Here is a 57,671-nt window from a genome sequence, read left to right as displayed (position 1 = left end):
CATCAATGGTGGGGAGGGCTACTTACACCAAAGCGAATTGATGGATTTATGGTACTATCAGAATCTCTAGCTAAATATTCTGAAGCTGTGATTATGGAGAAATTATATGGTAAAGCTATGGTGAGGCAACTATCCGAACATAACGTAAAAAGATATTTTAGTGGTCGTTCTCATGCCACTGAAATAGAACCATCATTATACTTAAGTCAGTTACAACAATATTTGGGATATAGCAAAGGAGCTATTGTTATGTCTGCAATAAAAGATATTATAGGAGAATCTAATTTAAATACGGCGCTACAAAATATGATACATAAATACAGTGATAAACCGACTGCAACAACACTTGATTTTCTTGAAGAGCTGTATTTGGTTACTCCCATCAAGTATCATGATCTAATTGATGATTGGATGAAACGTGTAATCACTTATGATTTAGGAATTAAGAGTACTTCCTATAAAAAACTTAATAATGGTAGTTATGAAATTACAGTAGGTATAAAAGCCCAACGGTTTCAGACAAATACTTCTGGAAAAGAAATCATAACAACTATTAATGAACCTATTAAAATTGGAATATTTAATAGGCATCCAGAAACTATTGATAATGATAAGAATATTCTCTACTTAAAACCACACCAGATCAATAAAAAAGAAATGGTTTTTAAAATTATTACCAGGGAAATTCCAGCCTATATTGGTATAGATCCATATTACACCAGGTTAGATAGAAATATGGCCGATAACATAGTTTCTGTGAATCTTTAATATATTTGAATGATGACATTAAAAAAGAGATTTTATATCACAAGTATTCTTTCTGTAATCCTAGCCACATTAAGCTGGGGTTATAAAGACGCTAACAGTGAATTACCTACCTTTTTAAACATCCTTGTTGGTATAGTTATTTCTTATATGTTATTATTCTATCTATTTAAAACAGGCAAATTAAAAACAAATTGGACAAGCTCAATTATAAAAATCATTGTTTACATTTCTGGAATTAGCCTGTTGATTTTCGGAATAAATATGGCCAATAGAATTGATGACGATCAAGAGAGTTTTTGGGTAGTAAATCATAATATATGGCTTACAGATCTATTTGGGATATTATTAGCACTATTGATTTTTTATATCATTTTTTCATGGGCATTTGAGCAGTGGACAAAAATACAAACTCTTAAAAATGACAAAGCCAAAGCAGAGCTCGAACTTTTAAAAACCCAAATAAACCCTCATTTTTTCTTTAATACGCTTAATAATTTATACTCACTGATCAAAAAAGACCCCGATACAGCGCAAGAATATGTGCTTAAACTATCGGATATGATGCGATTTACCATTTATGATGGAAAAGAAGAAACTGTTCCCTTAGAAGAAGAAATTAAATATTTAACCAATTTTATTGAGTTACAAACAGCGAGGTATCATAAGGTAATTGATATTGATTTTAAACACCGTATTAGTAATAAGGATTACCCTATACCTCCATTATTATTTATTATTTTATTAGAGAATTCGTTTAAGCATGGAGTAGAAAAACTTATAAATCAATCTTTTATACATATTGAATTACAGGAAAATGATACCCAGATATTATTTACAATCAAAAACAATTATGATCCCGATACACATATAAAGTCAGAAGGTATTGGATTAGAAAATTTACAAGACCGCCTTAATTTACTTTACCCAAATGGTAGACACAAATTGACAATTAGCAACCAAAATCAAGTGTATTTTGTAACATTAGAATTATACAAATCATGATCACCTACATAATCATAGACGACGAGATTGCTTCACATGATATTATTGAAGATTACAGTAGTAACTTACCTTATTTATCACTTCAAAAACATTGTTATAATGCCTTTGAGGCTATGGAGTATCTAAATCATCATCAGGTAGATTTAGTATTTCTAGATATTAATATGCCTAAGCTCACAGGTTTTGATTTTTTAAAAACATTATCTAACCCTCCTAAGATCATCGTAACTACTGCATATAAAGAGTTTGCATTAGAAGGCTATGAACTTAATATTGATGATTATTTACTAAAACCGTTTAGTTTTCAACGTTTTGTTACAGCAATACAAAAAGTACAGGAAATATTGGCCTTACATTTGCAAACCATAAAAAACATAGATGATTCTAGTATCTTTCTGAAAGACAATAAAAAGCACTATCAGGTAAAACTAAAAGATCTATTGTTCTTAGAGGCTTACGGAAATTATGTAAAGGTGTATTTACAGAATCAAATGATTATTACTCATCAAACTTTATCTTCTTTTGAAGAAATGCTTTCTAAAAAAGATTTTATAAAGGTGCACAAGTCATTTATTATAGCAAAGACTAAAATAGAACTAATTGAAGGCAACCGAATAACAATTAAGGATCACAAAATTCCTGTGGGGAAAATGTATAGGCCAAATATTAATGACTTACTTAGTTAAATTTTAATTATTACCCGGTTACTTCATCTCTATCAAAGATCAACAATTATTATTTTTATTAATGGATTGCTTTATTCTATATCAATCCCTTTTTGATCAGGAAATTTCCCTGTTACCAACCAGCCTCCAAAATCTTCAGAAACAGCAAATAGAAGTGTGTTTTCTCCTTTTTTCAGATTTAGGTATATCGCATCAAACAACCCTATGGTACCCAAATATCGGTAATCCCTCGAGCGCCATCTATTCGTACCTTTATAAATAGGTTTACCATTTAAAATAGCGACTACTCTATCACTGTAACCGAATTCAAAAAGTTTTATTTGGTCTTTATTAGATGTAATTTTAATTTTTGCAAAAACAGTGTTTCCAGGAGTTCCATCAATCAAAACCACTTCTCTTGCAATGTTTGCCGCGGTACCTTCTTCTACTTTGATTTTTTTTCCCCATTTTCTGGATTCAATTATCTCTTTTAGTTTCATTGGGTCATGTACAGATTTTTCTTCAAATATATCAGACACTTCCCATTGAGAAATCAACCCATCGATAGGTTTCCTTTTTATAGGTTTAAAATCTACTATTTCATATTTACTATTATCAATTTTGAAATTAGCATAATGCATTGCAGCAGCTCCCCCTCCTCCTATTGCGATCTCACCCTCTCGAGGTTCATGAACCAGATCCCATGATAGGTTTGGAGTTTTAGAATAGTCCAGATATATCTGTGCTCTACGACCATTTACTACTATTTTCACATGAGTCCAATCATCATAATTATAATCATATGCAAAAGAATATCTAGGGCCAAAATAAAGTTGCCATGGTGTTATGCCATTAATAACAGGTGCAACTTGATTTGCATCGGGTTTACCAGAAAGATGTGCTCGCAGATAAAAGGATTCCATATTATTCCTATCAGAAGCTCTAAAACGAACACCAGGAAATCCCTGTTGATTGGTTAGATATACATCAAACTCAATAGTACCATTTAGAAATTTAGTATCTTTTAAATATGCTAAGCCACGCTGAATATAAATGGCATCTTTTCCTTTATAATTTTTTAAAACATATGATTGCGCATTTATTTCCCAGTTTATGGTATCTAAAGGAATTATATTTTGAGAATTCCCTGGCTGAATAAAAAAAATACTAAATAGAATATATATTGTAACCCTCATCATGAATTTTGTTTTTTGATTTTAATCAAAGTTCTAATGTATGATAGACAATGTGAAAACAAGTTGGTGCAAGTTGATTCAATGTTGTTCAAGTCGTAATTTTTGATGACTTTTGTTTAATATTATGAACACATATCCAGAACATAAATTAGTAAAAAAGTGTTTGCTTGAAATCGAAGAGAAACTTAAGTGGGGAAACTCTGATCAATGGCATAATGATGTATTCATTGAATTGAGCGAAAGTATTCAGCAAAATACCGGTATCCTTTTAAGTCCAACAACTTTAAAACGTGTTTGGGGTAAGGTAAATTATAAAAGTGCACCAAGCATTAGTACATTAAATACACTCTCACAATTTGCCGGATATGCAAATTGGAGAGATTTTAAGAATAAAAATGATGTCAAAAAACCTTCTTGGGTAGAAAAAAAAATAACTCATAATCTTGGTGTTATTATGGTCTCTGCCTCGATTATGACTGTTGTATTTATTTCATTTTATTCTATGATTGGAGCTAAAAACGATACTATAACCGATACCGATTTTTCAAAAATTACTTTTAGTAGTAGACCAATAACAGAAGGGTTACCAAATTCTGTAGTTTTTGATTTTGATTTAAATACTATTAAATCTGATAGTATTTACATTCAACAGTTTTGGGATGTTACAAAAACTATTAAAATAAGACCAGAACAAAAGAAAGCTACTGGTATTTATTATTTTCCTGGATATTTTGGTGCTAAACTTCTGGTTGATGGGAAAATTATAAAAGAGCATGATTTGTTTATTACATCAAATAGTTGGATGAGTACCATAGATTATAAACCTATTCCAAAATACGTCGCAAATACAGATTTACTTCGAGATAGGTTATCTTTTTCAAATATTATACTCAATGAAATTAAATCTACAATAGAGCCTGTGGTTTCTACTTTTCATTTGGTAAAAGATTTTGGAGATGTATCTGGAGATAATATCAGAATCAAAACCTCTGTTCGTAACCTGTATAGAGAAAAATGGGCGGTTTGTCAAAAACTCAGAATTGTTATATTAGGTACCAACGGAGCTTTAATAGTACCCTTCTCTATTCCGGGATGTGTTTCGGATATCAATGTAATGCTTAATGATGTGTACTTAAGAGGTAAAGAGCATGATCTTTCTGCTTTTGGGGTTGATTTTTCTGATTTCAGAGCTATCGATATCAATATCAAAGAAAAAAAAGTGGCTGTTTTTATTGATGATAAAGAAATTTACTCGAGACAATACAATAAATCTATAGGAAAATTTGTGGGTATTCGTTACCGGTTTTTGGGTGCAGGAGAAGTTAGTTATCTAAATATTACTGAAGACCCTGATGAAAAAACAATTATAAATCATGATTTCAATGTAAAAAATTAGGTATTGCATATCAATTTTTTAAAAAAAAACAGGGATTTAACTGTTACCAATCAGTCTTTTAACTCTTTTATCTCAAAACCTCCCATTGTATATTTGGTCATAATAAATTTATAAAGTTATGGCACAATCATCTTTTCAAGTAAAAACATATTCATATTACAATTGGTCATCCCGAAGCTTAGGAAAAACCAATTTAATTTTAAAGGGAGCTGGTGGAGAAACCTGTTCGGTTTGGTTTAGAGAAGACCCTAATGCTGTACTCCCCGTAGCAACAGTTTCTGGATCATATTATAGCTTTTATTATCATCATGATCAATTACAACATTTAATAGACATGCTAAGAAATGAAAGCCCAATCTATGTTTATTTCAATAATGATAATGACTTCAATAATTCTAGGATTTCTACTGCTAATGAACCTGTTGGTGAAGGTGAAATGAGTTAAATATCAGATAAAATTAAATACGTTGTAGGGTCACCATAGCGTAGTAGTTTATCAATAAACTGTTGTAAGTGTAATTGATCAACTAATTTCACTTTCATAGAAATATTGTGTGCCCCTGTAACACGGTGTGCTTCAACAATTTCCGGGAATTTATCTAATTCACTACAAAACACATTCAGGTTTCCGCTAAATAATTTAAGCATAATAAGAACTTCTATACCAAAACCTAGTTTTTTATTATCCAATTCAACCCTATACCCCTTTATAATTCCAAGGTCCTCTAATTTTTGGATACGTTCTCTAACCGAGGATGGAGAAAGTCCTATTTGTCGACCTATTTCAACATAAGACGCTCTTGAATTATCATTAAGTCTATTGATAATTTTATGATCTATATTATCCAACATAAATACAATACTATAATTGAGGATGTATTAATCCTTTACCCAACCCCAAGGAGCATCAGGGTTTTCTACCGGTTTTGTGATATCCATTACAACTTTAAAAACACGTGGAGTCCCTAAACGTCTTAAGTTATAGGTAAAAGTTGTATCATCAACTGTAATCCACCAAACATTAGTAGAGGCTGCGGGAATCATTTTTTTGGTTTCTTCATCTGCAGGAAATATTTGTATCCCTTTTTGCCCTAGATTTGTTGTACTACCACCATATTGAGTAATTTTATCCTCAGAGCCATCTTCATGCCTATGATCATGTTTTAACGTTATGCGATTATCTTTATACGTTAACACCCAGGTTCTGGATTTATCATCTCCAACAAAAAAAGGTATTTTTATAACGGTATCACTACAGTAACGTACATGCATGACTAATCGTTTGCCACCAAATTGCTCATCTTCTTTGGGTAACTCCAGGCTCCCTTCGAATGATTTTCCACATAAATTCTGTAATGAGCTCCAAAATTGCTGAACCTCATTTGTGTCCTGAGAGAAGGATGCTGTAAAACAACCTAGTAAAAAAATAAGGAAGTGTATTTTATTCATAGATTCAATATAATAGAATTTTGAAAGTTATGAATTCTTTTTTACACTCCCATTATTTTTTACCATATCATAAATTAATCATTTAGATACTGGTCTCTTGGTGTTATCAACATTATTTGCATCCAAGCGAGTACCAAAAGGATCAATCGAGATATATTGTGGAATCTCATCTACGAGAAGTTTAAACTGCATTTGATTTGCATTAATCTGATGCGGTTTTAAGTATACTATCGAGTCTTGATTATCAATTGTACTCGGGTCTTTTGAAAACATCCCAAGTTGAATAGGTTCATCTATCGAAATCGCTACTGCTTCTCCATTTTCTTTTGTTTCAAAACGTTTTGCAAAAATGTCTATAGTAACTTCATATTTGCCATTAGTAAGTGCTGTAACTTCAGCATTTTCAATTTTTAAATCATATGTGATAATACGCTTAAACCAATCATCAATCAAAATATGATACTCCTCGGGTGTAACCGCATAAAACTCGTTTAATAACTCTGTTGATGTAACTTTAGATTCTTTTTCGTCTTTGTACTTGATTGCCAGTCTTCTCATTGCTTCATTCATCTTATGCTCTCCGATCAAATCTTTTAGAGCAAGTAGAGATACATAACTTTTTCCGTACAATAAATAAGATTGGCCTTCTCCCAGGTATAAAGGAGGTTCTGGATCAGTAGCATAAGAGCGACCAGAAAAGTAACGTGTATTTGCTGATTTACTTAATTGCCAAATTGCCTTTTTACCATAGTATTTTTCCATAATAACTGCTTCGGTGTATTTGGTTAATCCTTCGGTAATTAATCCTCCACCATCTACATTTTTAGGAGTAAGCATATGCCCCCACCATTGGTGTGCGACTTCATGAATAGTTCGTTTGGCTACTAGATCAAAATTGTCTGTATTGCGATTATCAGTGAGATATAATCGATCTTCTACCATTGCAATGGTACCTGGTTGCGCTTGCCCTCCAAACCGCCAATGTCCTGGTATTTCTGCAATTCGTATATGATCAAACTTATAATCTATAAAGTGTTTTTGACAATAATCTAAAGTTTGTCTGGTACTCTTAGAAATAGTATTGATGTTATACTCATGTCCCGGGTGATAATATTGTTCGATTTCTACTCCTTTATAGTTTTCTTTCTCGATCTCATAAGCTCCCGAATAGTAAGCCAAAAAAGGAATAATGTCATGAGATGATTTATAATGATAAAAGTTTCTGTCGTTTTCATGCCAGCTTTTTATCAATTCTCCAGTTGCTATAGCAGTTTGATCTTTTTGTGTAGATACCACTGTTTCGTATGGTAATTTAACATATGATGCATCAACAGCACTAAAATGGCTAGCATTGTTTTCATCCTCTATTTGTTTTGGTAACCCACGCTTTTCTCTTTCAAACGAATCTGTGATTTCAAAACTCGTAGTGTATCCCAAAATTGGTTCAAAATTACTATGCTGTATAAATGACCCGTTATTAACCAAAATAGTACTGGTTTCAAACCCCTTTTTTTGATAGGTTAGTTCATAGGTATATTTTATCTGTTCTCCCGGAGCCAAAGGTTCTTCGAATCTAAAAATTCGAATATCGTAAACACTATCATGTTTTTGTAATATTGCATTTTCTATAGACATGTTGGTAACAGGAATTCTTTCATAAATAAAGAATTCTTGTAAAGCCTTTTCTCCTCTGTTTTCGAGTATATAATCAGCCTTAATAGTATAGAAATTCTCATCTGGATATATATCCACTTTGGTTTTTATTGCTACCGGAACGAGCTGTCTGGGGACATCATATTTCTTATATTTTTTTTCATATGTTTCACGGAAATCTAAATTATCGCTTACTGTAACATATTCGTTTATAATATTTCTATTGTAATATATAGTAGCTCCCGAAGTAATAAATACTATCCCAAAGAAAACAAGTGTTGTAAGTTGCCATTTTTTCCAATGATATCGAAGTTGTTTTAATCTGAAAGCAAACTTATGGGTGGTACCTCGTTGCCATAATTTAAAAGACAATAACATTAATATCAAACCTAGTGTAGTCCAATGCATAGCATAATAATGAAAAGGTTTTGTATAATCTCCATACCCTGTCATATTGGTATACTCTATAGCTGGGAAACTTCCTATCCGAAGTAATGGATGTTCAATTCCTATTAATGAAGCAAGAGAACTACCAAAAAAGATAATAATCAGCCCTGTAATTGCCATACCTGCATATTTATTAGGCGATAAACTTTGAATGAATAGTGCTAATAAAATATAAAAGAGAAAGGTCATTCCCGAATAATAAAACATAGAGAGGTACTGCCAAATTTCAAAAATATAATAGCCTTTTGTTATTTGAATACCAATAGCGATAAGAATACTTATTGCGATCAATATAACCGGTAGTAGAATAAGTGTAATGGCTTTTGATAAAAAGAATACCATATTCGAAGCTGGGGTAGCATCAATTATACCACTAAATTGCAAGCTACGTTCGCGCCAAACTAATTCACCACTATAAAATACAATTAGTAATAATCCTAAAAATGGTAACGGATCTTTAATCAACCAAATAAGCAAGTCTGTTGTTGGGTATAAACTATCATTATATGCTCCTCCTTGATTAACTCTTGAGTAAATTTCAGTAACAACAATAACTATCCAAATCAGTATAATAGCTATAAAAGGTAGGCTCTTAAACACATTGGTAAGTTCGATTCTCAATAAAGATTTAAAACTTGCTACATGTGCCTTTATAGTCGCTGTTATAGTATAAATGGGTTTGTATGCTTTCTTTACTATTTCTTTTTCTTCAATAAGTATGGCTCTTTTACTTTTTTGCTTTAATTTCTTAAAAGAAAAATAGGTGTACGTTATTTTTAATACCACTAATGATATTGAAACCCAGAAAATTCTGTTCCAAAGAAAATTACCAGAAAAAGAAAGTAATCGTGTGTTTTTTTCGAAAGGAGTCCAGTATTGAGTTTGTTCAAAAAAAGCTGAAATCCCAAACGGATCTGCCAACGCTGCTATAATCATATTTTCTGGTGATGCGGGTGTTGCGGCAGCTAACAAAGGGGAATTAAAAAAAATAGAGCAAATCCAGTATAGTGCATATATCGTAATTGCACTAATATATGTAGCGATATTATTCTTGCTAAACGCGCTAACCGAAAAAACAAATGCAGTACAAATAAAAACATTAGGCAAAACTATGAGTAGCCATGTCCACAGATAATAATCTAAATGAAAAGAAGTTAAACGTTCTGGATCCAAACCCGGCATATATGTCCCTAATGCAAAGCCAACCAGTGTCATGGTAAAAACCAGTAAACTGAATAATAATACTCCAAGAAACCTACTAATGAAAAAGTGGTTCTTTTTTATCGATGTACTGTACATTATGGCTTCCATCCGATATTGTTTATCTCGTAACACTCCGCTAATGACAAAAAACATAATAGCAAACTCACATCCTAATGATAATAAAGCAATATTATAACTAATCTGGTATGCAGAGTTAAGATTTACTTTAGCCAAACCATTACCCTGGCTTCCTAATATGAACCCAAAAGCAAGAAAAATAATAATAAAACCAATAAAAGCCTTTTGTTTAAGTTGATAACTGGCTTCAAAACGTAATAAGGAGATTAACATAACTTAGCTTTTTATAGGTTGATTATTAAATAATGTAGAGAAATACACACTTTCAAGATCAGGTTTCATAGTTTCAAATCCTTTTTCAGGAGTTGTTTCGGCAAAAACCTGAATCTGTGTTTTTCCAGAAACTAGTCGTGTAGAGATTACATTAAACTGCTCTTTATAAAACTGGAGATCTTCTTTTGTTATGGTTTTTGTCCAGACATTTCCGACTAATGTTTTTGTAAGCTCTATGGGGTTGCCTTGTTTTATAATTTTTCCTTCACCCATGATAGCCATATTTGCACATAAATCGCGAACATCTTCTACGATATGAGTTGATAGAATAACAATAACATTCTCCCCTATCTCACTTAATAAGTTCAAAAATCGATTACGTTCCTCGGGATCTAATCCTGCAGTAGGTTCATCTACAATAATGAGTTGCGGATTACCCAATAAAGCTTGGGCTACTCCAAAACGTTGACGCATACCTCCAGAAAACGTATGTACTGCTTTTTTGCGATGTTGATATAAGTTTGTTTGTTGTAACAGTGCTTCTACCTGATCCTTACGTTCACTTTTGCTGGATATTCCTTTTAGAACAGCAATATGATGAAGTAAATTTTGGGCACTGATCTTAGGATACACCCCAAATTCCTGCGGTAAATACCCTAAATGATTTCTAATTTCCTGGGGGTTGCTAACAATATTTTTATCATTAAAAATTATAGTACCCGATGTAGGTTCCTGCAAAGCGGCAATTGTCCTCATTAAAGATGACTTTCCTGCCCCGTTAGGACCTAATAATCCAAACATTCCGTTTGTAATAGTAAAAGAAACATTATCCAGAGCTTTTACTCCATTAGGATACGTCTTAGATAAATTTTGAATATGTAATCTGTTCATAGTTTGATTAATTAATGATTTCTGATACGAACCTATTCGGAAATGAGATCACTAACCAACTTTTATGACCACTACACTAAAAAAATCAATACAAACATGTATAATAGATACAAATAAGGTTGATTCAAAAAAAGAAAGTGTTTATGCAAAAAAAAGTATCGTTCATCAAATTTATTGTCAAGACACTATAACATCAGTATTTTTGTGGATATGATTACATTTTTGAAAAAATATAAAGCTTTTCTAATTGGTTTTTTTGTGGTCTTCTTTACAATACTATATTTAGAATATATAGGGTTCATTAAAATTCCGGAAGATGAGTATATAGAGGTTATTGTCATTTTTACATTTTGGTGGTTCGTTACCTCACTTCCTATTTATAAATTCAAATATTTTAAGAAAAATAAAATTGTAGTATACAAAATACTTGGACTAATACTTTTACTCATAGTAGCCATTACAGTAGATAGTTATTGGAAAATCCCAGATAACCCTATCGTTATATTTCTAATTACATTGTTCTGGCTAGGTGTTTTTTATGTGTTATTTTCTTCATTTTTTAAGAAATATAAGCTGTTCATTCTAGTAATCTATACAATTGCAATATCCTATTTCTTTTATGTTCGCTTGTTTTCTAAAAACTTAGACACTTATTTAAATGATGAAAAAGATATTGCATTCATTATTCTTACATTACCTATACCCATTCTAATTATGCTTTGGTTATTTGAGCAATGGAAATGGCTAAAGACATTGAAAGCAGAAAAAGGGAAAGCTGAGTTGGCTTTATTAAAAAGCCAGGTAAATCCACATTTCTTTTTTAATACATTAAATAATTTATATGGCTTAACAGTAGAAAAATCTGATAGTGCTCCAGAAGTAGTTCTAAAACTATCTGATATGATGCGATATACTATTTATGAAGGTAAGCAAGATGTTGTATCATTAAAAGATGAAATCAAATATTTAGAGAATTATATAGAATTACATAAAATACGGTATCAAAAAAAAGTGGTTATAACATTTGATTATACTTATGATGAAGATGATAAGATTGCACCTTTGTTGTTTATCATTTTGCTAGAAAATGCTTTTAAACATGGCGTAGAACGATTAACAAAAGATGCTTATATTCATATTAATTTAACAGCCAAAGACGATATTATTTCATTTTGTATTGAAAATAATTATGAAGAACCAAAAGAAACTAGTCAACATGGGATTGGATTGGATAATTTAAAAGACAGGTTAAAACTTATTTATCCAAAAAAACATAAACTACTTATCGAAAAAGACAAAACCGTTTACAAGACAACCTTAGAGATAGATATACAATGATACGATACATTATTATAGACGACGAACCTATTGCACATCGTATTATCGAAGGGTATTGCAATAATTTACCACATCTGGAAAAAGCTGGTAACTGTTATGATGCTTTCGAGGCAATGCAAATGCTTAATCAAGAACAGGTAGATCTTATATTTTTAGATATTAATATGCCAAAATTGTCAGGTTTTGAGTTCTTAAAAACACTATCTAACCCTCCTAAGGTTATTGTTACAACGGCGTATAAAGAGTTTGCTATCGAAGGTTATGAGCTAGAAATCACAGATTACTTATTAAAACCTTTTCCTTTTGAGCGATTTGTAAAAGCTATCAATAAGACTATTAATACGGTTGTAAAAAATAATACAACCACACCACAACCATCTCCTACTGTAAAACAAACTCGCTTCTTTATAAAAGGAGACAAAAAATATCATCAAATAGCTACAGAAACAATTTTGTTTATTGAAGCTTATGGAAATTACACAAAACTCTATCTTAATGAAGGTATGATCGTTAGTCATGAAAAAATATCATCTCTGGAAGAGGTTTTGTCAAAAGATAACTTTATACGAGTTCATAAATCTTTTATTGTTGCTATCGATAAAATAGAAACTATTGAGGGCAATAGAATCTTGATCGATACTCACAAAATCCCTATAGGCCAGACATATAAGAGTAGTATTTATAAGCTGTATAGTTCTAATGGATAGAAGTGTATTAATTTTAAGAGGAAAGAAAGAAAATATAATTTATCTTAGAAATTAAGTTAGGTTGTAATTGATATAGATCTGTACTACACTAAAAAATAATGGTATTTAGTTTTTGCAATTATAAATAAATGCTGGTGGAATATTTTTAATACAAAGCGTTGTGCTTGTATCTGCAAAGTTGTTTTTTAAAAACTCTAAATCTTTTTTAGAATATTGATACTGAATCAGGCTTCCGTTATCTTTGAGTATAAATTTCACATCTTCGATTAGTTGTTTTTTAAAAGTATGTTCAATATTCGCTAAAGGCAAACAAGACACTACAAAATCTACTTTATTTTCAGAAAAAATAGTAGCTAAATTAGATACACATGTATTATGTATCGTTAAACGTTCATCATTTATATTCTCTAATATAGGTACAAATGAAAGGTTTATTTCAAAGGAATGTAAATAAGAATTCCCTCCTATTTTGCTTAAAATTTGTTTCGTAATTATTCCATCACCAGCACCTAACTCAATTACTACCAAATCTTTATTATTACCCAAAGGTTCAACAAGTTTATTTGCTAATGTTTTAGAACTTCGAAATAAGCTTCCTGTTTGTTTTAGGTTTTTTAAAGCAGTAATTGTGAAAAAGTTTGACATGATTTTTTGATTATGATTGTTTTCTAATTGATGATGAATGCGCTACCAAAGATATAAATTGAACATAAAACCAACTCTCCTAATAAAATGGAGGTTATAAATACTGGAATTTTGATTTTAATAGCACCGGATAGGTAACAAATTAAATCCGTAGGTACTATCGGAATAAAAGACCAGAGGATAATATATAAATAACCATTTTTACCCAATAATCTATTTTCTATAAGATTAAATTTAGTATTATCTCTTTTAAATACATTAGAAAAACCCAGTCTATTCGAAAAAAAATAGATTAGTAATGATGATGCAAGAATCCCCGTTAAAGAGATAATGAGCACCCAAACTAAATTATTGGGAAACAATAATACGCCAGCAAAAATTAAAGGTGTACTGGGTAATAAGATAAAACCTCTTATAATATGTATTAAAAAATAAGCCATCCAAGCATATTTATGAAACTGCCCTACAAAAGAAGCGATTTTTTCTTTTGTAAACAGGTCTGGGTAAATAAAATATATCAACAAACATATAGCAACAAGACCTATCCAGGTGTACTTTATTATGTATTGAAGCTTTGATGACATCTTGGTCGTTTAAAATATGACGAATATGTTCAAAAATAGTTACACATTAAACCACTTCATTATAAAAAAATCCTTGTTTCGTACCAATTTATAAATATTCCGTTTGATTCATAAAAAAAAGAAGCCACACAATGTGGCTTCTTTTTTTATTAAAATAGGTAAGTTCAGGGGTTACTGATTAATTCTTAATCACCTGCTAATAGCACATAAGAACTGGTTACAGGAGATATATTGTATTCTTTTACGTTTTTTATATTTTTTAAGTGCTTCTCTGCTTCTTCAAAAGCAGTTTGTAATGCACTTAGACGTGAGTTTTTGCTTACAACAATCGTCTTCGATATCGTATTACCATTAACATATTCAATCGTCATTTTCCATTTTTTCAGAGAGTGAACATTTTTGTTCAATGATGTTTTCTTTTCAACTTCTTTTTTACGTTCTGTTTTCTCTTTTTTATCAGTACGAGGTTCTGTTTTAGAGGGAGTTGCATTTCCGATAGACACGCAAAATAGTACTGTTGCAAATAAAAGTTTCATAGTTTGATGATTTGAATTTGTATGCTACAAATATACAAACATTTTTTTAATATTCAAATATTTTTTTAATAAAAATTTATTTGATTAATCAAATGTTATATGTATATTTGTTTTTATGATTAATAAGAAATTAAAAAGGCTCCTTAGAAAAAGTAAAGGAGCTAAAACGGTATACGGCATATCAAAAGCTTTAGGAGTTAGTCCACAGGCAGGAGATTATGTGGTTAAGCGAAAAGATCTGGTAAAAGATTTTGAGCGGCTAAAGAAAATTGCCGATTATATGGGAGTAGAAATAAGAGATATTATTGACCATAAAGAGAAATAATTTTACTTCTTCTCTTCTATTTGGGCCAATCCATAGTTAGGTTTAAGTATTGGATACAAGGTTTGATATAGGTATAAAACAAAACGCCAGGTTAATTCTATAAAAATTAGAACTAACCTGACGTTTTGTTTTGTGATTTTAATAGTACACTTAATAATCACATATGTATTACTTTACATAACTATTGCGACTTAATCCTTTTTAGCATTCCTCTTGCATTTTCTCCTACTCCTCCCTTGGGATCCATTTTAATTGCTTTCTCATAATATTCAATTGCTTTTTCTTTATTTTCTAACCCCAAATGACTTTCAGCAAGACTATCCCAGGCGTTTGCAGAATCGGGAAATAACTGAGTATTAGATTCAAAAATTATTAAAGCTGTTTGTGGTTTATTATTTTGAAGATAATAATACCCCATTGCATTAATTTCACTTTCATTTATCATACCTGTTTTGGTCAATAAAATAAGTTGCTTGTGTATATCTGCTTTAGATTCTTGGTTCGTTGTTTTATTTTTTTCTATGGTTGCAAGAGTTTTTTCTAAAGGCTCAAAAAAAGAATCTTTATATGTCACAGCTTTTACTGATGCTAGTTCTTTTGCTTTTTCCAAAGCCTTATTTGCAGACATTTTTATATCTGGTTGTACTCCTACACCTTCCCAATTGGTTTTGGTAACCGGGTTTATAGTTCTTGCAAAAGGTATAGCAATCCTAAATCCATTTGGCAAAGAAAAACCTCTCGTTGGGTGTGCTCCTCCTCCTGTAATTTCCCCTATTATAGTAGCTCTACCTCTACTTTGCATAGTATATGAAAAATCTTCGGCACCAGAAAATGTATAATCGCTTGTTAGAATATAAACAGGCACTTTAGGTCTTTTAACACCTTTTACATCTGCAACCCATAATTCTTCGGTGTGATCAGTAGCACGCGAATAAATAGTGTTTAATAATAATTTCTCATTAAAGAAGTAACTCGATAAATAATTTACTGTTGTTGGACTTCCTCCTCCATTTCTTCTCATATCTATAATTATAGCATCTGCTATAAGCATATCATTCATAACCTGATCTATTTTTGCCAAATGTTCCTCAGAACCACCAAAATAAGCAAGGTCTATATAACCGATATTTGCTTTCATAAGTTTAAATCCCCTTAACATAGGAGGTCTATATCTAGATAAGTTTTGTACAAAAGAAGCTTTTGTATCTTCTTGAGATTGTTCTGGTGGTCTGGGAGATAAAAAGCGTAGATGCTTATCTTTTGTGATTTTTCGTAACTCCTTGGTGAATGCTTTAGCAAAATCTGATGGTGACTTATCATCAAAAAAACCTTTTTTCATCAATGCATCCAAATGAGCATTGGTTTCTTTTGCTTTATCTAAGAAGATATAATTATCTTCTAATAGCTTTTGCGCTTCTTTAATGATATCATTATTAGATTGAGCAAAAAGAAATGTTGTGATGAAAAGAAATGCGATTACCATTTTACTTTTCTGTAATACTGTTTGTTTCATGAAAGTTGAAATTATTAATTATCGACAAATGATCTTTTTGCCATATGTAAATTAACAAATAAAGAATCATGAAAAATAGGATGAAATTAACCTCGGGAGCACACTCCTCTATATTCTTCTAAATTCATTCGGTTTAAACCCGGTACAGAGTTTAAAAGTTTTAGAAAAATGACTTTGATCAAAAAAACCACACAGAAATGTAATTTCGGTAAGAGGCTTGTTAGTGTGTTTTAAGAACAAAATTGCTTTTTCAATTTTAATCCTGCGCATATACTCTCCAAGTGTACAATTAAAATATTTTGAAAAGTATCTGGAAATTGTAACTGGATGTATCTGTAGTTTTTGTGATAACTCTGTTAATGTAATAAATTCGTCCCATCGATCACATAATAGCTCTCGAATAGCATCAACCCAAAGAGGTTTATAATCAATGACCTTGGTATATCCCGAAAATAATGTTAGTAACGATGAGTGAATAGAATCTGAAGAAGATATATCATCTATCTTTAATTCCTTATATATTTTTAGTAATTGAAATTGAACAGCAGTATTTTTAAGAATAGAACTCCTAAAATCCGAGGTTGACAGTTCATTTTTCACAAAAAAAGAATCATCAATTTCTATATTTAAATTCTCAGACGGAAATGCGGTATGTCTATTTCTATGTACTTCTAACTTATCATACAGTATGATACTTCCTGGAAGGACTTGAATGTCTTTTCCTTTTCGTGATTCTAGATTACCTCCTTGCAAGACCAACGAAAGGTGATATTTTTCATGAGAATGCCAATCTTCTGAAACCGGTTTGTGATATTTTACCATAGAAATATCATAACTTTCAAAAGAAAACTGCTCTGTCGTTTTTCCTAAAAATTCTTTAGTTTTTAATGCAATCATAATGTATATCGCCAAAAAATGAATCTTTCTTTCTAAAATATCAAATTCATGAATTGTATAGAAACAAATATAATGCCATTAAAATAGTTTAAAAAATTAGAATTCATATTGGCATTTCTTTAACTGTGGACATAGCTCTTTTTTCCTACATTTAAGAACTTTGATCATTCTATAAATCAAACATTATGAAAACATTAATAACGTTCGTTCTTTTATTGATCCTTTCTTTTTTAGAAAACCCTATTCTGGCTAATTCTTCTTTAAAAGCAAATTTTAAAACCGGTGACCCTGGTATTACTTCTATCAATTCGATGACCTTTGGACCAGAAGGTATTTTGTTTATTGGTGATAGCAAATCTGCACAAATTGTTGCAATAGATCTAAGTACCCATCCAAAAGTTGATAATAGTACGGTGAAGATTGATTTTCTTGATAAATTAATTGCTGATATGTTGGGCACTGCCATCGATCAGATACAAATCACAGATATGGTAGTTAATCCAGAAAATAATAATATTTACCTCTCTGTTCATCATAGTTCGGGTAATGTACTATTGTTTCGCGTTGAGAATAATAAGCTAAAAAAAGTTTCCCTCGATAATATATCTCATAGCAAAACTTCATTAATAGATCCAGTTCATAAAGAAGCGAAAGATAAACGAGGTAGAAAACTTCGTAAATGGGCAGTTGCAGATATCAAATATACTTCTGGAAAAGTAATGCTTTCTGGCCTAAGTAATAAAGAATTTGCTTCTACTTTCAGATCGGTTGATTTTCCTTTCACTGATAAACAAGATTATGGTTCTTTAGAGATTTATCATGCTGCGCATGGTCAATATGAGACTCATGCTCCTATAAAAGCATTTATACCAACTACGATAAAAGGTAGTTCTCATATCATTGCTGGTTACACCTGTACTCCTCTTGTTATTTTCCCCATGGATAACATTAAACCCGGAAAACATAATAAAGGTAGAACTATTGCAGAATTAGGAAGTGGTAACAGCCCTGTAGATATGGTAGAAATCAAAAATGGTGGTCAACGATACTTACTTATTGCCAATAGCAACAGACCACTAATGAAAATGGAATTTACTGACCTGGAATCCTACAATGGCTCTCTTACTTCTCCGGTTATTAAAAAAGGTGCAGCTGAAGGAGTAAATTATGTAAACCTACCTTTTGTTAATGTACAGCAATTAGATAAATTTGGAGAGACTGGTTTTCTTATTGTTCAAAGAGAATCCAGTGGAAATCTTGCTCTAAAAAAAGGAAATAGCTGGTGGCTTGAGAAATAGCAACTTTGAATAAAAAAGTATTATTTATTAGTAATGTGAAAAACTTTATACTTTTCGTTATAATAGTATTCTTTTCTATTCTGGAGATGTATGCTCAAAAATCTCCGGAATTTACCTTTAACAAGGAGTTTATTACTATAAAAAAAGATGCGAAAACTTCGGGAAACCTCTATGTCTATAGAGGTGAGATTCCTAAAGAAGAACTTTCTAATGTAAATCCAATATTAGGTAAGTTGATTCAGGAAAAAACGGTACTACGTTTTATTCCGTTAATACCATTTGGATGGAATCAAAAATATACATTAGTATATCGTGATGCAATAGAATATTTCGAACTTGATACTCCAGAAGAATACAAACATCTTTCTGTAAAATCGATTTACCCTTCGGCAAAAATTCTTCCTTCTAATCTCTTAAAATGGTATATTCAATTCTCTCACCCAATCAGTGAAACTTATGTTTATGACCACATACGATTCATAAATGCTACAGGAGATACTATATCCAATGCTACTTTATCCTTAGAAAATGCTCTCATTAGTGATAATGGGAAGCTTTTAACCGTTTGGATAGAACCAGGACGCCAAAAACGTGATTTAATACCTAATACGTTATTAGGTCCGGTTTTTGAAAATGGAAAGACATATAAACTTGTTGTTTTAAAAAAATTGAAGGACGCAAATGGTATATCTATGCAGCAAGACTTTATACACTCATTTAGAGTCACTATTGCCGATCGTGTAAAACCCGATATAAAGTCATGGAAAATACAGTTCCCAAAAGTAAATTCTAAATCACGTTTATTGATTTCATGTTATGAGTCTCTAGATTATGGTAGTACACTAAATAGTGTAACTATTATAAATGCAAAAGAAGAAAAAATTGATGGAAATTGGCAATATACTGATCACGAATCAACTTTATCCTTTACACCATTACATCCCTGGAAAAAAGGGAATTACAAAATTTTGTTTGACACTCACATTGAAGATTTAGCAGGAAATAATTTAGATAGATTATTTGATAGTGAAATTGGCCTTTCAGATATGAAACAATTACCTATTGAATATAAGCTGGAGTTTAATGTTAAATAAAAGGTAGATTTTGATCTCGATTTAAAAGGAAATCTCGCACGATTCTGGCAATAATTCTTTTATTTTTTGTTTTTCTTCTTCTGTAAGTTTGTTATTAGTTATCTCTAGCCTTTTTAACTTAACTAAATGTTTAATAGTCTCAGGTAAGTTTCTCAACTTATTTTTGTTAAGGATTAATTCCTCCAGATTATTTAAATTACCAATGAAATCTGGAATGTTATTTAAATTGTTTTTGCTTAAATCCAGCTCTTCCAACATCTTCATATTTTTTATAACATCAGGAAAACTATCTAATTTTGTATCTGATAAATATATTTTCTTAAGCTTCGTTAATTTTGCTAAAGATTGTGGTAAGGTTTTTATTTTATTTTGATTGAGAACTAGAATTTCTAAATTTTCTAACGTACTTACCACTTCAGGAAACTCTTTTAATTTATTTCTTTGTAAGCTTATTGATCTCAACCCTGTTAATTTTTTTACGAATTCAGGAACAGTCTTAAGTCTTAATCCTCCAATACTAAGTGATTGCAACCCTTTTAACTCTCCTATTACGATAGGTAGAGAATCGAACTTATTATCACGTAAATAAAGTGTTTCGAGACTAGTCAGGTTTTTAAAAGAATCTGGTAAATCACGGAGCTTATTTTTATAAAGCTCAAGTTTTTCTAAATTTCTTAAATTACCTATAGACTCTGGTAATTTTCTTAGTTTGTTTTTATTTAATCGCAACATTTCTAACTCCACGAGCTCCCCAATAGATTCTGGAAGATACCTCAGCCTATTATTATGAAATTCTAGCCAATATAAATGACTCAATCTCCCAATCTCTTCTGGGACAAGGCTTATATTATTATTTGCTAAATCAAGCGTCCTTAATTCTTTTAATCTCATTAAATATGATATTTCCTTTAACTTGCTATACGTAATTCTTAAATCTCTTAATTTGATTAGTTTAGTAAATGAATCTGGTAGCTCTTTAAGGTTAGTTTCAAAAATGAAGAACACTTCTAGATTAGTTAATTCTCCTATTGACTCAGGCAATTCGCTCAGTTGGTTTCTAAATATTTTTAGATCTTTTAAATTGCTAAAAACTCCTATAGAGTCTGGTATTACGGGATCCCCTTTGTCAAAACCCAAAGATTCAATATTTTCTTTATTCTCAAAAGCTTTTATCATATAACTAGGGTAAACATCTTTCTGAGCACTACCACTAGAATACACTAATATTAGTATTAAAACAGAAATCAATGACCTTTTTGTCATATCAAAAATATCCAAGACTAATATCATATTCCATCTATTTTATCTAAAACCAGTTTTCGGTAGGATTTACCAATAGGTAAAGTAGTCGTATTATTAAGTATTAACTGGTTACCTTCTATTAGTTTTAGTTCGTTAAAATTAATGACAAATGATTTATGAATTCTTATAAAATCTTCTTTAGGAAGTTTATCAAAAAAATCTGATAACGTATTGGGAGTTAAAATCATAGTATCGGTAAAAATTTTAATATAATTACCATAAGCCTCTATGTATTGAATATCTTTAAAAGGTACTTTAATTAATTTTTTATCACTTTTCACAAAAACAGAAGTGGCTATTTCTTCCTTTTCTGAAAGGTCTACTACGGTAGTATCCGTTACATTTTTTTTCCGAATTTTTATAACTGCCTGGATAAAACGTTCTAACGAAAAAGGTTTTAATAAATAATCAGTTACCGACAATTCAAACCCTTCTATAGCATACTCTGGATATGCGGTTGTAATAATAACATCTGGTCGTTTCTGCATTGTTTTCAACAAACTTAATCCTGATAATTTTGGCATGTTTATATCCAAAAAAAGAACATCCGCAGATTGGTTTTGAAGAATTTTCATAACCTCAAAAGCATCTTTACAAGATGCTAATACTTCTAAATTGGGGACTTGCTCAATATAATTTTCTAATATCTGACGTGCAATGGGCTCATCATCTGCGATAATACATTTTAAAATCTCCATTTATAATTTTAAGGTTAATTGAACTTCAAACTCTTCTTCCTTTTTACTAATACTCAGGGTATGTCTGTCTGGATATATCAGAGTCAATCGTTTTTTTGCATTTTGTAAACCGATACCGCTTTTCCCCTTTTCCAGATCAGATTCATCACCTCCTCTATAATCAGCTGTATTTACACAAGTAAACAATAATTCACCTTCAACTATCTCAATAGTAATCGACACTCTACTCTCTCCTTTTTTAGATATGGCCAAATGCTTAAAAGCATTTTCTACAAACACAATCAAAAGCATTGGGGCTATATCTAAAGTAACCATTTCGCCATAAGTATTTAGCTCTATCTCTGTTTTATCTTCTAAGCGTATACGCTCTAAAGACACATAATTTTGTAAGTATTGAATTTCTTTTTGTAAAGGAACTAATTGTTCTTTGGTATCATATAAACTATATCGTAGTAAATCTGAAAGCTTTAACATTAAACCTGGTAGTTTATCAGAATTTACAACAGATAAGCCGTATAAATTATTTAGTGTATTAAACAGAAAATGTGGATTTAACTGTGCTTTCAAAAGTTTTAATTCGGCATCTTTTATTTCTTGTCTACGAGTAAAACTATCTTTTGCAATCTTTATCGCTGAACTAAACAATAAGGCCAAAACCATTACAGAAAAAAGATTGTATAGCATCGCCCATTCGAATTTTTGAAACTGTTTACTCATAAAAAAAACAGCAATACAACTAAACAAAAAAGCATTGAGACAGAAAAGTCCAATTCCTAAAAGCTTATTTTTCCTGTTAAATAGTGGTAGTATTTTTAGGTTGTTTATATACACAGGAACAATAAGGTATAACGTTACCCATACAGCAGTAAGAAGCCTGTTTTCTGACTGAATTGACATTGCTAGAATTAATGTGGTAAAAAGCCATACCGCAATATTCTGCACAAAACGATTATCTATCCATTGATCTAATTTGGGCATATTTTTTCTTTAAATATTCTCAAAAATACTAGAAAATGCATCTAAAACACAGATATTAATGATCAAAGGAGTTCTTTTGACTGTAAACGTCTTCAATATACTGATGTAGGGAACAAACTCAGCTTTAGTACTATTGATCACTAAATCTAGCACATTGATCATTCTTTCTTTTTAATGTATTGGTTTACCCTCACTTTTGAAGTGTTAATTCAAAAATCAATCATTATGAAATCAATTCAAAACTTATGCCTTCTTATTGTACTATTTATTATTAGCATGATAAAAACTTTCGTTGCAATCTAAAAAAGTGAATTGTAAAAATGTATCAAAAACCACTAAAACAGTAATCAAATGAAACTAGATATACAAAACGTATCCAAAAGATACAACAGCAATAAATATGGATTAAAAGAATACTCCCTAAATATAGAGAATGGTATTTTGGGATTACTTGGTCCTAATGGCGCAGGAAAATCCACATTATTAAAAATGATTGCTACTATTAGTAAACCATCAAATGGAAGTATTTTATTAAACAAAAACAACGTTGTAAAAGATCCTAACTATATGCGAAAACAACTAGGGTATCTACCACAAGATTTTGGAGTGTATCCTAACTTGAATGCTTACGAATTTTTAGAATACATGGCTGCACTAAAAGGTATCGGGGGAACACAATTAAAACAAAGAATTGCATTTCTCCTTGAAGGATTAAATCTAACCGAAGTAGCCAAAAAACCTATAGGTAATTATTCTGGAGGAATGAAACAACGTATTGGGATCGCTCAGGCACTACTTAATCATCCAAAAATATTATTATTTGATGAACCGACCGTTGGTTTGGATCCTGAAGAACGTGTACGTTTTAGAAATTTAATTTCAGAATTAGCCAATGATTGTATTGTTATTTTGTCCTCACATATTGTTTCTGATATTGATACTATAGCAGATCAGGTAGCTATAATGAAAGAAGGCCAACTATTATGTCAGGGAAATCAGAAAACTATTGTTGATACAGTAAAAAACAAAGTGTTTGAAATAACAATGAATAAAGAAGATGTGCCCAATTTTATAAACCATCATATTACCCTTAATACCATTCGAAAAAAAGAGGCTATTACCGTACGATATATATCTGAAACACATATAGAATCAGCAATACCATGTAAAGCAACTCTGGAAGATGCTTATCTATATACAACCAAAAAATAACATAATCAATTCATGAAACGAACATTAAAAAAACTTAAATACATTTTCATAAAAGGAAATGTTTAAAATTTAAACGTATGAAAAATTTTATAACTATAATAAAATCAGATTATTTACAACGTACTCGTAGCTATGCTTTTTTGATCACATTATGTATTAGTCTTGCTGTGGCATATTCATTTATTCCTGCCCCTGGCGCTAGTTATTCTACCATTCGGATCGGAGACTATCTAGGTTTTTATAACTCTTCGTGGATAGGTTACGTAACAGCACTTATGACTAGTGTTTTTCTTTCTTTAGTTGGTTTTTATCTAGTTAATGGTACGATCAAAAATGACATAAGCAGTAAAGTAGGTCAAATCATAGCCACTACAAGGGTTTCAAATTTTGGATATCTCCTATCAAAAACGATTAGTAACTTTTTGTTATTGTCTACTATAGCATTTATCGTATTTATAATGAGCATCATACTATTCTTCTTATATAATGATGGGTTTTCTTTTGAAATACTTCAATTTATTATTCCATACAGTGTTATTGCTATTCCTTCTTTGTTTTTTATTTCGGTACTAGCGGTATTGTTTGAAGTCTTTTTAGGTCAAAAATCTATCCTTCAAAATATTCTTTTTTTCTTTCTTTTTTCGATAATGGCTATTTATAAACCTAGTGATACATCAAAGAATTTTTATTTAGATGCATTTGGCACTAAGATAATCACATCTCAAATGGAAGAAACGGTAAGAAATATAGTGGGTCATAAAGATTTAGGTGGAATAAACATTGGGTTTGTATTAGGAAATGTATCTGATGCTAATTATTTTGTTTTTGAAGGAGTTGATTTTCCTATAGGGTATATTTTAAGTCGTTTGGGATGGATTATTTTTGGAATTCTTTTACTAGGTCTTGCTTCCCTGTTTTTTCATAGGTTTAGAGTTAAAGAACGTTTTCAATTAAAAAACAAGAAAACACTCTTAAAAACTAAAAATGATAATGATATCGATATTTCCAAACTTCCAAAAGTCTCTCTCTCATTCAAAATATTACCTCTTATAAAAACTGAATTTATATTACTCATACGAAGTGGGCATAAATGGTTATGGATACTAAATATTGCAGGTATGTTGGCGTTATGTTTTGCTCCTCTATCTATTGCTCATCAAATGATATTACCTATAGTCTGGTTCTTACAAGTAGGCAGATGGTCTTCATTGGTGACCAAAGAGAGAATATTTAGCACACATTTCTTTACTTTTGCTTCGTATCAACCACTCAAAAGACTCTTGTTATCTCAAGTACTATCTGGAATTCTATTGGCTCTTTTACTTGCTTTACCATTAGTATTAAGGTATATCATACAGCTTGATTTCATGCATGTTACTTCTATTATACTTGGTGGCTTTTTTATTGTTTCACTTGCTGTTCTAACTGGGATTTTGACTAAAGGAAAGAAGTTATTCGAAATCTTATTCTTCATGATCACCTATGCCAATATTAATGCAGTACCATTTACCGATTATTTTGGTGGATTACACCATCAATATAGCTACCTCATCAGTATTGCTATTCTGGCAATACTATCACTAACCATTAGCTATGGTCTTAGAAATATAGAATTGAAAAGAATATAAATACGATCAGTACTTCAATCCAAAAACCGAACAGGTTTAATCAAAAAAGCTTCCGGAAGATTTATCTTCCAGAAGCTTTTATTATATCTATCTAAATTACTTAGTTATAATAAACTTTTTGGTAATAGTTTTATTGCCAGTATTAACCTCTAAAAAATACATACCATTAGATAAACGTGCTACGTTGATTTTATCTCCCGATAATTGATTTTCCATTACCGTTTGCCCCATATAATTGATAATTCTATAGGATACATTTTTTTGATTCATATTTTTTATAAATAACATTCCCTCTTTTATTGGATTTGGATACAATATGAAATCATTTACCAAAGAAGAATCATTTCCTTTAGAAAGCAAAGCTGTGCTAATATTCACGGTATAATCCTCTACTTCTCCGTAAGTAAAGGTATCACATGGTCCAGATGCTGTGCTGTATTTCATAGACACACGCATTCTTGTATTACCTGCTACAGCTGTAGTAGGAACATCAAAATTAAATGACTGATTATCACTACTATTGGATAAGTTTGATACAATCTGCTCAGCACTATCAAAAGTACCATTCTGATTATAATCAATCCAAATACTCCAATATTCTCTGTATGCCGTATTTGCAAAACCGGCACTTACTACAATTGTATTTGTTCCTGTCCCAATATTAGCAATCAAATTGGTAAAATCTCCATACCCAGCATTTGCAGTTGTCGTATTTGCAATACCACCTAATCCCACATAATCGATATATTCATAATTTACATTACTTCCTTTAGAAGCACAATATGTAGTTGAAGTATTCGACGTTGTTCCACTAGCTGTATTACTTGATGAAGAAGTATTTCCTGCTGCATCTTTAGCTTTTACAGAAAATGTATACGTAGTATTAGGAGTCAACCCAATAACAGTATAACTAGTACTTGTTGCTGTAGTAACTAAAGTAGCTCCCTGATATATTTCATATCCCGACACTCCAATATTGTCTGTCGAGGCATTCCAGGATAACCCAATAGTGCTCGAAGTAACTGACGATGTTGTAAGCCCTGTTGGTATAGAAGGCGCTTCTGTATCAGGAGCAGAAGATTTTATGCTAATATTATCTATTGCCATATCACTTCTAAAACTTGTTCCTGTAGTGCCTTTAAATTGTAATTTTATTACAGATCCAGCATATGCAGTAAGATCAATTGCAGCTTGGTTCCAGCTATTTCCAAGATCTCCACTTTTTGTCCATAATGATGTATAATTAGCTCCATCATTTGTACTTACTAAGACTTCCATAGCTCCCATATTGGATCCATACATATGATATCCAAATTCTAAAGAAATACCAGAAAGAATTGCTAAATCAATACAAGGGCTATTAAGAAGTGCTGTTTTATTTGGACTTCCTGGCGGTGTAACATTTGTAGATGCCTCGGTATATAAGTAAAAAGTCCCATCTTGAGCCGACGAAGGTCCTGTTGAAGATGAAGAAGTTCCTCCAGAATCTCGTGTCCAATTAATATCATCTCCGGTAGCATTAGTCCAAAGCCCTAAACCAGTCTCAAAGCTTTCTGTATAAGGAAAACTATTTATCCCTGTACAAGCTTGAGTATCTGTGGTTGTAAAGTTTATTAAAGTACCGTAAGGAGAACTTGCTCCTCCTGCACAATTACTTCTTACCTGAGCTTCATATTGAGTTGTAGCGGTTAGCCCGGTTATGTTAATCGTATTTGTATTTGAAGATAAGGTTGTCCAATTCGAACTTCCTGTCACACGATATCTTACATCATATGTAGCTCCAGAATTAGCACTCCAGCTCAATGTTGCCGTCGTAGGCTGTATATTTGATGCTGCTAATCCTGTTGGTGCTACTCCGCCTATAGGAGTTAATTGAACATTTTTAGTCACTGCAGCATAATCTGCTACCGTTACTCCTGTTAAAGTAAGTGGTTCATAACATTCTGCTTCATACAAAATATTGTAAGTTCCTGCTTTAATAGGTCTGTAATAGTCTCCTTCTGGTAATTCTGTCGGTGTCCAGGAATCATAACTCTCACGACCTACAACTGTTACTTTAGCTTGTATCGGTTGGTTGGTTGCTGCATCAGTTACTACTCCACGGATACCATAATTTACTTGTTTCAAAAATGCGAGAAGAGCTTCTCTATTATAGTTCCAATAATTTACTAATTGATTAGCAGCAGGTGTTTTGTTATTAGAGAGTTCAACGGTTACTTCTCTTCCTTTTTGATTGTATATCTGGTAATCTTGTCTCCCTCCTTGTACCTCATACCAGGCATACCCATTTGTAATACCATTATTTAATGCAGTAAAATATCCAGAAGGACTATTGGCCTGACAGTGATCTCTATATTCTTTAGAAATATGTATAAAATAATCCTCATCAGGATGTGCTCCAGCATATGTATCCCAAGGATAATTAAATACTTCTATTCCTCCATGAAAATTAGCAGACAATACAAAATGTTTAGTATCTGCAAAATTCATAAAAGCGACTGTCTCTGTTTGATAACTGTTACCATCTGGATGTGCTCCGTCATCTGGATCAGGGTAATTTCTGTTTAAATCTACGTTATTAGCATTTCCCCGGGTAGCATTAGCAACAGATGTGTTATTAGCGCTATTGCGATACGTACCATCAGGATTTGCCAGTGGATTAATCCAAACCTCATTATTATCCAAAAGATTCTTAATCTCGGCATGTTTTGGATGACTTGTATTGTTATAAGCTCCAAGTAAATAATCAATAAGATTAAGCATCATAGGATAACCTGCTATTTCATCACCATGCATAGAAGAAGTATACATTACCCTGGGTTCTTGCTCATTTTGATTTACATTATCTGATAATTTTACAAACAGTAGCGATTTATCTCCTTCAACCGTAGCTCCGATATTTTCTACTTTACATAGGGACGGGTTACTAGTAGCAAAATCATTCATCATTGTTACATAATCACCATATGTTGGATATGCAGTAAGTGGAAACGTAGCAGCTTTTATAGCTAAATCAGAAGTCATAGTTCTATATCCTATGATGTTATCTTCTGAAATGACTGTAAAAGCAACTTTTTTTTGTAAAAAAGATGAAAACTGATTTTTATTAGCCATTACTTTAACACTATTTGTGTTTTCATCAAAATGAACAATAGCTAATTCTTTGGTAATAGTACTTAATTCTGATTTGTTGTTGATTGTGAAGCTGAAAATTACTTCTCCTTTTAGGTTCAGGTATTCATTAGCGAGCTCTTTATTACTTTTTTGCGCAAAAAGAGAAATGCTCATGGTGCAATACACCAACAGCATTAACATGATGTTGTTTTTCATTGGTTTTAAGAGTAATTTAAATTGAGTTAATATTTAGGTTTTAATGATATCGTGTAATAAATATCAAACCTAAAGGTACTAAATTCGTGAGAATTAATTAGAAACGTTTTTTCTTTGTTTTTAGGGAGAGTTCCTCCTAATCTTTTATTATAGAAAATGTTATGAAAAAACAACACAAAATAATTACTACAAAAGTACTATATAATCATCCAGTTTGTTGTAGAAGTCTCGGGAGTAATTTCGACTTCATAATCTCCCAAATCTCCTATTTTTTTTGGTAGCTTTCCTTGAGAAAGAGCATTAAACATTGGTGTAGGATCAGCATCAAAAGTAACTACTCTAAGAGTTTCATCCATTAGAGTATCGAGTACAGCAACTTCATAATTAAGTAATCTATCTAACCAAGGAAGTTTATAGTCCTTATGTATTAGATAAGCTGCAAAATTTTTAGCCTCTTTATAACTTAGTTGTTCTGGTGGATAATATTTCCAAAAATCATTAAGAATGGCGGCAAATACTTCCATCCCTAATACCAACATCATATATCGTGTTGTGAGTTTAAATATTCGAGCTACCATAGAAGCTCTAAATTCTTTTATTAGCTTTTGATATATTTTAATTCTTTCTTCATTCTTTAATACATCATGTTCGTCTACTCGGCCAATAACATGATTACCTAATATATTTTCCCATGCTATGGGATCAAACTCCTGGTTAAGTTTTTGAATATTGCATACTGTTTTTGGAAGTTTTTCTTCCTTAGGAATACGATATTGCTCTTTTCTATTTTCCCAAAGTCCTCTTACTTTTTCCATTTCAGAAATAATAAGAGCATCACCAACTACAGGAATATAAGAATCGAATATTTCATAAGTAACAGCTTTCAAATTAGTAAGATCTGGTAAAATTTCTTTTGTTATAGCAAGTAACCTTTTATCTATAGGTCCAGAATGAGAATCCATCCATAAATTATTCAATTCTGTTCCTCCTGCTATATGCATTTCTACCACATGTTCTAAAGGTATTTCTTTTAAGAAATCTGTAATACTTTGACGGCCATTTAATTGATTGGCAAAAATATTATGAATATCTAATAATATTCCACAGCCCGTTTCTTTACATAATTCTGCCACAAAACTTCCATCATTCATCTCATGACTATTGGGTTTTAGATAATTCACCCCTGTCTCAATAGCAATAGGTTTTCCTATTTTATCTTGAAGATACTTTATATTTCGTATTGCTAACTCCAATCCTTTTTTTGTCTGGCAAGGCGGAAGAAAAAAACCAGTATTAAATTCGGTAGTAGCATTAAAACTAAGGTGCTCTGTTACCCAGGGACTATCAAAAAGAGTTGTAGTATACTTAATTAATTCTAACTGATCCTTTTTTGGCAGTAAACTCCCTCCCACAGGTGCTCCTATACTGTGTACCAGCTTATGATATGGTAATTTATTTATTTCTTCAAAAACTTCTGTTGGCACCTTTAAATTATCATTTTCATCTCTGATGCATAATGTTTGAGGTTCTATTTCAAATGTATCAATTAACCCATTAGGAAAATTAATATTGGCCACTGTAGGTGAGTAAATAATGCCTACCCCTAATTGCGGTAGGCACTCTAACTCTAGCGTTTTTTCAATTACACCCATAATTTGTTTTAAAAATTAAAATCAAACTGGTTTTGGAAAAATATATCATTCCCCGAACAACATGCCAGGCATCCTATTTCTTCAAAAATGCTTTTTATAGCATTATCAATCTTACCAATATCATAAGATACAGCGGGAGATACACCAACACTTAGAGTCTTTGTTGCGATTAATTTACTAGGTTGTGGTGAAGGGTCTCTAAAAGCCAATGACCGTGAAACTACATTCTCTCTTGGGTCTAAAACATAATCTCTAATCGTTTGAAAATAGCAGTCTACGCCAGAGAAACATTTTGGACATCCTAATTCATCTAACAGCTCATGAATACTATTTTGAAAAGCTTTTGCATCATATGCTACTTTTGCAGGGATCGATAATCTTACTGCCCCTCTTCCCTTTTTTTGATCAATTTTCATCTTATTTTGTGTTTTAATTATTAATTACATAAAAATACTCACACAATCATTTGTAAAACAGAGTTTTACCACTATAAAGCACAAGGTAAACACCCCTTAAATATAAGGGTGTTATACTCCTCAAAAATCTAAGTAATAATTAACAATGTTCACTAAAAAAATATGGTCAAAATGCCGTATATTTAAGGATAGATCCCTTCTTGTCAATACATTACACATGTAGACAATAAAACACACATTTTATTACTTAAAAACCTTTAAATCTAAAATTATGAGTATCTCACAAGCATCCCCTAAAAGCAAAATGGAAAGACCAAGCTTTAAGAACCAATATGATAATTATATTGGAGGAAAATGGACCTCACCTGTAAAGGGTCTGTATTTTGAAAACATCTCTCCGGTTGATGGTGTTAGTTTTACCAAAGTAGCTCGTTCTACGAGTGAGGATATAGAACTTGCAATTAATGCTGCATGGGCAGCTGCACCAGAGTGGAACAATTCTTCTGCCACATATCGTAGTAACTGTTTATTGAAAATCGCAACGGTACTAGAAGAAAACCTCGAAGTATTAGCACGAGCAGAAACCTGGGATAATGGAAAAGCATTACGCGAAACTCTTGCTGCAGATCTCCCTCTGGCGATTGATCATTTTAGATACTTTGCTGGCGTAATTCGTGCAGAAGAAGGATCTGTTAGTGAACTCGACGCCAATACAGTATCTATAAATGTACCAGAACCTCTTGGGGTTGTTGGGCAAATTATCCCATGGAATTTTCCATTATTAATGGCTACCTGGAAAATTGCCCCGGCACTGGCAGCGGGAAACTGTGTTGTTTTAAAACCAGCAGAACAAACCCCTGTAGGAATTATGATCTTAATGGAACTCATCGAAGGTATACTTCCTGCTGGCGTTCTTAATGTAGTAAATGGTTTTGGAGTTGAAGCGGGTAAACCATTAGCATCAAGCCCACGTATTAATAAAGTAGCCTTTACCGGAGAAACTACTACAGGGCAACTCATCATGCAATACGCATCAAAAAACATAACTCCGGTAACCTTAGAACTTGGAGGAAAATCACCAAATATCTTTTTTGAAAGTATTATGGAAGCTGATGATGAGTTTTTTGATAAATCTTTAGAAGGAGCAGTAATGTTCGCACTCAATCAGGGAGAAGTATGTACTTGTCCATCTAGAATTCTGATTCAGGAAAGTATCTATGACCAATTTATAGAACGTGTTATCGAGCGTACAGAGGCTATTAAATTAGGACATCCATTAGATCCCGAAACTATGATGGGTGCTCAGGCTTCTAATGATCAGTATGAAAAAATACTAAACTACCTTTCTATTGGTAAAGAAGAAGGATGCGAAGTATTAACAGGAGGAGAATCCGCATATATCGAAGGTCTTGAGAATGGTTATTATATACAACCTACACTTCTAAAAGGAAATAACAAAATGCGTGTATTTCAGGAAGAAATCTTTGGTCCTGTAGCATGTGTTACTACTTTTAAAGACCAGGCAGAAGCCATTGAGATAGCAAACGATACCCTTTATGGATTAGGTGCCGGAGTATGGACTCGCGATACTCACCAGGCTTATCAGGTTTCTAGAGCAGTACAAGCAGGACGTGTTTGGGTAAATTGCTATCATACCTACCCGGCTCATGCTCCTTTTGGAGGGTATAAAAAATCTGGTATTGGTAGAGAAACACATAAAATGATGCTTAATCACTATCGCCAGACTAAAAATATGCTCATATCATATGATAAAAAAGCAATGGGTTTCTTCTAAAAAATGAATAAAATGATAGCACGTATTAAGATTACCGATGCAGCAAAAGCTGTAATCGATACCCTTACTGCAAAACACGGGGAGTTGATGTTTCATCAAAGCGGAGGATGCTGCGATGGCTCCTCCCCAATGTGTTTTCCGAAGGGAGAATTAATGATTAATGAAACAGACATCTGACTGGGCAATATCCATGGGTGTAACTTTTATATGTCTGGGGATCAATTTGAATATTGGAAACATACGCAATCAACCATAGATGTTGTACAAGGCAGAGGGTCTAGTTTTTCTCTTGAAATTCCTATGGGAATTCGTTTTGTAATCAAATCACGAATATACACCGAACAAGAAATGGGAGAATTAAGCTCTATTCATATTGGTGAAGTATGAATTTACAACTGATAGGAAGATTACAAGCGTTATAAAACCATAATGAATGTTTTAGATAAATATAAATGTCTCCTAGTGCAAGGATCAAAAACATAACTGATAAAATTAGTTATTTTTGGTTCCTACCAGAACCCAAATCGTTTTATCAGTTTCATTTTTCCATTTTCCAAAATCTTTAATTTCTTTAGAGATCGAAAATCCTGCTTTTTGTAATTCTTTCTTTACATATTTTAAAGACAATGTATGCGCTTCGGTTTGCTCTGCTCTTGATGTATTAAGCATATGTTTTTTTAATTTCTCTATGATAACAATCCTTCCTCCTGGTTTAAGAGCGTTTTTTATATGATCTAGAATTTTCATATAATCATTCATTTCATGATATGTATCCATTACTACAACTACATCTAGTGCTTTATTTGGTAATTTAGGATTATCGTAATCTCCAACTATAGTTTTTATATTTTGAAGCTTACGATCTTTAATATATTCATCTAATTTCTCAAGTCTATCTTCTCTTACATCTACAGCATATACTTTTCCTGATTCTCCAACTTTTTGAGCCAGATGCATGGTAAGATACCCCTCATGACAACCAACATCAGCAACCGCATTACCTTCCTCTATTTCTGCAAGTTTAAAGATTTTAGGTACATTCATCCACGTATCTCTTTCCTCCCAATCCGTTTTTTTATATTGGGCATAACCAATCTCTACAATCAAAACTAATAAAACCAAAAACTGACCTCGTTGTCGCATATCAAATATTTTTTACAACTGCTTTAGTTTTCAAAATACTTTTAAATTGAATACAGCAGGCTTATTTTATGAAAATTTTGTGCTTTAACCGCATTTAGCATTACTCTACAAACACTCGGTCTTCTCCTTTAAATTCGGGAGTTTGAACAGAAATTACTTTCAATGGTATTTTTGATAAGACTTTTACTGCATGTATAGTTTGTTCTGGTATAGTAACCCAGTCTCCTTTTTGTACTATAATTTCTTTATCATCAAACCGTACATTGGCTTTACCCTCCAACACTAATACCTGCTCGGTATGTTTTATGTGCTTATGCGGTTTTACATCTTTTTTAATCCATATTACAAAAGTTGAAGTATGTGTATCGCTATACACTTTCTTAACTAATATATTGTCATAGTCCTGATCAGGTTGAAAATCCGAAATAGCACTTTTAGTTTGTGCCCAAAGCCCTGTTGAAACGATAACACAACAAATAAAGGGTATAATTTTCATGAGTATATATTTTAGCAAATTAAACTAAGATTTTTCGGATTCAAACTTTGCACCTGTAGGTGTACGATATCCTGAAAAAGGAAGTTTTAATAATTTACTCACATTTGCATTTGAATCCACATCTGGATATGTATCTACTCCATATATCAAATCTTCATTTTTTATCTTGGAAAAAGTGCCAAAAATCCTATCCCAGATAGAAAAGATATTACCATAATTTGTATCTGTATATGGCAATACATAATGATGATGTACTTTATGCATATCTGGAGAAACTATAATCCAACTTATCATATCATCTATTCTTTTTGGTAAAGAGATGTTGGCATGATTAAATTGGGATAATATTACAGATAGAGATTGATACAACATGATGATACCTATAGGTGCTCCTACAATAAATACAGCAAGAGTCGTAAACAAAAATCGGATAATACTCTCACCAGGATGATGTCTATTGGCTGTTGTGGTATCTACATGATTATCGGTATGATGAATGAGATGAAACATCCATAATGGTTTTATGATATGTTGAACATAATGTGCCAACCACGCTCCTATAAGATCCAGTAATGCAATACCAAGTATTATTGTAGGCCATAGAGGTAATGCCAACCATTGCAATACACCAAATTGATTAACAACAGTCCAATCGCTAGTTTTTAGTAATATAAAAGCTAATACAAAATTAATAACTATCGTTGTTAGAGTAAAAAATATGTTGGGCCATGCATGCCTAAACTTTTTATAATCAAATTTAAACAAGGGCATCGCATATTCTATACCCCAGAAAAAAGTAATCCCTCCTACCAAAATTAAACTACGATGAGATGATGGTATAGTTTCAAAATAATTAATTATACTTTCCATACACACAAAATATTCCATTTTTAATAATTAGACAATTGTTTTTCTATAAATGTGAGTAATGTAACAGAGGTTTTTACTTTTAAGCAACTAAAAAGTTGCGTATTAAATATATATACTTATATTTGCAACCATATAGTTGTGTATTAACAATAAAAATATAATAAATATGAAAGATGTAATAATCAAAGAGAAGATACTTAATCACCCAATTGATAAAGTATGGAACGCGATAACTAATGCTAAGGAGATTTCAACCTGGTTTTTGGATGCTGATTTTAAAGCCGAAAAAGGGTATCAATACATATTTAACTCTTCTGGAGAAAACTGCTCTCCTATAAAAGGTGAAGTAAAACAAGCAAATCCCTATACTTTAGTATATTTGTGGATTGTAACAGAAGCTCCAATAGAAACAACTGTTAAATGGGTATTAGAAGAAACCGAAGAAGGAACTAAATTATATCTAGAACATTCTGGTATTTCTAGTTACAAAGGAGAAACTGCTGTTGAAATGTTTACTAGTTTTAATGGCGGATGGGATAATTGTATTTCGGGATTAACCGATTACCTTAAACAAATGGTTCATGCAGGATAGAATCACCACAATATTAAAAGCTGTTGCAGATCCTACAAGGCGTGAAATTTTTCACGCTTTGGTGGTAGCAACTACTGCCCTACCTATAACTCAGATATCAAATCAATTTGATATTAGTCGCCAGGGTATTACTAAACATCTAAAAACTCTAGAAGGAGCTGGTTTGATCCATATAGATACCAAAGGAAGGGAGCGTTTTTGTCATGCCAATGCTAACCCATTAAAAGAAGTAAATCAATGGTTAAAGTTTTACGAACAATTCTGGGATGGAGCTCTAGGTGATTTAAGTGATTATTTAGATAATATGTCTTAATATTTTACTGTAATTAAACACTTGAGTCATTTTTTATTTTTTCTCTCACCCATTTAATTGCTTCTTCAATATTTTCAAAAGATACTATACCTTCTTGGTAAAACATATTTTCTATCCTGATACTTGTCTTCTGAGATTCATTGTATGTAACTGCAGCAAAAGCCTTCATATTAGGAAATACATCTTTTATTTTCATATAATCTGTAGCTTCTAACGAATATGAATTTATTCTATGAGAGACATAACCAAAAGGTTGGTCACCAAAGTGTAAATTTGTTAATAGAGATAATGTCTTTGCTTTTTCGTAATCAAAACAAATACCTTCTGCTACCTCAATTACCAGATAATTTTCATAGAAAAAGATCTTGCCCATCTCAAGATCATATTGTTTAATAAGCTTGTCATTCTTTATAGGTCCTGACATATTTAATATTCAGATTTTAGAGTAAAAACCAGATTGTAAACGCTTCAACTTTTTTAACAAGCGTTAAAAATTACTTAGTTTTCCATTTTCCTCTCTAAAAACCTATCAATTCAATATACTTCAACCTACAAAACCAAGTAAATCTATACTAAAAGTACTAATTATTATCGGTATTTTAATGGTTACAAGAATTATATCATTTTATATTTCCTTAACAATTATGCAAGTATTTAATCCATATATAATATCAGAAAAATAGCGTTCGTAAAACTCCTAGATTTGTATTTTGTTGAGTTTCTAACTACATTGTTACAGCAAAACAACTTAATATCAATAGATTATGGAAACAACAACAAAAACACCCGTATGGTTTTGGATTATTAGCGCCTTAGCACTTTTATGGAATATCATGGGTGTAATGGCTTATATTGGTCAAGCTTTTATGACAGATGAAGTATTGGCAACTTTACCAGAAGGAGAACAAAACTTTTATAATAATACACCGGCTTGGGTGACTGCTGCTTTTGCTATAGCAGTATTTGCAGGAACTATAGGTTGCATAGCATTACTCCTTAGAAAAAAATGGGCTTCTCCTCTCCTGCTCCTTTCACTCATTGCTGTTCTTGCACAAGCTACATATAATTTCTTTTTACAGGACTTTGTAGAATTATCGGGTAACCGAGTTATAATGCCAATCATAGTTATAGTCGTCGCTATCTTTTTAGTTTGGTTTTCAAGAAATTCTAAGGCAAAAGGATTGATTTCATAATAAAAAACCTTCATTTTACGATACTATATTATAACCTGAATCAAGATTATTGATTCGGGTTTTTTTATGGATTTATTTTATATAAAAAGTAAAATCATATCATATCGATTTCACTAAACATTTGAGTGGTATCGCCAATTTTAAGAAAGTTTAACGGTTTTTTTAACTCGATCTTAAAGACTAATTCGATATGTCACCAGTTTAAACAATGTGCACAGATTAAACTAAAATCGTAAACTCAAAAATGAAACTTAATGAAAACGAAAACCGTATTAAACCGATTTAAAATTGGAGCCCTGGCAGTTGCATTATCTTTTGCTTCTTGTCAAAAAAATGAAGATTTTGATCAAAATCCAGATTCTATTGAGGGACAAGATCAATTCATCGAAAAGTATTTCTTAGGAGATCGTGTCCTTGTAAAAAAAGAAGATGATGGAACCTATAGTCTACAAGGAACTGATGCCAGATTATTTGAAGATCAGTTGACTGATACAAAAGTTGCTCTTTCTGATAAACTAGAGCCAGATGCTGGAATAAATGCAAAGTTAGGACTTGGTGGAGGTGTTCGTAAATGGACAAATAACACTATAGTTTATGTAATTAAAGGGCTGAGTCAATCTGTGAGAAGTGAACTTCAAAAATCGATGGATGAATGGACTAGCAAAACTAATGTTCGCTTTAAAGAACGTACCAATGAATCAAATTATGTTACCATTAGTAGTAATGGAGATAACTGTAATTGTGGCGTTGCAACTCTTGGAATGAATGGATCAAGAGGATTTATTCGTTTAGGTACCCGTACAACAGCTGTTGTGATTATTCATGAAATCGGACATACCTTAGGATATATTCATGAACAAAATCGTTCGGATAGAGATAATCATATTATCATCAATTTTGACAATATCCAAAATGGAGCTGCTGATCAGTTTTACAAAAGTAATTCTGCTACTTTGATAACCAGAGATTTTGATATTAAATCTACAATGATGTATGGTAGTTATACATTTAGTAAAAATGGAAAACCAACCATAACAGACCTTAACGGAAATGTTTTACCAAGAAGACAAGCTGCAATTTCTGCTCTTGATATTGAAGGGACTAATAAAGCATATCCAAAAGATGGTGATAATCCTCCAGTAGGAACAAACCCATGTGATGGTATTGCAGAATGGGTAAGTGGTCAAAGCTATTCTGTTGGAGATAAGGTAACATACCGTGGATTCTTATACGAAAGAGATTTTACAAGATGGAACCGAATCGCAGAATGTAAAGACTCAACTCCAAGTGCGGATATTTGCGAAGGAGTTAACGAATATAGTAGAAATAATAGCTATACAGCTGGAGATAAAGTAACCTATAACGGATTTTTATACACGTTAGGTACTAATGGAAGATGGAGTAATGACGGACGTTGTGGTTCGTAAACATTTTTTGCCTTAAATTAAAAGTGAAAAAGGGTTGTCGTTAGACAGCCCTTTTTATATTAATAACACATCTATACAAACTTCTTTATGATACATCAATATCTTCAAGCTCCTTAAATAATGCCTCTGCAGAATTTATGTTGTTATTATAACACCTCCCCACCCATCGTACAAAAACAATAAAAAATATGATTGCAACCGGTATAGCAATTGTAAATGGCCAAAGGGATTTGGTTTCAGAAAATAAATCTTTATTATTAAGGATTTTTGATGTAACAGGCATAATAACAAACATTAAAATAAATCCTAGATAAAATCCCATTTTGGTAACAGTTTGAAAGCGTTTCTTACCTTTACTATATTCAAGTAATGTTTCCTTATAATTATTTACTGCAATATTTACTTTTCTCATTTGATAAATCGATTTTAACGATAATACCGGTAAAACTGATAGTATAATTATTGATATTATTCCTGATAATAAGGTATACCAATTATCAAGTTTATTAAGATTGATTAATATCAATATCACTACACCATAGCATATGATAGCGCCTATCATCTCTGGATATGCTATTTTATTTATTTTTTTTCTATATTGTTCCTGCGTCATCATAATGATCATTTTATCCGTTAGCTTCTTTTGTTTCTCTATTTGGTCACTCATCTGAGACCAAACTGTTTGCATTTCCTCCAATTCCATCTTCTCTTATTTTTTTACAATTTGTGTTTTCAATTTTTGTTTAATTCTAGAAATTCTGGTTCCAACATTACTTGGAGACAGGCCGGTTATCACAGCTATTTCTTCATATTTCTTACCTTCCAAAAGCAGTAAAATCAATCCTTTATCTAATTCATTAAGATCATGTATATGTGCATATAATTTTTTCAATCGCTCTTCAAATTCTGTATCATGTTGTTCGGTTTGACGCATTATCACATCATACATTTCTATCTGATTTCCTCTTCGTTTTTCTTTTTTTAATCTTGTTATAGCAGTATTAAGACCTACACGATACATCCAGGTACTAATTTTAGAATCTCCTTTGAAACTATCATATGATTTCCATAACTGGTAAACAATTTCCTGATAGAGATCTTTTTGATCCTCGTAATTATTGGTATAAATGGTGGTTATTTTAAAAATAACTCCTTCATTCTCTTTAATAATTCGAGTAAACTCGTATTCTTTACTCATATATAGGCCTACTTTTCCTAATTAGTATAGGGTGCATTAAAAAAATCACAAAATATTCTATAAATATTTTATGAAATACTGATTATACTTTTAAAATTTACTAAAAACAAGCTATCATAAATACAATGAGTAGCTCTTAAAAAGGTAAGTACTTTAATCTTTTACTACAATCAATGTAGCTTTAACACCAGTGGTAAGATTCCATTCACTACTTGTAAGTAAGTTACCCTTATCATCATAAAGATGAAACTCTGCGGTATTAGGGCCTGATTCCCCTTGATTTAGGGCTTGTATATCTATTTTATTAAATCCCTTAGCAAGGTCAACCGAGATTCCTTTAAAATCTCCGGAAAGGAATATTTTTGAGACAATAACGGCATCATTAAGGTAAATTCTTACCACATCGCCATCTACAAACTGATGATCTCTATACATCAATCTTACAAATTCTCCATTACTCTTAAAATCACCTAGATACTGATCACTTTTATATTCTTCTTTGATTTCATTATCTTTTTTGAACCACTTTGGAATAGCATCTGTTTTGGGCTTAAAAAAACCATCATTACCAGTCATATCAAAAGTTGGCTTACTACGAGCATACTCAGTTAATGCATCCGGGGTTTTATATAAAGACGAATTACTATTAAAATTAGGATCTAAACCCTTAGACAGGCTATACTTATTTGTACTAAGATCACTTTTAGCATCAATTCGCAAAGAAGTAGAGTTTTCTATTTGAGCATGCATTACCATTCCCATACATAACAAAAAAACTATAAAAAATTTAGCTTTCATTTCTTTTATGCTGCTCATTAATTTTAAGTAAAGATAAATATTATAGCCCTTTAAGACTGTTAATTCATTATAAAATCTTACTTTTTATCAATCATTAACATTAATAAAGACGTTAAAAATCTGTAATAATTACAAGTGTTTGCTCTATTAGTTCTGTCTGTTAGCGATCAACTGATCTTATTTGAGATGTTTTTGTATCAATTTTGAAGAATAATACACTTTGAAATATTATATAATTTAACTAGTAAATAATTGATTTTAAGCTTATCCCCCCTAATAATTTTACGGTAAACCATAAATTATTGGAAATATGTAAAAAAATACCCCAACAAACTTGTAAGATAAACCTTATATTTATTATTTTGTTGTTAAAAATAGGTATGATCTATTATGTTATCGGAGGAGTGCTTCTGACTATGCTCCTTTTTTTGTATCTACAATACAGAAAAGTTTCTAAAAAACTTGATGAAAAGAATATAGAATTAAAGTCTTTAAACAAGGAAACAGTAAAACAGTTTCAATTGCAACAAAATCTTATTTCTATTCTTAGTCAGGAACTCAGAACACCCTTGTATGGAATAATGGGATTGACTAATCTCTTGGAAGAAGAGCATCCTGATCTTAAAAATGATAAAAACCTGAAATCATTAAAATTTTCTGGAGATTATCTTTTTACCCTTATTAATAATGTATTACATGTTAATTTTTTGGATTCTGAAGAGATAACTGTACAAAATATACTATTTGATATAAAAGAAGTTACTCAAAACCTTATACATTCATTTAGTTATGCTACAGAGAATAGTGATAACGTATTACACTTTGAGTTTGATTCTGAAATAGATCATATGATTTATGGAGATCCTGCCATTCTTTCTCAAATACTTATGAATCTGGTAAGTAATGCATTGCGTTTTACTAAAAACGGAAATGTATATTTCTCTGTAATTTTAATTAAGAAAAAAGAAAATATATCTACTATTTCTTTTAAAATTAATCATGATGGAGATGAGCTTTCAAAAGAAGACAAAAAATCTATCTACCAAGAGTTTATTAATGTAGGAAATGCGAAAAAAAAATACTTGGGAACAGGGATTAATTCAAAAATAATAAATAGACTTGCTCAGGCATTAAATGCCGAAATTATTATCCAAAATGATTCTCATCTGGGATCTGAGTACGCATTGGTTATTGACTTTAAATCACAAGTTAGTAAAGAGACCATAAATCATAATAGCACTTCTTTTAATAATTCCATAGCTTCAAAATTTAGAGTATTAATTGTGGATGATAATAAATTAAATCTTCTGGTTGCCGATAAAATATTATCAAAAGAAAACTTTGATTGTACCACTATAGATAATGGTTTTGATGCTATAGAATTGGTTAGAGAAAATGAATATGATGTAATTCTTATGGACATTAATATGCCTAAGTTAAATGGAATTGGCACAACAAAGAGAATACGCGAGTTTGATACAAAAACACCAATTATTGCCCTAACTGCAGTAGATGTTACCCAATTAAACAAACAGATTATACAAGCTGGACTAAACGATTATATATTAAAACCGTATAACAAAAATCATTTATTAGAAATGATTCACAGACATATAGACAACCCAATACATACTCACTAATTAGTTGATAATTATTTGCTGTCCAATTTTTAGCACCGAGTTATATTTTAGCGAATTGGTTTTACATATTTCAGAAACTGCCAATCCATGTTTATTGGCTATTCGATGAAGAGTATCTCCTTTACGTACCGTATAAATCTTTTTTTGCTCTTCTTTAATCCGTGCGATATCCTCCATAGTTTTATGAATAACTATTTTACTCATACGAGTAGATCTGTGATATCTGGGTGTCATCCATTTCTTAGTCACAAAAAGAGTATCTGATCGAATTTTCGTATCACTGGCAAATTCGAATAAATATTCTGGATTAATACTTTTACCGTGATATCGTACTTCTAAATGTAAATGACTACCTCTAGCATTTCCTGTTACACCACCTGTGCCAATTGTTTGCCCTTTTTTCACCTCTTCGTTCTCTTTGATCAGCGATTTTGAAAGATGAGCATACACTGTCTCTAATCCATTATGATGCCTAACCACTACAGTATTCCCGTGTCCACCGTGATATCCAACATATCTAATTTTACCGTCTAATATTGATTTTACACTATCTCCAACCTGAAGATCAATATCTATACCTTGATGTGGTCGCCCTCTTCTCCATCCATAACGAGAGGTAACTACCATTTTGCGGTCAACCGGAGGTGAAAAATCTTCATCCTGAAATGCTAACTGAAAAGGAAATGTAAGATCCTCATTCCAATATGGATTAAACTGTTGATTGTCCCATTTTGTAGTATATGCTTCCAGATTTTCTTGTAAAATATCTTCTTCGGGAAGATAGCTACTATTCTTTTTGGGATAAATTGGTAAGCAGATGATCTCACCTTCTACGACTAACTTTTTATGATCAACTGGAATATTTTCTATTTGCACAAAATTTTCCTGTGCAACTAACATTAGGAATGGCGAAAATATCAGGAAGTAAAATACAAGTCTCTTTTTAATTAAAAACATCAATTATCGTTATACTTTTTTAGTAATTAAAGTAGACCTGGGTGTTAGGGTTTATTTTCTACAATATAACTGTAAAAATAATACGTTATTACAATAAGTTAATAATTTATTTTTTAACAAATACTGTTTTTTTGTCGACAATCACCATAGAATTTTGATAATCAACATGTTATTAAATATAAGTTATACAGGGTTTCCGTACGTATTTTACGGGATACTATTTATTCTTAAAACCATTAACACTTTTTAAGAAATTGATATGAAAACATTAGTAATTATCAAAACAATAAATGGTCGTAGTCGTAGTTAGAATAACACTAATTATTAATTAAATAACCATGAAAAGATCATTCACATTTATTGCTTTGTCAGGGGCATTAATCATGACATCGTGTGTGTCAAAGAAGAAGTATGTTGCATTAGAACAAGAATTACAAGACACTCGTAGTACTTTACAAAAGACTGCAGTTGAAAAAGATGAATTGGAAGGCAAATTTGCTAAAATCGAATCCCGAGTAGCAGATTATAATGCTAAGATCAATTCTCTTAAAGACTCTAATGATGAAAAAATGGTAATGGTAGAAGATGTTGCAGCAATATCTAACAACACCAAAGAGAAGATGAAAGAAACATTAGCCAAAGTTGATCAACAAAAACTTCAGGGAGCTACATCTTTAAAAGATTCGATGAATTTGGCGGTATCACATAACTTAAAAAATTCTTTATCCGATGATTTAAAACAAGATGAAGATATCTCTATCGATATTGATAATACCGTAGTAATGATATCTATTTCTGATAAAATGTTATTCAATAGCGGTAGTTATAGAATAAGTAATAAAGCTGATAATATATTAAAAAAATTAGCCGATGTAATTAATTCTGAGCCAAGCATAGAAGTAATGGTAGAAGGTCATACTGATCCAAGAACTATTAGCAATGCAGTTGTTCAAGACAACTGGGACTTAAGTGTAAAAAGAGCAACATCTATTATTAGAAAACTACAATCTAGCTATAATGTTGATCCGGCAAAATTAATTGCCTCTGGAAGAAGTAGTTACAAGCCTCTTGTAGAGAATGATACCGAAGAAAATATGGCAATCAACAGACGTACAAGAATCGTATTACTACCAAATATGGATAAGTTTTTTGCGATGTTGTCTTCTAACTAATTATAATTTTTAAATAACAGCCATGTTATTTATTAAAAACGAGATGGATCAACGTATTCATCTCGTTTTTTATTTTTATCCTATTAAACCTTTTCATTGTTAGAATGTCTTAGTAACAAATCAAAACATTTTGAAACTATGAAAAATATAACACTACAAAAAATTCCTGTTTCTTTATTCTTACTAATAACTCTGCTAGGAACTAGTAGTTTCACCTCTAATATATATACTTGGGAACACCTTGGTTCCAGAACAGTAAATTACAGATTAGATAAAGATATTATTAAGGTAGCTGCAAGAGAAGGAGGATTTAAAAAGCTTAAAATCAAGGTTACAGGAGGCTCTTTAAACATGCACAAAATGGTTGTTCAATATGGTAATGGGAAAAAAGATGTAATCCAATTAAGGCATAATTTTTCTCGTAAAATCGAAACCAGAATAATAGATCTTAAAGGTGGAAAACGTATAATTAGAGATATCACCTTTTTTTATGATACTAAAAAATTATCTCGAAAAAAAGCAAAGGTTCACGTCTTTGGAAAGCATTAAAGAAAAATAGTATCAGATTTGTTTTATAAAACAAATCTGATACTATTTTAATCAAGTCTATAATATCCACATTTAAGATATGCTCCTTCAGGAAATGAAATGGGATGATCAATATCATGATCAGTCTTTTCTAATAAGCTAAAGCTTCTTCCTGATTTAAGGATATTCTCTTCAGAAATTTTAAAAAAGTCCTCGGCCAAAACTCTGGAAGAACAGGAAGCCAAAATCAAAATTCCATTAGAAGATACTAAATGTGATCCTAATTCTGCTAATCGAGCATAACTAATCATCGCTTTATGAATTTCACTTGCTCTTTTTGCAAATGATGGAGGATCTATAACTACAATATCAAATACAGTTTTATGATCTATTAATTTCTGTAATCCCTCAAACGCATCCGCTACTATAACACTATGTTTTCCCTGATGCACATTTAAAGCAACATTCTCTTTGGCCATACCTAAAGCTTGTTTACTAATATCTAAACTTATTACTTCCTTTGCGCCACCATTTAATGCATGAACCGAAAATCCACCAGCATAAGAAAACACATCCAAAACAGTTTTACCATAAGCAAGCTCCCCTACTCTTTTTCTATTATGACGGTGGTCAAGAAAATATCCAGTTTTATGACCTTTAATTACATTTGCAGAAAATAGGACTCCATGCTCTTTAAAAACCACAACTTCATTTTCTAGAGCTCCATAGATTATCTGACCATCCTTAAGATCATATACTTCCCCTTTGGACTGTAATAGTCTGCTTAACCTAAGTACAACACAGTTACATCCTGATATAGCAACCAGATGCTCTACTATCCAGTTTAAATAAGGAAACCAAATATGTGAATATAACTTAATAACCAGAACTTGATCATATACATCTGCAATACACCCAGGAAGATGATCATTCTCTCCAAATAGCAATCTATAACTATTTGTATCAGTTTCTAATAAAGGAGTTCGTTTTTTATAGGCCTCAGAAATTTTTTCGACAAACCACTCTTCATTAATCTGTGCTGTTTTCCTAAATTGAATTAATTTAATACGTATAGGAGAATATGGGTCATATAAACCACAAGCCAAAAAAACATTTTTTTTAGTATCATAAACGATCACCAGATCGCCTGCTTCTCCTTCTGTATTTTGCTTTATAATACTATCTTCAAAAACCCAGGGATGCCCTTGTTTTATTATCTTTTCTGCAGCAGGTCTTACCTTAACAGCAAGTCTTTTTGTTTTTATTTCAGGAACAATATTCATCGTATGCAAGGATAGTGATTATTTTGTTTTCCTAAAATGATTACATTAAATGAATTAAGGTTTTGTTAAATAAAAACCATGAAAATATTGATATGTTTAAATTGTGAGAATAAAAACCAATCAATATGAAACGCATACTCACACTTATCGCAATTACAATGTATCTTTCTTGTTTTGTCGCATCGGCTCAGGGTAAAGATCCATTAATCGAAAAAATTATTAAAGAAGCAACAGAAAGTTCTCAATTAAAAGAATTGGCACATGAGCTTATGGATGGTATTGGTCCTAGGTTAGTCGGCACTCCACAAATGCAACAAGCGCATAATTGGGCTGTTGCAAAATATAAAACCTGGGGAATTGATGCCAGAAATGAAAAATGGGGAGAATGGCGTGGATGGGAACGAGGAACCACCCACATTGATATGGTATCTCCTTGGGTAAAATCTCTTGAAGGTACACAATTAGCTTGGAGTCCTGGTACTGGTAGTAATGGTGTTGTTGCCGAGTTAATTGTTATTCCCGAAGTAAAAGATTCGATTACTTTTCAGAAATGGTTACCCAATGTAAAAGGTAAAATTGTAATGACATCTATGAATCAACCCACAGGGAGGCCTGACTATAATTGGGAAGAATTTGCTACAGAAGAGTCGTTCAAAAAAATGAAAGAACAAAGAAATCAGCAAACAAAAGCATGGAGAGAAAACATTAAAAAAACCGGATATAATCGTCGAACTCTCGCCCCTGCTTTAGAAAAAGCTGGTGCTGTAGGAATAGCACAAAGTAATTGGTCCAGAGGGTTTGGAGTTAACAAAATATTTAGTGCCCGAACAAAAAAAATACCCACAGTAGATTTGTCATTGGAAGATTACGGAATGTTATATCGCCTTGTAGAACATGGTTCTAAACCAAAAATAAAGATCACATCAGAATCCAAAGAACTAGGAATGATGCCTACATTCAATACGATTGCAGAAATAAAAGGAACCGAAAAACCTGACGAGTATATTATTCTTTCTGCACATTTCGATTCATGGGATGGAGGTACTGGAGCTACAGATAATGGAACAGGAACCATAACCATGATGGAAGCTGCACGTATCCTCAAAAAAATATATCCAAACCCTAAACGTACCATACTTATAGGACTTTGGGGAAGTGAAGAACAAGGTTTGAACGGGTCACGAGCTTTTGTTGAAGATCATCCAAAAATTGTTTCAGGTGTGCAAGCCTTATTTAATCAGGATAACGGTACAGGGCGTGTAGTTCGCTTATCAGGACAAGGATTCCTGCATTCTTATGATTATTTAGGAAAATGGCTAGAAGCAGTTCCCGAAAACATCACTAAGCATATAGAAACTACTTTCCCAGGAACTCCTGGCGGAGGTGGTTCTGATTATGCTTCTTTCGTATCAGCCGGAGCTCCTGCGTTTTCATTAAGTTCACTTAATTGGTCGTACTGGAATTATACTTGGCATACAAATCGTGATACATACGATAAAATTATATTTGATGATGTACTTAATAATGTAATTCTAACTGCAATTCTGGCATATAAAGCTAGTGAAGACCCTAAAAAAACTTCGAGAGAAAAAAGTATATTACCTATAAATAAACGTACCCAGAAACAACGTATCTGGCCAGAATTAAGAAGTCCAAACAGAAAAGGAGGACAAAACTAATTAGTATCAAATTAAGAATATTCAATTAGAATTGATACAAAAAAACGAGACTGTTTAATTACAGTCTCGTTTTTAAAATTGTTTCTTAAGTAATGATCAATACCAGAGGCAGCCTCCAGATCCGCCAATACCAATACAGATACCAGCTTCACAGAATGGACCCCCAGGAGCATTTTCGCAACACATTCTACCTCTTTGTGTACATGCGTAACGTCTTGCACCAGAGATTTTGCTTTGCTCCTCTTTACTCAGAGCTTTTACGCCATCCAGATTTAAGATAATTTTCATTTGTGTAAATATTTGTGGTTAATGAGTTTCAATATTAATTGATTAGTTTACAGAATATTAATCTTAGTAAAAGTAACACAATTACGCAATATCCGGATACAGAAAAAACTCAAAAAAAGTACTGTTTAATATCAGAATAGTCATAAAAAAAGCATCCATCCCAAGATGTATCAGGATAAACGCTCTTATTTATATTGTTTGAATCAAGAGTTCTTTTAAATATAAAAACTCAATTCTATGATTGGTTTAAAGCAAATAAAACCTTTTTTAAAAGCACCTATCTCAAGAAATATCAAGATACGCGCTCTATAGGTATCGTTAAAACTAATTTGCTTGTCTTCAAGAAACTATTCATTTCTTTACTGCCTACACTTACTAGACGAACATTGCTTTGTTTTGTTACACAACAAAATTGCATTATTTCACAAAACACTGATTATCAAATACATAAATAACAAAAAAGTAACTATTTATTATAAAACAGTCCATAAAAAATATTTGTAACATATTTATAAAATTAAATATGTATATTTGTTACATGAATAATGAAAGAATACTTCAAATAAATAAAGCCATATCTAATGCCACTCGTTTAGATATACTAAAATGGTTAAAAGACCCAGAAGCCAATTTCCCTCCTCATAAAGATCTTGGACATTTTAATGATGGTGTATGTGGTCAGCATATTAAAGATAAATCAGGTTTATCACAACCTACTATATCTCATTATTTAACCGGTATGTATAAAGCTGGTTTATTAATTACCACAAGACATGGAAAATGGACATATTTTAAAAGGAATGAACTTGTAATCAAAGAATTTTTAGAAGCCATAAATAAAGAGCTATAAAAAATTTAGGTAAACATATTTACAAAATTAAATATATAATAATATAAAAATGAAAATAGAAAAAGTAAACATCGACGACAAATTATCTCTCTTTTCTGATCATTGGAACCCTCGAATTGTTGGAGAACTTAATGGACAACATGTAAAATTAGTGAAGTTTAAAGGTGAGTTTGTATGGCATAAACATGATAACGAAGATGAAATGTTTTATGTTGTAAATGGTGAATTCAAAATGGAATTTCGTGATCGGACGGTACTTTTAAAACCTAATGAATTTTTGATCATCCCAAAAGGAACAGAACATAGACCTGTAGCAGATGAAGAAGTTTCTGTAATGCTCTTCGAACCCAATACTACAATCAATACAGGTAATACTCCTGGAAATTTGACACAAGATAAATTAGAAACTATCTAAAAGGAAAGCTTATGAAAATCTTAGTTATTGGTGCTACCGGAACAATAGGTAGTGCGATTTATAACACTCTCAAAAATGAGTATAGTGATGTATTTGGTGCTCATCGAAATAGCAAGTCCTACCCTATTGACATTACAGATAAAGCATCTATAAAAACGCTATTTGAAAAACTACCAAAAATAGATGCAGTAATTAATGCAGCAGGTACAGCTTCGTGGAAACCATTATCAGAATTAACAGAAGATGATTATTATATCGGGATACACAGTAAATTAATGGGACAAGTTAACCTTGTGCATATAGCAAAAGATTATGTAAATGACAATGCCTCAATAACTTTAACAACTGGTATTCTGGCAGAACATTATGAACCCAATGCCGTAGGATTATCACTAGTAAATGGTGCTTTGCATAGTTTTGTTAATGCCGCATCAAAAGAATTAGATCGTGGAATTAGGTTAAATGTTGTTGCTCCTGGTGCTATAGCAGGAGATTTTCCAGAGGATCAAAAATTTGCAGGATACTATCCGGTTCATATTAAAGATGTAGTGGATAGCTACAAACAAATATTTAATAACAATAACACAGGTACTATTTATAAAAAATATTAAAAATAAAACATTTAGGCTCATGAAAATTTCAATGTACCAAATCGATGCTTTTACCAAAACCTTATTTGGAGGTAATCCTGCTGCAATATGTCATTTACCACATTGGCTAGACGACAAAACTTTACAGAACATTGCAGTAGAAAACAATTTAGCAGAAACAGGATATTTTGTAAAAAAGGACGACATCTATGAAATAAGATGGTTTATGCCTCATGCCGAAATTGACTTGTGCGGTCATGCTACACTTGCATCGGCATATGTAATCTTTAACTATATTGATTCTTCTATCAACGAAATTACATTTTCTTCAAAAAGTGGGATTCTAAAAGCCAAAAAAGAAGACAATGGAGCAATTACACTAGATTTTCCTTCCAGACCACCAGAACCTATTGAAATTCCTTCTGAAATATACCAGGCTCTTAATGCAAAACCTATTGCTACTTTTGCTGCTCGTGATTTGGTAATCACGCTTTCATCTGAAGAAGAAATATTAAATGAGAACCCTAAACTCGATTTACTTAAGGATCTACCCTATTTATGTATCATTATCACTGCTGAAGGAAAACATGCTGATTTTGTTTCTCGTGTATTTGATGCAAATGGTATTATTCAGCCCGAAGATCCTGTTACAGGTTCTGCTCATACTTCTCTGGTACCGTTTTGGGCTAAAAAACTAGGAAAAAACAAACTTAAAGCTCAACAATTATCTGCTCGTAGAGGAGAATTAGATTGCAAACTAGATGGAAACCGTGTTTTCCTTAGCGGGCACTCGGTTCCATACTTGATCGGAGAAATTGAAATATAATCCCAGGAATTGTCATTGAAATAAAATCAGAATACTTAAAAAAATGAGTAGTACTCTTTGAAATTTATGCTTATGAAAACTATAGGATTGATTGGAGGAATGAGCTGGGAATCATCAGCTCTCTATTATGAATTGATTAATAAACGTGCAAAAAAACTTCTCGGAGGTTTTCATTCTGCCAAGTGTATTTTGGCTTCGGTTGATTTTTCCGAAATCGAAAACTTACAACGTAAAGATGATTGGGACGGATTAAACAAATTAATGATAAAATCCACAAAACAATTAGAAAACGCTGGAGCAGATTTGATAATTCTATGTACAAACACAATGCATTTATGTAGTGAAGAAATGATTAAAAATACTTCAGTCCCTTTTCTACATATTGCAAGTGCTACGGGTAAAAACATTAAATCTAAAGGATTAAAAAAGTTGGCTCTCCTAGGTACCAAATTTACGATGGAGAGAGATTTTTACAGAAACATCTTAAAAGAGTTTGATATTGAAATAATACTTCCAAATCAAAATGATCGGGAACTTATTCATGAGGTAATATATAAAGAACTGGTACTCGGAAACATTAAAGATAGTTCTAGAGAAGAATTCAAACGAATTATAAAAGCATTAGAGCATGAAGGTGCAGAAGGTGTAATTTTAGGATGTACAGAAATACCGTTATTGATCAAACAAGATGATGTTGATATTCCAGTATTTGATACCACAAAAATTCATGCAGAAAGTGCCGTTGAAATAGCCTTACAATATTAATATAACCTATTACATCTGATAATAATTATATGACAACATTAAGAAACCGGCAGTGTATCTATACAAAAAGACCAGAAGAGATAGTAGATAATAGTCATTATACCATGAAAGAGGGAACCATTTCTATGTCTTATCTTAAACCTGGTGAAGTACTAATTAAATCAGAATTTTTTAGTATTGATCCATATATGCGTATTCAACAATCCAATAAAAATACTTGGGAAAGCCCCCACCCTTTAAATATTGTTCAAGGCGGAGCGGTAGTTGGCCAAATAATAGCTATAAATGATTCTAATACCTCTCTTAAAATTGGTGATTGGGTATTATCATACACAGGTTGGCAAGAATATGCTATTGCAGAGGTTAATAGTCTTCGGAAATTAGACCCAAACCAAACCTCTGTAACCACTGCATTAGGAGTCTTAGGAATGCCTGCACGTATTGCATATTTTGGATTAATTGAAGCTGGAAAACCTAAAACAGGAGAAACCATTGTCGTGTCAGGTGCCTCTGGAGCAGTTGGACAAATTGTTGTACAGATAGCAAAATTAAAAGGATGTAAAGTGGTAGGTATAGCAGGATCAGATAAAAAAACCAAATATCTACAAGATGAATTGGGGGTAGATGCTATAATTAACTATAAAAAACACCCCTCGGCTATAGAAATGAAAAATGAACTTTCTAGAATATGCCCAGAAGGAATAGATATATATTATGATAATGTAGGAGGCTTTATCACCGATGCTATATTCGAACTAATAAATATTAATGCAAGGATCATAATTTGCGGTCAAATTTCACAATATTCAGGAGGGCTGGACAATCCAGAATTAGGGCCTCGGTTTTTACATAAACTACTATATAAGAGAGCCACAATACAGGGAGTATTAGCAAGAGATTACAACCATAAAATGGATCAAATGCTTAAAGAAATGACTCCATGGGTAATCAGTAAATCATTAAAATATAAAGAAACAATCATTGAAGGGTTTGAAAACCTGCCCAGTGCTCTTAATATGCTTTTCCATGGTAAAAATATGGGGAAATTAATTGTAAAAGTATAATTACCATTAATCATCCATAAATAGCTGATTAATTTTAGCTCTCAATTTTCGCTTATAGTCTTCCTCTAACCAATCTCTATAGTTTTTAGTACTTTTACTAATACAATAAGAATATCTACGTACACGAAATTCTATATCTTGATCTAAAAGTTTACTTAAAATTCGTGCATCAAAAACATCTTCGCTATTTTGTACACACATTATAGCATGTTGTTCTATAGATTTTTCGAGAACCGTTAAGCTTCTATGTCCGTGGCGTTTTGTTTTTGCATATTCTTCTTCGATATCAAACTCAACATTTTCAGATTTTAGAAATTCTTTTCTTAACTCCTCTGGCAATACATATTTAAAATTGCGTTCTATCTCCTCATCCCCAACCAGATTATCATAATAGAAATCTGGTGACCTAAAAATAGATTGCCAATCAATATCAGAATTCCATAACCCAAATCTTGCAGTATTATTTCCTAAATCGATTATTGAAAATTCTGGTTTAACAGGTAATATACGAGATCCCCTACCGATCATCTGAAAATATAAAGTAAGTGATTTTGTTGCCCTGTTAAGAATAATACTTTCTACTGTAGGTTCATCAAATCCAGTAGTAAGAATACTAACAGAAGTAAGAATAGCATCATTTGTTGTTTTAAACCATGCTAATATATCTTCTCTTTCTTGCTTACTATTTGTATTATCGAGGTGACGAATAGGATGTCCTGCCCTTTTAAAAGCCTCATATACATAAATAGAGGTATTAATCCCATTGTTAAAAATCAGTGTCTTTTTACCTTTTGATCTTTCTTCATAAGCATGTAATAACTTATCCTGCATTAACATATTGGTATACAGGTCTTCTGAAGATTTTACAGTATAGTCACCATTCATTCCTATTTTTAGAGATCCTAATCCAACATCATAGGTATAAATTACAGGCTTAGCCAGGAATCCACTATTAATTAATGAACTGATTGTATCCCCTACAATTAATTCATTATAATTATCCTTCATCGGGAGTTTCATATTTGAACTAAGCGGTGTAGCCGTTACTCCAAGGATAAAACAATTTTTAAAAAATCTAAAAAGCTTTCTAAATGAATTATAGTGAGCTTCATCAATAATCACCATTCCTATATTGTGCAGTTCTAAATGATCATCATTAAGCCTGTTGTTAAGAGTCTCCACCATCGCAACAAAACACATATATTCATTTTGGTCATCGAGCTCCTTAACAGAGCTGTTTATGATTTTATTCTTTACCCCAAACTCGGTTAACATTTTCGAGGTTTGGCCACAGAGTTCAATTCGATGAGTAAGGACAACCACTTTTTTTCTAGTGGACTTTATATACCGTCTTACAATTTCAGAAAAAATAACCGTCTTTCCTCCTCCGGTAGGAAGTTGATACAACAGATTATATTTTTGGGAAAACTCTTTTAGACGACTAAATATCTTATCTATATCCCGCTTCTGATAATCGTAAAGTACTTTTTGTTCTTTTTTATCTACCCCTTTGGGTTGTAATCCCATGTATCTCCTATTAAAAAAATAAACTACAAAATTAAACACTTTTAAAGGTTATATGAAAGAATTAAGGAGATATATTTAATCTATTTATATTTTATTCTTTACTATCTTATTAGAATTCACATAAGTTCTATACATATATAAAAAGTAAACATTTTTTGTTTCTTTACATTTTTCAAAAAATGTTAATTTATCATAATTATATATTTCAAGAACAGTTGTTATTTTAATTTTACCCTTTCAATTAAATATCTATTTAATGGCTAAAGCAGACAAAGACCTAATTCCTGTACAGGCACTTTTAATCCCTAAATCTATAGTATATACTGCAAAAATATTGAATTGGATATCTCCTTTTCTGGCATCTAGATTTGCAGCCAGAATATTTTTAACACCTTTCGGTTATAAAATGCCCGATAGAGAAAAGGTGATGTATGAGAAGAGTAAAAAAGAAAGAATTCTAATAAAAAAAATTAATAGAGAGGTCATCATTTATAATTATGGAAATTCTAATAAAAAAATTCTTCTGGCTCATGGTTGGTCTGGAAGCGGTACACAGCTTTCAAAAATTGCAGATCAATTATTAGAAAACGGATATAGTACTGTAAGCTTTGATGCTCCGGCACATGGCCATGCTCCTGGAAAAAGAAGTATGTTACCCTTTTTTATCGAAACAATAAACCAATTAGAAAAAACTCATGGTCCGTTTAAAGCTGCAATAGGACATTCATTAGGAGGAATGTCATTATTAAGAACTACCCGATTTGGATTACAAATCAAATCCTTGGTCATCATTGGTACCGCCAATAGCATCACTGCAATCACTAAAAATTTTGCAAAGAATCTACAATTAGATCAAAAGGTGGGGCGTTTATTAAAAACATACTTTGATAAAAAGTATGGAGAAGATCTTGATAATTACTCGGGAGCGACTTCTGCCGCAGGAGTAAAAATACCTACTCTTGTAATACATGATAAAAATGATGTTGATGTACATTACAGTGCAGCGCATGAAATCGTTAATAATTTAGAGAATGGACAACTGTTAATTACAGAACAACTAGGCCATCGAAAAATTTTAGGAGACCAAGAAGTAATATCCAAAATCATAGAATATATTTTGGAATAGTTATTGATCAGTTATTGTTAGCCAGTTTATACGACTACTTAGGTATAACTTTAATTAAAAATTAGAAAAAACTATGAAACGTTTTATTTTATTATGTATTAGTGTTCTGGCTATTAGTTGCACAGGTACGGCACAAAAAGAAGGTAAAAAGGATAGTAAAGTCTATGCAGTCTCTAAAACCAATGCAGAATGGAAAAAGGTTCTAACCTCAGAACAATACTATATTCTTAGACAAGCAGGAACAGAAAGACCATTCTCTAGCCCTCTAAACAAATTGTATACTCATGGCACATTTCATTGTGCTGCATGTAATACACCATTATACGAAAGTAAATACAAATTTGATAGCGGAACAGGTTGGCCAAGTTTTGATCGTGCAATAGAAGGAAGTATCGATAACGATATAGATCATAAATTAGGATATGCTAGATCCGAGCTACTATGTGGGACATGTGGAGGACATTTGGGCCATGTATTTAGTGACGGTCCCAGAGAAACAACAGGAATGAGACATTGCATTAATGGTGATGCTCTAGTGTTTAAATCTAATAAATCAAAAAATGAGTAAATATCCAATAGAAAAATCTGAAGCCGAATGGAAAGAGAAGCTTACAGAAGAGCAATATAAAATATTAAGACAAAAAGGAACCGAAAGGCCATTTACCGGGGAATACAACATGCATTTTGAAGATGGAGCATATACCTGTATGGCTTGTGATGTACCTCTATTCAAAAGTGTTTCTAAATTTGATTCGGGATGTGGCTGGCCAAGTTTTGATGAATCAATAGAAGGAAGTGTAGAATATATAAAAGATACATCCCACGGTATGATACGCACAGAAATATTATGTGCTAATTGTGGTAGTCATTTAGGCCATGTATTTAATGATGGTCCAACAACTACAGGTCAACGCTATTGTGTAAACTCTATTAGTATAGACTTTAATAAAAAATAAATCGATAATAAATAAAATTTAGAATTCATGAGAAAAATTTTCGCACTACTATGTCTAGCCACATTTATATTTACATCTTGTTCTAGCGATGATGATACAGATTTTGATACTATTGCAAACACCTTTGAAGTAACAGGAACGTTTAATACTGCTAATAATTTTCGGATTGAAGCTGTGGTACCTGATAATGTTAATGTATTAGACTCAGATGTTGCGTTAGTTTATATATTAGATCCTGAAAAATCTACAGCTCAAGTTGATGTATGGGAACCACTACCAAGGACTTTTTTCTTTGCTCCTGGAGAATTTGCTCAATTTCAATTCAATTTTATTTTTAACGAAGCACAAAATATTGCGAGTATTGATATATTTATAGAGAGTGATGATCTAAATGCATTGGCCGCTGATATTACAGATAATCAATCTTTCAGGATTGTAGTTATACCTTCAACTTTTGCAAAAAATTCAAAAATAGATTTTTCTGATTTTAATACTGTAAAAAAAGCACTTAAACTGAAATTTTAAAGAAGTACATAATTCAATTATATTTCATATTAAGTACTGATTATAATAAAAAACATTAAAAATTAACACCACGGTTATATAACGTGGTGTTTTTTTGTCCTTTTTAATGAAAATCTTATTCTTAGGGAATACTTAAATCCTTTTTTGGTTAGCCGAATTATCCTTAAATTCGTGACTTCAAAAAATCGACATTTATGAACACATATGATATCATCGTTTTAGGAAGTGGTCCTGGGGGTTATGTAACTGCAATTAGAGCCTCGCAATTAGGGTTTAAAACCGCAGTAATTGAAAAAGAAAGTTTAGGCGGAGTATGCTTAAACTGGGGGTGTATTCCTACAAAAGCACTATTAAAAAGTGCTCAGGTATTCGAATACTTAAAACATGCTTCTGATTATGGACTTACTGTAGATAAATTTGACAAAGATTTTGATGCAGTTGTAAAACGTAGTCGTGGTGTAGCAGAAGGAATGAGCAAAGG

The 57,671-nt window shown here is 31.8% G+C and carries 59 protein-coding genes and 1 pseudogene (2 of these 60 cut by a window edge); 33 read left to right on the top strand and 27 right to left on the bottom strand.

Going from position 1 to position 57,671, the window contains the following annotated elements; translation table 11 throughout:
• The 3 genes in view from Z054_RS0111070 to Z054_RS0111060 are tightly spaced (at most 9 nt apart) and all read left to right on the top strand, a layout consistent with a single transcriptional unit that may run on beyond the window.
• Nucleotides 1–768 carry the 3' end of an ABC transporter permease/M1 family aminopeptidase gene (locus Z054_RS0111070; protein WP_161635280.1) on the top strand. Its footprint begins 2,796 nt before the window's first position, so the window shows 768 of its 3,564 coding nt (coding positions 2,797–3,564); its start codon lies off the left edge, out of view; it ends in the stop codon at nt 766–768.
• 9 nt (nt 769–777) lie between these two features.
• Entirely contained in the window at nt 778–1,770 is a 993-nt protein-coding gene (locus Z054_RS0111065; protein WP_084050262.1) for a sensor histidine kinase, read from the top strand.
• A complete protein-coding gene (locus tag Z054_RS0111060; RefSeq protein ID WP_024770130.1) occupies nt 1,767–2,456 on the top strand; it encodes a LytR/AlgR family response regulator transcription factor in 690 nt (229 codons plus the stop codon). Before Z054_RS0111065 ends, Z054_RS0111060 begins: the two co-directional genes overlap by 4 nt.
• A 71-nt stretch (nt 2,457–2,527) precedes the next feature.
• Here the strand turns inward: Z054_RS0111060 and Z054_RS0111055 are convergent, their stop codons facing one another.
• The gene (locus Z054_RS0111055; protein WP_152538527.1) at nt 2,528–3,634 is read right to left on the bottom strand and encodes a hypothetical protein; all 1,107 of its coding nucleotides are present in this window, start codon (nt 3,632–3,634) and stop codon (nt 2,528–2,530) included.
• A gap of 121 nt (nt 3,635–3,755) precedes the next feature.
• Between Z054_RS0111055 and Z054_RS0111050 the strand changes: the two genes are divergently transcribed.
• Nucleotides 3,756–5,027 (top strand): hypothetical protein, encoded by a 1,272-nt coding sequence (locus Z054_RS0111050; RefSeq protein ID WP_024770128.1) that lies wholly within the window; start codon nt 3,756–3,758, stop codon nt 5,025–5,027.
• A 118-nt stretch (nt 5,028–5,145) separates the two neighbouring features.
• Nucleotides 5,146–5,472 (top strand): hypothetical protein, encoded by a 327-nt coding sequence (locus Z054_RS28290; RefSeq protein ID WP_035091464.1) that lies wholly within the window; start codon nt 5,146–5,148, stop codon nt 5,470–5,472.
• Here the strand turns inward: Z054_RS28290 and Z054_RS28285 are convergent.
• From Z054_RS28285 to Z054_RS0111030, 4 genes are all read right to left on the bottom strand, one after another.
• A complete protein-coding gene (locus tag Z054_RS28285; RefSeq protein WP_035091461.1) occupies nt 5,469–5,879 on the bottom strand; it encodes an Lrp/AsnC family transcriptional regulator in 411 nt (136 codons plus the stop codon). The two genes, Z054_RS28290 and Z054_RS28285, sit on opposite strands and share 4 nt — an antisense overlap.
• 27 nt (nt 5,880–5,906) lie before the next feature.
• Nucleotides 5,907–6,476, bottom strand: a complete 570-nt coding sequence (locus Z054_RS0111040) for a hypothetical protein (protein WP_024770127.1) — start codon at nt 6,474–6,476, stop codon at nt 5,907–5,909.
• A gap of 78 nt (nt 6,477–6,554) precedes the next feature.
• Nucleotides 6,555–10,130, bottom strand: coding sequence for an ABC transporter permease/M1 family aminopeptidase (locus Z054_RS0111035; protein WP_024770126.1), 3,576 nt, complete (start codon nt 10,128–10,130; stop codon nt 6,555–6,557).
• Between the two features lie 3 nt (nt 10,131–10,133).
• Nucleotides 10,134–11,021 carry an ABC transporter ATP-binding protein gene (locus Z054_RS0111030; RefSeq protein WP_024770125.1) on the bottom strand — a complete coding sequence of 296 codons (888 nt, stop codon included), beginning with the start codon at nt 11,019–11,021 and terminating at the stop codon, nt 10,134–10,136.
• 222 nt (nt 11,022–11,243) lie between these two features.
• On the opposite strand from Z054_RS0111030, the gene Z054_RS0111025 reads away from it, so the two are divergent.
• Both Z054_RS0111025 and Z054_RS0111020 read left to right on the top strand, forming a co-directional pair.
• Nucleotides 11,244–12,359: a sensor histidine kinase gene (locus Z054_RS0111025; protein WP_241461407.1), complete on the top strand. Its 1,116-nt coding sequence runs from the start codon at nt 11,244–11,246 to the stop codon at nt 12,357–12,359.
• Nucleotides 12,356–13,066, top strand: a complete 711-nt coding sequence (locus Z054_RS0111020) for a LytR/AlgR family response regulator transcription factor (RefSeq protein ID WP_024770123.1) — start codon at nt 12,356–12,358, stop codon at nt 13,064–13,066. The genes Z054_RS0111025 and Z054_RS0111020 overlap by 4 nt, the downstream gene beginning before the upstream one ends.
• 105 nt (nt 13,067–13,171) lie before the next feature.
• On the opposite strand, the gene Z054_RS0111015 is transcribed toward Z054_RS0111020, so the two are convergent.
• The 3 genes from Z054_RS0111015 to Z054_RS0111005 form a co-directional block, all read right to left on the bottom strand.
• On the bottom strand, nt 13,172–13,711 hold the full coding sequence (locus Z054_RS0111015; protein ID WP_024770122.1) for a class I SAM-dependent methyltransferase: 540 nt from the start codon (nt 13,709–13,711) through the stop codon (nt 13,172–13,174).
• 23 nt (nt 13,712–13,734) lie between these two features.
• A complete protein-coding gene (locus Z054_RS0111010) occupies nt 13,735–14,295 on the bottom strand; it encodes a TVP38/TMEM64 family protein (protein WP_024770121.1) in 561 nt (186 codons plus the stop codon).
• Between the two features lie 185 nt (nt 14,296–14,480).
• The gene (locus Z054_RS0111005; protein WP_024770120.1) at nt 14,481–14,831 is read right to left on the bottom strand and encodes a hypothetical protein; all 351 of its coding nucleotides are present in this window, start codon (nt 14,829–14,831) and stop codon (nt 14,481–14,483) included.
• A 115-nt stretch (nt 14,832–14,946) separates the two neighbouring features.
• Between Z054_RS0111005 and Z054_RS0111000 the strand changes: the two genes are divergently transcribed.
• Complete coding sequence (locus Z054_RS0111000) at nt 14,947–15,156, top strand: hypothetical protein (protein ID WP_024770119.1); 210 nt, start codon at nt 14,947–14,949, stop codon at nt 15,154–15,156.
• 181 nt (nt 15,157–15,337) lie between these two features.
• Here the strand turns inward: Z054_RS0111000 and Z054_RS30125 are convergent, their stop codons facing one another.
• Nucleotides 15,338–16,669, bottom strand: coding sequence for a S41 family peptidase (locus tag Z054_RS30125; RefSeq protein WP_024770118.1), 1,332 nt, complete (start codon nt 16,667–16,669; stop codon nt 15,338–15,340).
• A gap of 108 nt (nt 16,670–16,777) precedes the next feature.
• A complete protein-coding gene (locus tag Z054_RS0110990) occupies nt 16,778–17,566 on the bottom strand; it encodes a helix-turn-helix transcriptional regulator (RefSeq protein ID WP_024770117.1) in 789 nt (262 codons plus the stop codon).
• 185 nt (nt 17,567–17,751) lie between these two features.
• Here Z054_RS0110990 and Z054_RS0110985 point away from each other — a divergent pair, with 185 nt between their 5' ends.
• Both Z054_RS0110985 and Z054_RS0110980 read left to right on the top strand, forming a co-directional pair.
• A complete protein-coding gene (locus Z054_RS0110985) occupies nt 17,752–18,864 on the top strand; it encodes a hypothetical protein (protein WP_024770116.1) in 1,113 nt (370 codons plus the stop codon).
• A 5-nt stretch (nt 18,865–18,869) separates the two neighbouring features.
• Entirely contained in the window at nt 18,870–19,958 is a 1,089-nt protein-coding gene (locus Z054_RS0110980) for an Ig-like domain-containing protein (protein WP_152538526.1), read from the top strand.
• A gap of 21 nt (nt 19,959–19,979) precedes the next feature.
• Here the strand turns inward: Z054_RS0110980 and Z054_RS0110975 are convergent, their stop codons facing one another.
• Genes Z054_RS0110975 through Z054_RS0110965 form a run of 3 tightly spaced genes read right to left on the bottom strand, consistent with a single transcriptional unit; the run spans nt 19,980 to nt 22,936 of the window.
• On the bottom strand, nt 19,980–21,248 hold the full coding sequence (locus Z054_RS0110975; RefSeq protein ID WP_024770114.1) for a leucine-rich repeat domain-containing protein: 1,269 nt from the start codon (nt 21,246–21,248) through the stop codon (nt 19,980–19,982).
• The gene (locus tag Z054_RS0110970; protein WP_024770113.1) at nt 21,245–21,958 is read right to left on the bottom strand and encodes a LytR/AlgR family response regulator transcription factor; all 714 of its coding nucleotides are present in this window, start codon (nt 21,956–21,958) and stop codon (nt 21,245–21,247) included. Before Z054_RS0110970 ends, Z054_RS0110975 begins: the two co-directional genes overlap by 4 nt.
• Nucleotides 21,959–22,936, bottom strand: a complete 978-nt coding sequence (locus tag Z054_RS0110965; RefSeq protein WP_024770112.1) for a sensor histidine kinase — start codon at nt 22,934–22,936, stop codon at nt 21,959–21,961.
• A 351-nt stretch (nt 22,937–23,287) separates the two neighbouring features.
• Between Z054_RS0110965 and Z054_RS0110960 the strand changes: the two genes are divergently transcribed.
• Both Z054_RS0110960 and Z054_RS0110955 read left to right on the top strand, forming a co-directional pair.
• Nucleotides 23,288–24,148 (top strand): ABC transporter ATP-binding protein, encoded by an 861-nt coding sequence (locus Z054_RS0110960; protein WP_024770111.1) that lies wholly within the window; start codon nt 23,288–23,290, stop codon nt 24,146–24,148.
• Nucleotides 24,149–24,225: 77 nt separating this feature from the next.
• On the top strand, nt 24,226–25,776 hold the full coding sequence (locus Z054_RS0110955) for a hypothetical protein (RefSeq protein ID WP_024770110.1): 1,551 nt from the start codon (nt 24,226–24,228) through the stop codon (nt 25,774–25,776).
• 96 nt (nt 25,777–25,872) lie between these two features.
• Here Z054_RS0110955 and Z054_RS30120 read toward each other — a convergent pair whose 3' ends face one another.
• The 3 genes from Z054_RS30120 to Z054_RS0110940 all read right to left on the bottom strand — a co-directional run bounded on the left by Z054_RS30120 (nt 25,873) and on the right by Z054_RS0110940 (nt 31,174).
• Nucleotides 25,873–29,106, bottom strand: coding sequence for a M14 family zinc carboxypeptidase (locus Z054_RS30120; RefSeq protein WP_024770109.1), 3,234 nt, complete (start codon nt 29,104–29,106; stop codon nt 25,873–25,875).
• Between the two features lie 197 nt (nt 29,107–29,303).
• Entirely contained in the window at nt 29,304–30,758 is a 1,455-nt protein-coding gene (locus tag Z054_RS0110945) for a DUF692 domain-containing protein (RefSeq protein ID WP_024770108.1), read from the bottom strand.
• Nucleotides 30,759–30,766: 8 nt separating this feature from the next.
• A complete protein-coding gene (locus Z054_RS0110940; RefSeq protein ID WP_024770107.1) occupies nt 30,767–31,174 on the bottom strand; it encodes a hypothetical protein in 408 nt (135 codons plus the stop codon).
• Between the two features lie 271 nt (nt 31,175–31,445).
• Between Z054_RS0110940 and Z054_RS0110935 the strand changes: the two genes are divergently transcribed.
• Complete coding sequence (locus tag Z054_RS0110935) at nt 31,446–32,969, top strand: aldehyde dehydrogenase family protein (RefSeq protein ID WP_024770106.1); 1,524 nt, start codon at nt 31,446–31,448, stop codon at nt 32,967–32,969.
• Nucleotides 32,970–32,972: 3 nt separating this feature from the next.
• Nucleotides 32,973–33,356: pseudogene (locus tag Z054_RS28265) on the top strand (DUF779 domain-containing protein).
• A 105-nt stretch (nt 33,357–33,461) separates the two neighbouring features.
• Here the strand turns inward: Z054_RS28265 and Z054_RS0110925 are convergent.
• From Z054_RS0110925 to Z054_RS0110915, 3 genes are all read right to left on the bottom strand, one after another.
• On the bottom strand, nt 33,462–34,112 hold the full coding sequence (locus Z054_RS0110925) for a class I SAM-dependent methyltransferase (protein WP_024770105.1): 651 nt from the start codon (nt 34,110–34,112) through the stop codon (nt 33,462–33,464).
• A 100-nt stretch (nt 34,113–34,212) separates the two neighbouring features.
• Nucleotides 34,213–34,608 carry a cupin domain-containing protein gene (locus Z054_RS0110920; protein WP_024770104.1) on the bottom strand — a complete coding sequence of 132 codons (396 nt, stop codon included), beginning with the start codon at nt 34,606–34,608 and terminating at the stop codon, nt 34,213–34,215.
• A 24-nt stretch (nt 34,609–34,632) separates the two neighbouring features.
• Nucleotides 34,633–35,478, bottom strand: a complete 846-nt coding sequence (locus Z054_RS0110915) for a sterol desaturase family protein (RefSeq protein WP_024770103.1) — start codon at nt 35,476–35,478, stop codon at nt 34,633–34,635.
• A 166-nt stretch (nt 35,479–35,644) separates the two neighbouring features.
• Between Z054_RS0110915 and Z054_RS0110910 the strand changes: the two genes are divergently transcribed.
• Nucleotides 35,645–36,070, top strand: a complete 426-nt coding sequence (locus Z054_RS0110910; RefSeq protein WP_024770102.1) for an SRPBCC family protein — start codon at nt 35,645–35,647, stop codon at nt 36,068–36,070.
• On the top strand, nt 36,060–36,383 hold the full coding sequence (locus Z054_RS0110905; RefSeq protein ID WP_024770101.1) for an ArsR/SmtB family transcription factor: 324 nt from the start codon (nt 36,060–36,062) through the stop codon (nt 36,381–36,383). The genes Z054_RS0110910 and Z054_RS0110905 overlap by 11 nt, the downstream gene beginning before the upstream one ends.
• A gap of 13 nt (nt 36,384–36,396) precedes the next feature.
• On the opposite strand, the gene Z054_RS0110900 is transcribed toward Z054_RS0110905, so the two are convergent.
• Nucleotides 36,397–36,807, bottom strand: coding sequence for a hypothetical protein (locus tag Z054_RS0110900; RefSeq protein ID WP_024770100.1), 411 nt, complete (start codon nt 36,805–36,807; stop codon nt 36,397–36,399).
• Between the two features lie 340 nt (nt 36,808–37,147).
• Here Z054_RS0110900 and Z054_RS0110895 point away from each other — a divergent pair, with 340 nt between their 5' ends.
• Nucleotides 37,148–37,576 (top strand): hypothetical protein, encoded by a 429-nt coding sequence (locus Z054_RS0110895; RefSeq protein ID WP_024770099.1) that lies wholly within the window; start codon nt 37,148–37,150, stop codon nt 37,574–37,576.
• A gap of 254 nt (nt 37,577–37,830) precedes the next feature.
• The gene (locus Z054_RS0110890) at nt 37,831–39,003 is read left to right on the top strand and encodes a M12 family metallopeptidase (RefSeq protein WP_024770098.1); all 1,173 of its coding nucleotides are present in this window, start codon (nt 37,831–37,833) and stop codon (nt 39,001–39,003) included.
• Nucleotides 39,004–39,088: 85 nt separating this feature from the next.
• On the opposite strand, the gene Z054_RS0110885 is transcribed toward Z054_RS0110890, so the two are convergent.
• The 3 genes from Z054_RS0110885 to Z054_RS30115 all read right to left on the bottom strand — a co-directional run bounded on the left by Z054_RS0110885 (nt 39,089) and on the right by Z054_RS30115 (nt 41,017).
• A complete protein-coding gene (locus Z054_RS0110885) occupies nt 39,089–39,706 on the bottom strand; it encodes a hypothetical protein (protein ID WP_024770097.1) in 618 nt (205 codons plus the stop codon).
• A 6-nt stretch (nt 39,707–39,712) separates the two neighbouring features.
• On the bottom strand, nt 39,713–40,201 hold the full coding sequence (locus tag Z054_RS0110880) for an RNA polymerase sigma factor (RefSeq protein ID WP_024770096.1): 489 nt from the start codon (nt 40,199–40,201) through the stop codon (nt 39,713–39,715).
• A 153-nt stretch (nt 40,202–40,354) separates the two neighbouring features.
• Nucleotides 40,355–41,017 (bottom strand): hypothetical protein, encoded by a 663-nt coding sequence (locus Z054_RS30115; protein WP_152538525.1) that lies wholly within the window; start codon nt 41,015–41,017, stop codon nt 40,355–40,357.
• Between the two features lie 362 nt (nt 41,018–41,379).
• Between Z054_RS30115 and Z054_RS0110870 the strand changes: the two genes are divergently transcribed.
• The gene (locus tag Z054_RS0110870) at nt 41,380–42,639 is read left to right on the top strand and encodes a response regulator (protein ID WP_024770094.1); all 1,260 of its coding nucleotides are present in this window, start codon (nt 41,380–41,382) and stop codon (nt 42,637–42,639) included.
• Here Z054_RS0110870 and Z054_RS0110865 read toward each other — a convergent pair whose 3' ends face one another.
• Nucleotides 42,640–43,596: a M23 family metallopeptidase gene (locus Z054_RS0110865; RefSeq protein WP_084050259.1), complete on the bottom strand. Its 957-nt coding sequence runs from the start codon at nt 43,594–43,596 to the stop codon at nt 42,640–42,642. It abuts the gene before it with no gap.
• 338 nt (nt 43,597–43,934) lie between these two features.
• Between Z054_RS0110865 and Z054_RS0110860 the strand changes: the two genes are divergently transcribed.
• Both Z054_RS0110860 and Z054_RS0110855 read left to right on the top strand, forming a co-directional pair.
• Complete coding sequence (locus Z054_RS0110860) at nt 43,935–44,768, top strand: OmpA/MotB family protein (RefSeq protein ID WP_024770092.1); 834 nt, start codon at nt 43,935–43,937, stop codon at nt 44,766–44,768.
• Nucleotides 44,769–44,906: 138 nt separating this feature from the next.
• Nucleotides 44,907–45,317, top strand: coding sequence for a DUF2541 family protein (locus Z054_RS0110855; protein WP_024770091.1), 411 nt, complete (start codon nt 44,907–44,909; stop codon nt 45,315–45,317).
• A gap of 47 nt (nt 45,318–45,364) precedes the next feature.
• Here the strand turns inward: Z054_RS0110855 and Z054_RS0110850 are convergent, their stop codons facing one another.
• The gene (locus Z054_RS0110850) at nt 45,365–46,579 is read right to left on the bottom strand and encodes a class I SAM-dependent rRNA methyltransferase (protein WP_035091454.1); all 1,215 of its coding nucleotides are present in this window, start codon (nt 46,577–46,579) and stop codon (nt 45,365–45,367) included.
• A 158-nt stretch (nt 46,580–46,737) separates the two neighbouring features.
• On the opposite strand from Z054_RS0110850, the gene Z054_RS0110845 reads away from it, so the two are divergent.
• On the top strand, nt 46,738–48,258 hold the full coding sequence (locus Z054_RS0110845) for a M20/M25/M40 family metallo-hydrolase (RefSeq protein WP_394331060.1): 1,521 nt from the start codon (nt 46,738–46,740) through the stop codon (nt 48,256–48,258).
• Nucleotides 48,259–48,354: 96 nt separating this feature from the next.
• On the opposite strand, the gene Z054_RS0110840 is transcribed toward Z054_RS0110845, so the two are convergent.
• Nucleotides 48,355–48,546: a hypothetical protein gene (locus Z054_RS0110840; RefSeq protein ID WP_024770088.1), complete on the bottom strand. Its 192-nt coding sequence runs from the start codon at nt 48,544–48,546 to the stop codon at nt 48,355–48,357.
• 523 nt (nt 48,547–49,069) lie between these two features.
• On the opposite strand from Z054_RS0110840, the gene Z054_RS0110835 reads away from it, so the two are divergent.
• The 6 genes from Z054_RS0110835 to Z054_RS0110810 all read left to right on the top strand — a co-directional run bounded on the left by Z054_RS0110835 (nt 49,070) and on the right by Z054_RS0110810 (nt 53,056).
• The gene (locus Z054_RS0110835) at nt 49,070–49,396 is read left to right on the top strand and encodes an ArsR/SmtB family transcription factor (RefSeq protein WP_241461406.1); all 327 of its coding nucleotides are present in this window, start codon (nt 49,070–49,072) and stop codon (nt 49,394–49,396) included.
• A 49-nt stretch (nt 49,397–49,445) separates the two neighbouring features.
• Nucleotides 49,446–49,811 carry a cupin domain-containing protein gene (locus tag Z054_RS0110830; protein ID WP_035091451.1) on the top strand — a complete coding sequence of 122 codons (366 nt, stop codon included), beginning with the start codon at nt 49,446–49,448 and terminating at the stop codon, nt 49,809–49,811.
• 11 nt (nt 49,812–49,822) lie between these two features.
• Complete coding sequence (locus tag Z054_RS0110825) at nt 49,823–50,422, top strand: short chain dehydrogenase (RefSeq protein WP_024770085.1); 600 nt, start codon at nt 49,823–49,825, stop codon at nt 50,420–50,422.
• 19 nt (nt 50,423–50,441) lie between these two features.
• On the top strand, nt 50,442–51,227 hold the full coding sequence (locus Z054_RS0110820; protein ID WP_024770084.1) for a PhzF family phenazine biosynthesis protein: 786 nt from the start codon (nt 50,442–50,444) through the stop codon (nt 51,225–51,227).
• 72 nt (nt 51,228–51,299) lie between these two features.
• The gene (locus Z054_RS0110815; protein WP_024770083.1) at nt 51,300–51,992 is read left to right on the top strand and encodes an aspartate/glutamate racemase family protein; all 693 of its coding nucleotides are present in this window, start codon (nt 51,300–51,302) and stop codon (nt 51,990–51,992) included.
• 29 nt (nt 51,993–52,021) lie between these two features.
• Nucleotides 52,022–53,056 carry an NADP-dependent oxidoreductase gene (locus tag Z054_RS0110810; RefSeq protein WP_024770082.1) on the top strand — a complete coding sequence of 345 codons (1,035 nt, stop codon included), beginning with the start codon at nt 52,022–52,024 and terminating at the stop codon, nt 53,054–53,056.
• Nucleotides 53,057–53,062: 6 nt separating this feature from the next.
• Here Z054_RS0110810 and Z054_RS0110805 read toward each other — a convergent pair whose 3' ends face one another.
• Nucleotides 53,063–54,583, bottom strand: a complete 1,521-nt coding sequence (locus Z054_RS0110805) for a DEAD/DEAH box helicase (protein WP_024770081.1) — start codon at nt 54,581–54,583, stop codon at nt 53,063–53,065.
• Nucleotides 54,584–54,839: 256 nt separating this feature from the next.
• Here Z054_RS0110805 and Z054_RS0110800 point away from each other — a divergent pair, with 256 nt between their 5' ends.
• From Z054_RS0110800 to lpdA, 5 genes are all read left to right on the top strand, one after another.
• Complete coding sequence (locus Z054_RS0110800) at nt 54,840–55,709, top strand: alpha/beta fold hydrolase (RefSeq protein ID WP_024770080.1); 870 nt, start codon at nt 54,840–54,842, stop codon at nt 55,707–55,709.
• Between the two features lie 73 nt (nt 55,710–55,782).
• Nucleotides 55,783–56,277 (top strand): peptide-methionine (R)-S-oxide reductase MsrB, encoded by a 495-nt coding sequence (msrB, locus tag Z054_RS0110795; RefSeq protein WP_024770079.1) that lies wholly within the window; start codon nt 55,783–55,785, stop codon nt 56,275–56,277.
• Entirely contained in the window at nt 56,270–56,665 is a 396-nt protein-coding gene (gene msrB, locus Z054_RS0110790) for a peptide-methionine (R)-S-oxide reductase MsrB (protein ID WP_024770078.1), read from the top strand. Before msrB (Z054_RS0110795) ends, msrB (Z054_RS0110790) begins: the two co-directional genes overlap by 8 nt.
• 27 nt (nt 56,666–56,692) lie before the next feature.
• Nucleotides 56,693–57,190: a hypothetical protein gene (locus Z054_RS0110785; RefSeq protein WP_024770077.1), complete on the top strand. Its 498-nt coding sequence runs from the start codon at nt 56,693–56,695 to the stop codon at nt 57,188–57,190.
• A gap of 194 nt (nt 57,191–57,384) precedes the next feature.
• Nucleotides 57,385–57,671, top strand: partial view of a dihydrolipoyl dehydrogenase gene (gene lpdA, locus Z054_RS0110780; protein WP_024770076.1) — the 5' portion only. The gene runs 1,105 nt beyond the window's last position; only the first 287 of its 1,392 coding nucleotides appear in the window; it begins with the start codon at nt 57,385–57,387; the stop codon falls past the right edge of the window.

Origin of the sequence: Aquimarina macrocephali JAMB N27, from assembly GCF_000520995.1 — a bacterium.
Lineage (GTDB): Bacteria > Bacteroidota > Bacteroidia > Flavobacteriales > Flavobacteriaceae > Aquimarina > Aquimarina macrocephali.
This window is presented reverse-complemented; position numbering and strand designations above follow the sequence as displayed.

Excerpts from the sequence above, each read along its gene's own strand:
- Z054_RS0110955 (WP_024770110.1), top strand. The coding sequence starts at position 24,226 with ATGAAAAATTTTATAACTATAATAAAATCAGATTATTTACAACGTACT.
- Z054_RS0110785 (WP_024770077.1), top strand. The coding sequence starts at position 56,693 with ATGAGAAAAATTTTCGCACTACTATGTCTAGCCACATTTATATTTACA.
- Z054_RS0110845 (WP_394331060.1), top strand. The coding sequence starts at position 46,738 with ATGTATCTTTCTTGTTTTGTCGCATCGGCTCAGGGTAAAGATCCATTA.
- Z054_RS0111065 (WP_084050262.1), top strand. The coding sequence starts at position 778 with ATGATGACATTAAAAAAGAGATTTTATATCACAAGTATTCTTTCTGTA.
- Z054_RS0110945 (WP_024770108.1), bottom strand. The coding sequence starts at position 30,758 with ATGGGTGTAATTGAAAAAACGCTAGAGTTAGAGTGCCTACCGCAATTA.
- Z054_RS0110860 (WP_024770092.1), top strand. The coding sequence starts at position 43,935 with ATGAAAAGATCATTCACATTTATTGCTTTGTCAGGGGCATTAATCATG.
- Z054_RS0110865 (WP_084050259.1), bottom strand. The coding sequence starts at position 43,596 with ATGTTTTTAATTAAAAAGAGACTTGTATTTTACTTCCTGATATTTTCG.
- Z054_RS0110870 (WP_024770094.1), top strand. The coding sequence starts at position 41,380 with ATGATCTATTATGTTATCGGAGGAGTGCTTCTGACTATGCTCCTTTTT.
- Z054_RS0110970 (WP_024770113.1), bottom strand. The coding sequence starts at position 21,958 with ATGGAGATTTTAAAATGTATTATCGCAGATGATGAGCCCATTGCACGT.
- Z054_RS0110910 (WP_024770102.1), top strand. The coding sequence starts at position 35,645 with ATGAAAGATGTAATAATCAAAGAGAAGATACTTAATCACCCAATTGAT.
- Z054_RS0111015 (WP_024770122.1), bottom strand. The coding sequence starts at position 13,711 with ATGTCAAACTTTTTCACAATTACTGCTTTAAAAAACCTAAAACAAACA.
- Z054_RS0110880 (WP_024770096.1), bottom strand. The coding sequence starts at position 40,201 with ATGAGTAAAGAATACGAGTTTACTCGAATTATTAAAGAGAATGAAGGA.
- Z054_RS0110855 (WP_024770091.1), top strand. The coding sequence starts at position 44,907 with ATGAAAAATATAACACTACAAAAAATTCCTGTTTCTTTATTCTTACTA.
- Z054_RS0110815 (WP_024770083.1), top strand. The coding sequence starts at position 51,300 with ATGAAAACTATAGGATTGATTGGAGGAATGAGCTGGGAATCATCAGCT.
- Z054_RS0111040 (WP_024770127.1), bottom strand. The coding sequence starts at position 6,476 with ATGAATAAAATACACTTCCTTATTTTTTTACTAGGTTGTTTTACAGCA.
- Z054_RS0110825 (WP_024770085.1), top strand. The coding sequence starts at position 49,823 with ATGAAAATCTTAGTTATTGGTGCTACCGGAACAATAGGTAGTGCGATT.
- Z054_RS30115 (WP_152538525.1), bottom strand. The coding sequence starts at position 41,017 with ATGAGCAGCATAAAAGAAATGAAAGCTAAATTTTTTATAGTTTTTTTG.
- Z054_RS0111030 (WP_024770125.1), bottom strand. The coding sequence starts at position 11,021 with ATGAACAGATTACATATTCAAAATTTATCTAAGACGTATCCTAATGGA.
- Z054_RS0110905 (WP_024770101.1), top strand. The coding sequence starts at position 36,060 with ATGCAGGATAGAATCACCACAATATTAAAAGCTGTTGCAGATCCTACA.
- Z054_RS0110960 (WP_024770111.1), top strand. The coding sequence starts at position 23,288 with ATGAAACTAGATATACAAAACGTATCCAAAAGATACAACAGCAATAAA.
- Z054_RS0110915 (WP_024770103.1), bottom strand. The coding sequence starts at position 35,478 with ATGGAAAGTATAATTAATTATTTTGAAACTATACCATCATCTCATCGT.
- Z054_RS0110900 (WP_024770100.1), bottom strand. The coding sequence starts at position 36,807 with ATGTCAGGACCTATAAAGAATGACAAGCTTATTAAACAATATGATCTT.
- Z054_RS0110990 (WP_024770117.1), bottom strand. The coding sequence starts at position 17,566 with ATGATTGCATTAAAAACTAAAGAATTTTTAGGAAAAACGACAGAGCAG.
- Z054_RS0111035 (WP_024770126.1), bottom strand. The coding sequence starts at position 10,130 with ATGTTAATCTCCTTATTACGTTTTGAAGCCAGTTATCAACTTAAACAA.
- msrB (WP_024770079.1), top strand. The coding sequence starts at position 55,783 with ATGAAACGTTTTATTTTATTATGTATTAGTGTTCTGGCTATTAGTTGC.
- Z054_RS0110810 (WP_024770082.1), top strand. The coding sequence starts at position 52,022 with ATGACAACATTAAGAAACCGGCAGTGTATCTATACAAAAAGACCAGAA.
- Z054_RS0111010 (WP_024770121.1), bottom strand. The coding sequence starts at position 14,295 with ATGTCATCAAAGCTTCAATACATAATAAAGTACACCTGGATAGGTCTT.
- Z054_RS0110935 (WP_024770106.1), top strand. The coding sequence starts at position 31,446 with ATGAGTATCTCACAAGCATCCCCTAAAAGCAAAATGGAAAGACCAAGC.
- Z054_RS0111005 (WP_024770120.1), bottom strand. The coding sequence starts at position 14,831 with ATGAAACTTTTATTTGCAACAGTACTATTTTGCGTGTCTATCGGAAAT.
- Z054_RS30120 (WP_024770109.1), bottom strand. The coding sequence starts at position 29,106 with ATGAAAAACAACATCATGTTAATGCTGTTGGTGTATTGCACCATGAGC.
- Z054_RS0110835 (WP_241461406.1), top strand. The coding sequence starts at position 49,070 with ATGTATATTTGTTACATGAATAATGAAAGAATACTTCAAATAAATAAA.
- Z054_RS0111055 (WP_152538527.1), bottom strand. The coding sequence starts at position 3,634 with ATGATGAGGGTTACAATATATATTCTATTTAGTATTTTTTTTATTCAG.
- Z054_RS0110830 (WP_035091451.1), top strand. The coding sequence starts at position 49,446 with ATGAAAATAGAAAAAGTAAACATCGACGACAAATTATCTCTCTTTTCT.
- Z054_RS0110920 (WP_024770104.1), bottom strand. The coding sequence starts at position 34,608 with ATGAAAATTATACCCTTTATTTGTTGTGTTATCGTTTCAACAGGGCTT.
- Z054_RS0110895 (WP_024770099.1), top strand. The coding sequence starts at position 37,148 with ATGGAAACAACAACAAAAACACCCGTATGGTTTTGGATTATTAGCGCC.
- msrB (WP_024770078.1), top strand. The coding sequence starts at position 56,270 with ATGAGTAAATATCCAATAGAAAAATCTGAAGCCGAATGGAAAGAGAAG.
- Z054_RS0110965 (WP_024770112.1), bottom strand. The coding sequence starts at position 22,936 with ATGCCCAAATTAGATCAATGGATAGATAATCGTTTTGTGCAGAATATT.
- Z054_RS0110975 (WP_024770114.1), bottom strand. The coding sequence starts at position 21,248 with ATGATATTAGTCTTGGATATTTTTGATATGACAAAAAGGTCATTGATT.
- Z054_RS0110800 (WP_024770080.1), top strand. The coding sequence starts at position 54,840 with ATGGCTAAAGCAGACAAAGACCTAATTCCTGTACAGGCACTTTTAATC.
- Z054_RS0110885 (WP_024770097.1), bottom strand. The coding sequence starts at position 39,706 with ATGGAATTGGAGGAAATGCAAACAGTTTGGTCTCAGATGAGTGACCAA.
- Z054_RS0111020 (WP_024770123.1), top strand. The coding sequence starts at position 12,356 with ATGATACGATACATTATTATAGACGACGAACCTATTGCACATCGTATT.
- Z054_RS0111050 (WP_024770128.1), top strand. The coding sequence starts at position 3,756 with ATGAACACATATCCAGAACATAAATTAGTAAAAAAGTGTTTGCTTGAA.
- Z054_RS0111060 (WP_024770130.1), top strand. The coding sequence starts at position 1,767 with ATGATCACCTACATAATCATAGACGACGAGATTGCTTCACATGATATT.
- Z054_RS0110850 (WP_035091454.1), bottom strand. The coding sequence starts at position 46,579 with ATGAATATTGTTCCTGAAATAAAAACAAAAAGACTTGCTGTTAAGGTA.
- Z054_RS0110940 (WP_024770107.1), bottom strand. The coding sequence starts at position 31,174 with ATGAAAATTGATCAAAAAAAGGGAAGAGGGGCAGTAAGATTATCGATC.
- Z054_RS0110925 (WP_024770105.1), bottom strand. The coding sequence starts at position 34,112 with ATGCGACAACGAGGTCAGTTTTTGGTTTTATTAGTTTTGATTGTAGAG.
- Z054_RS28290 (WP_035091464.1), top strand. The coding sequence starts at position 5,146 with ATGGCACAATCATCTTTTCAAGTAAAAACATATTCATATTACAATTGG.
- Z054_RS0110805 (WP_024770081.1), bottom strand. The coding sequence starts at position 54,583 with ATGGGATTACAACCCAAAGGGGTAGATAAAAAAGAACAAAAAGTACTT.
- Z054_RS0110985 (WP_024770116.1), top strand. The coding sequence starts at position 17,752 with ATGAAAACATTAATAACGTTCGTTCTTTTATTGATCCTTTCTTTTTTA.
- Z054_RS30125 (WP_024770118.1), bottom strand. The coding sequence starts at position 16,669 with ATGAAACAAACAGTATTACAGAAAAGTAAAATGGTAATCGCATTTCTT.
- Z054_RS0110820 (WP_024770084.1), top strand. The coding sequence starts at position 50,442 with ATGAAAATTTCAATGTACCAAATCGATGCTTTTACCAAAACCTTATTT.
- Z054_RS0110840 (WP_024770088.1), bottom strand. The coding sequence starts at position 48,546 with ATGAAAATTATCTTAAATCTGGATGGCGTAAAAGCTCTGAGTAAAGAG.
- Z054_RS0110890 (WP_024770098.1), top strand. The coding sequence starts at position 37,831 with ATGAAAACGAAAACCGTATTAAACCGATTTAAAATTGGAGCCCTGGCA.
- Z054_RS0111000 (WP_024770119.1), top strand. The coding sequence starts at position 14,947 with ATGATTAATAAGAAATTAAAAAGGCTCCTTAGAAAAAGTAAAGGAGCT.
- Z054_RS28285 (WP_035091461.1), bottom strand. The coding sequence starts at position 5,879 with ATGTTGGATAATATAGATCATAAAATTATCAATAGACTTAATGATAAT.